Source organism: Reyranella sp. (assembly GCF_030651995.1).
Lineage (GTDB): Bacteria > Pseudomonadota > Alphaproteobacteria > Reyranellales > Reyranellaceae > Reyranella.
Genome location: NZ_JAUSBN010000022.1, coordinates 55,150 through 109,227, shown reverse-complemented (window position 1 = coordinate 109,227; position 54,078 = coordinate 55,150). Strand labels below are relative to the sequence as shown.

Below are 54,078 nucleotides of genomic sequence, written 5' to 3'. Positions count from 1 at the left end.
TCGAAAAATAGAGTGCCGTTTCGAAGTCTCCCACGGCACCGATCGCCCAGAAAGCGGCCGCATACAGCCAGATCTCGACCGAATGGATGGCCACCAGCCCCAGGACCACGAACAGGATGACGCCGAGCGGGACGAGGCGGCTTTCGTGGGCCCGGATGCGATGCGCCCTATCGCGCAGTACCCACAAGAGGCCGAGCAGGCCGCCGAGATGGATGGCGACGGTGAGGCTGACCATGAAGGTCGCGAGCGCGAGGTTGGCAAACATGCGTTGTCCGACATTCCCCAGATGAACCATTGGAAGAGTTATGGTCGAAAGTTGGTGACGGTCTAGATCAGGAGGGCGGCCTATCGTGAGGTGGTTGAAGCCTCTACTTCTCCATCGAAGGAGTGATATGGCGTGTCGAATCCAACGTCGTCAAACTGGCTCAGCCAGGCACTTTCAGTCATCAACTCTCTGAAGTCTTGCGCCGTCCGGTGTGCCGCCCAGCCGTGATCCTCTTGCGCCCTCCAAGCATGACCGGACGTGACCGGCTGTTGCAGGGTGGATTACCGGGAGAGGGGCCGGCTTGCTACAACGACCGCCTCCGGAGTTTCACTGCCATGCGCATCGTCTGCCTTGTCCTCGCTCTCCTGCTCCCGGCGTTCGGCGCACATGCGCAGACCGCGTCGCGGGACTTCTTCGCCTTCGTGCTGCTGGCCGAGGGCCGCGATGGCCGGCCCATGCCGATGGTCCGCAGCGTCGCCGAACGCGCGACCGCCTGTCCGGTGCTGCGCTCCTCGGCGGGCGGTGCCTCCACGGCGATGACGCCGCGCCGCCGCCCGCCGGGCGGTCATTTCGACGCGGTGACGGTCTGCGAGGCACTCTATCCGGTGGGCGAGGCGGCCAGCGTCTTCCTGGGCGATCGTCGCATCGACCTGCCGAACGTTTCGCTGGGCACGCCGCGCCGCGTCGTGCTGATCGGCGACAGCGGCTGCCGCGGCGAGACGCCGGCCAAGCCGCAGTCTTGTAGCGGCGACGGATTCGCCAAGGTGTGGCCGTTCGGCATCCTGTCCGACGAGGAGTCCGACAAGCGTCCCGACCTGATCGTGCATGTCGGCGACTACAATTATCGCGGCACCGAGCGGGGCCTGGTGCTGCCGCCCAGCCTCACCGGCTATGCCGCGCCGCTGCACGTGAGCGTCTACGATACGGGCGATCTCGACGACGAGGACATCGCCAGCCTGCCGATCGGCGCGGCCTACTGGAGCCAGAACATCGAGGGCAGCCCGAACCCGGACAAATGGACCAACTGGCGCGACGATTTCTTCAGGCCGGCCGCCAGGCTCCTGGTCGCCGCGCCCTGGCTGCTCAGCCGCGGCAATCATGAGCTGTGCAGCCGCGGCGGTCCCGGCTGGTTCTATCTGCTCGATGCCGGCTCGACCCTGCTCGGGCCGGGGCATCACCAGAAGGAATGCCCGCCGCAACTGCCGGCGGACTGGCGCCCCGGCGCCTGGCCCGCGCCGCCGGCCCAGCCTTTTGCCGGCCTGCCTTTCCCGATCGTCTCCAATGGGCCGTTCCGGCTGAAGCTCGGACGGCTGAACATCATCGCCGTCGATTCGGCGAACGCCGCCGACGCGGTGCTCTACAATCTCGACACCTACCTCACGCAGTATCGCGAGGTGGCGCGGATGCTCGAAGAGGATCCGACGCCGACCTGGCTGGTGACGCACCGGCCGGTCTGGGCGGTGGTGAAGCGCGACAAGGGCGGGCCTATCGGCCTCACGCCCTATGGCTTCATCAACGAGACGCAGCGCGAGGCCATCAACCGCGTCTTCGGCCGCGGCCTGCCGCCTCACGTCACCGCGGTCATCGCCGGCCACATGCACCGCTTCCAGGCGATCGGCTTCGAGGGAGCGCACCCGCCTCATCTGGCTGTCGGCACCGGTGGTTTTGAACTGTCGCATGTGCAGCCGCCGCCGTCGCCGGACAATCCCAAGGCGCCGGTGCGCGTCGAGGGGCTCGACAGGAGCCCGGCCTGGGTCGTCGGCCTGCGCGACTTCGCGGCGATGATCGTGCGCCCGGTCGACGACGGAACCTGGACCAGCGTCCTCTATGGCACCGAGGGCGAGGCCCTGGCGATCTGCGATTCGCGCTGGCCGGGGCCGGGCCGCAAACGCTCGGTGTGTGAACTCCAGTAACGGGTCGTGGTGACCGTTGACTGATGAATGTTGCTCGCCGGCACGTCCGGAAAACCTGTTTCGACAGCCTGTTGGAGCCGACGGTTGGCCCGTGCGTTGCGGCCCGCGAAGGTGTGGTAGTGCTTCCTGATGCGGCCATCCAGCATCGGCAGGCTGCGCCTTCAGGATTGATTGGCTCTTTCAATCCGTCGTCCGCCCCGCAGCCAGGAGTACCAAGATGACGAAACGGATCGGCATCCTCACCAGCGGCGGCGACTGCGCCGGCCTCAATGCCACCATCCGCGCGGTGGCGTTGCGCGCGCATCATGGTCATGGCTGGACGACGGTCGGCCTGCGCTACGGCACGCTGGGCCTGCTGGAGCGTCCCGTGGAGGCGGTGACACTCGACCCGGATCGCCTCAGCGCCGCCCTGGCGCGGCAGGGCGGCACGTTTCTCGGCAGCACCAATCGCGGCGACCCGTTCGCCTTCCCGATGCCTGACGGCAGCCGAAAGGATCGTTCCGGCGAAATGGTCGAGGGGCTGAAGCAGCTCGGCCTCGACGGCCTGATCGGCGTCGGCGGCGACGGCAGCCTCGCCATCCTGCGCAAGCTGCTGGGTCCGTCGGGCATTCCCTTCGTCGGTATTCCCAAGACCATCGACAACGATGTCGGCCGCACCGAGCGCGCCATCGGCTACTCGACCGCCGTCGCGATCGCCACCGAGGCGCTCGACCGGCTGCAGCCGACCGGCACCAGCCATGAGCGCACCATGGTGCTCGAAGTGATGGGCCGCGACGCCGGCCACATCGCCATCGCTGCCGGCATCGCCGGCGGTGCCGATGTCGTGCTGATTCCCGAGATCCGCTGGAAGCTGGAGCGCGTCGTCGAGCATATCGCGCAGCTGCGGGCGGTGGGCCGCACGTCGGCGCTGGTCGTGGTGGCGGAAGCCGCCGGCCAATCGGACGAGGCCGTGGATCCCGCCGCCGATGCGCCCGATCACGGCGTCGGCGACTGGCTGGCCAAGCGGCTGGCCAAGGCCACCGGCGCGGAAGCGCGCGCCACCGTGCTGGGGCATGTACAGCGCGGCGCCATGCCGACGGCGGAGGACCGGCTGCTCGCCTCGGCGCTGGGCGTGCGGGCGGTCGACCTGCTGGCGGAAGGAAAAGGCGACCACATGGTGGCCTGGTGGAACCGGCAGGTGATCGACGTACCGCTTGCCAAGGTGGTCGGCCGGTCACGCACCGTCGATCCCGACGGCACGCTCATCCGCACCGCCCGCGCGCTGGGGATTTGCCTGGGGGACGCTGCTTGATGTCTCCTCATGTTCCTCTCCACCGCTAGGGGGCGAGGAGCCTGAGACCTAAGCGAGATCGCTGCGCGACAGCCAGAAGACCTCGCCCTCGCTGAGCTCGGTGTCGAGCCAGATGAAGGGAAGCCGCGGATAGGCGGCTTCGAGCGGCGGGCGGCCGCGGCCGATCTCGCAGACCAGGCCGCCGCTCTTCGTCAGATGCTTCGGCGCTTCGGCGAGGATGCGATGGACCAGGTCCAGCCCGTCATCGCCGGCGGCCAGCGCCATGCGCGGTTCGTGCCGGAATTCGGGGGGCAGCCTGGCCATGCCGCCGGCATCGACATAGGGCGGGTTGCTGATGATCAGGTCGTAGCGCTGGCCCTGCAGCGGCTTGAAGAGATCGCCGCGATGGAGCGTGATGCGGTCGCCCAGGCGGTGCGTCGCCACGTTGCGCCGCGCCAGCGCCAGCGCGCCGGGCGAGAGGTCGACGGCATCGATCTTCGCTCTGGGGAAGGCGAGCGCCGCCAGGATGGCGAGACAGCCGGAGCCGCAGCAGAGATCGAGGATGCGGCGCGGCTTGGCGGTCGGCAGGGCACCCCCGGCCAGAAGATCGCCGATGAAGGAACGCGGGATCAGCGCCCGGCGGTCGATGTGGAACCGCACGCCGTGCATGTAGGCGGCTTCGAGCAGATAGGGTGCCGGCATGCGCAGCGCGATCCGCGCCTCGATCAAGGTCATGAGGCGCGCCTTCTCGGGCGCCGTCGGCACGAGGTCGAGCCACGGGTCGATGCGGGAAATCGGAAGACGCAACGCCTCGAGCACCATGAAGGCGGCCTCGTCGACGGCATTGGTCGTGCCGTGACCATAGGCCAGCCGCGCGGTGCGAAAACGCGCGACGGCGAAGTGGAAGAAATCACCCAGGGTGACGAGAGAGGATTTGGTCGCGCGTGCCATGCGGGCCTACATTACCGGATATGAATCGCCGCGCGCTCCTTTTCGCCGGACTCGCTGTCGCGGCGGCCGCCGGTGCTCCGGCACGCGCCGTCCCGGCCGAGATCAGGGTGATCCTGATCGGCGGCCCGGACTGTCCGCCCTGCGTGCGCTGGAAGCGCGAGTATCTCGAAGCCTGGATCGCCTCGCCCGAGTTTCGGCAGGTCATCTGGGAAGAGGTCGAGGCGGCGCGCTTTCGCGAGGCCTATCAGGAGCGATACTGGCCGGGCGACCTCGCGCCCATCCTCGCCCAGATCCCGCGCAAGAGCGGGGCGCCGCGCTTCCTGATCGTGCAGGCCGGCCGCCTCGTGTCGAACCATCTCGGCGTCAGCAAATGGGCCAGTACGCTCGACGACCTTCGCAAACTTCTGGGGTAGGCAACATGGCAGGCGCTCTCGACGGTCTGGTCGTCCTCGACCTCACGACCCATCTCTCCGGTCCCTTCTGCGGCATGCAACTCGCCGACATGGGGGCCGACGTCATCAAGATCGAGAGCCCGCAGGGCGATTCGATGCGCGGCGCGCCGCCCTTCATCGAGGGCGAGTCGGCGCCGTTCATGCTGTGGAACCGCAACAAGCGCGGCCTCAAACTCGACCTCAAGAACGAGGACGATCTCAAGGTCTTCTGGGAGCTGGTCGACGGTGCCGACGTGGTGCTGGAGAATTTCCGCCCCGGCGTGATGAAGCGGCTGGGACTCGGCTGGGACGCGCTGCACGCGCGCAACAAGCGGCTGGTGCTGGGCTCGATCTCGGGCTTCGGCCAGAGCGGCCCCTATGCCGGACGCGGCGGCTTCGACCTGATGATCCAGGCCATGTCGGGCCTGATGTCGGTCACCGGCCCGAAGGACGGCCCGCCGTACCGCATTCCGCTCGCCATCTCCGACGTCGGCGCCGGCCTCTACCTCACCATCGGTGTGCTGAGCGCGTTGCAGGCGCGGCACAAGACCGGCGAGGGCCAGTGGGTCGAGACCTCGCTGCTCGAGGCCACCGTGTCGCTGGGCGTCTACGAGGCGGCGAACTTTTTCGCCAACGGCATCCGGCCGGAGAAGCTCGGCCAGGCGCATCGCGGCTCCTCGCCCTACCAGGTGTTCCAGACGGCCGACGGCTGGCTGACCATCGGCGGCGCGCAGCAGAACTTCTTCCGCAGGCTCTGCGCCCTGATCGGCCGGCCGGAACTGCCGGAGGATCCGCGCTTCAAGGCCAACGCCGACCGGGTGAAGAACAACGAGCAGATCGTCGCCATCCTGCAGGCCGAGATCGCCAAGCGCACGACCGACGACTGGATGGCGACGCTGGAGAAAGAGGGCATCCCGGCCGGGCCGGTGCTGCATCACGACGAGGTCTTCGCCGATCCGCAGATCCTGGCGCGCGGCATGGTGGCCGAGGTCGAGCACGCCAAGGCCGGCAAGCAGAGGACGCTGGGCGTGCCGCTCAAGCTGTCGGCGACGCCGGGCGGCGTTCGTCGTCCCGCGCCGACGCTCGGCCAGCACGATGCGGAGATCCGGGGTGCCAAGCGCCGTTGAATGGCGGCCGAGCTTCGCTCGGCCGATCACCAGCGCGAGCGTTGATACTTGTCGGGGACGCCGTCGCCGTTGCGGTCGCGGTCGTAGCGGTCGGGGATGCCGTCCCGGTCGCTGTCCCTCGCACGACGATAGGACGGCCTCGGCGGGGCCACCGGCACCGGCACGTAGCGCGTCTGGGTGATCACCTGTGGCCGGGGCGGCGGCGGTGCGTAGTAGGTCGGCGCCGGCCGGTAGTAGCTCGGCTGGCTGACATAGTTGTTGGAGTAGCCGTAGTTCGAGCCATAGCCCGGGCTGTAGCCGTAAGTCGTCGGATAGCCCGACTGTTCGACGCACCCCGCCGTCACCACCACGAGGCCCGCGGCGGCGAGCCAACTGACGCAGCGCATTCTGTTCCCTCCAGGGGGAACGCCCGATGTCGAGCGGGACGCTCCCATGAACGGAGATTCGCGAGCGACAGTGGCGGCGCGGGGGCGCGAAGAAGCTTTGTTCGAGGCGGGCGGTGATCGATTGGTGACCGGACGCAGGGACGGCTCCCGGATTTCAACGGGAGCCGGTCGATCATGTTAGCGGTCGTCGAGCTAGCGCTGGAAGGCGTCCGGAATGCGGTCGCCATTGGCGTCGATGTCGTTGCGGTTGGGGACGCCATCGCGGTCATAGTCGCCGTTCGGCCCGCGCTGGGAGGTGGCGCGTGAATACGGGTTGCCGTTCGGGTTGTAGGAAGGGTTGTTGTTGTAGTAGGCGGCGTTGCTGTTGTAGCCGCTGTTGTACGGGTTGGTATTGGGGTTGTAGGCGTTGTTGTTGGCCGGCCGGGTATTGTAGCCGCTATTGTAGGCATACGGGTTGTTGGGTCCGGTCTGGGTGCAGGCCGCGGTCGCGGCCAGCAGGCCTGTCGCCATCAAGAACTTCAGCTTGTTCATCGCTACCTCCATTTGGAGCAAACCCCGTCTCGTGACGGGGACGCTCCCTCACAAACGGGGCATGACTTCCGAAGTGGCGGTGCGGTGCGAAAAGATGGTGTGGGGCAAAGACCGTCCACCCGGCAACCTCAACGGTTGCCGGGCGTTGGCGGCTCTTACTTCTAAAGCGCGCCCGGCGCCGGACCGCGCGCCACCTTCGCGTTGAGCTTGGGCGGATGGGTCACGATCGACTTCAGCGCCGGCACCGGCTTGCGCAGCTTGGCGATGTTGGGCAGCGGCCGGGCGAGCACCGGGTTGGTCTTGAAGGCCTGCTCCATGGCGTGGGCGGCGCCCAGCACCTCTCCGTCGCCGCGGAAGCGGCCGACCACCTGCAGGCCGAACGGCATCTTCTTGTCGTCGACGCCGCACGGCAGGGAGACGGCGGGGTTCGACGTCAGCGTGACGAAGTACTTGGTCGCCATCCAATGGTAGTAGGTGCCGAGCTTCTTGCCGTCCATCTCCTCGATGTAGAGCTGCTTCCAGGGGAAGGGCGAGAAGCCGACGGTCGGGCCGATGACCAGGTCGTACTCCTTGTAGATCTGCTGGAAGGCCCGGAAGATCCGCGTCTGCTCGCCATGGGCCCAGGCGAAGTCGGCCAGGCTGAGCTTCGCGCCGAGCTCGTAGTTGGCGATGATGTTCGGCCCGAGCATGCCGCGATTGTTGTTGTACGTTTCGTGGTAGCGCGACAGGAAGCTCACCGCGCGGATCACGTCGAAGCAGCGGTCGGCGTCGCCATAGTCGACATCCACCTTGTCGAGGCTGCGGAAGAACGGCTTCATCGCCTTGATCTTCTCGCGGAAGGTCTGGCGGATCGACTTCTCGACCGGCGCGCCGCCGAAATCCTCGGTGTAGGCGACCCGCAGGCTGCCGAGATCGACCGGCCAGGGTTCGGCATAGGCTTCCGGCTCGAGCGGGAAGGAGAGCGGATCGCTGTCGTGCTGGCCGACCTGCGTGGCGAACAGCAGGCAGACATCGGCGACGCTGCGGCCCATCGGGCCCAGCACCGAGATCGGCGTCCAGCCCATGGCGCGCCGCTCGACCGCGACCATGCCGGGCGACGGGCGGAAGCCCACGACGCCGCAGAAGGCGGCCGGGTTGCGCAGGCTGCCGCCGGTGTCCGAGCCGGTGCACACCGGCAGCATGTCGGTGGCGAGCGCGGCGGCCGAGCCGCCCGACGAGCCGCCGGCGTTGAGCATCGGGTTGAAGGGATTTCCGGTGGCGCCCCAGACCGGGTTGCGGCTGTTCGAGCCGGCGCCGAATTCCGGCACGTTGGTCTTGCCGACGACGATGGCGCCGGCAGCACGCACGCGGCCGACCATGACGTTGTCGTAGCCCGGCACATAATCACGATAGAGCGGCGAGCCGTAGGTGGTGAGAAGGTCCTTGGTCTCCTCGAGATCCTTGATGCCGGTCGGCAGGCCGTGCAGCAGCGGCAGGTCCTCGCCGCGGCGCACCGCGGCCTCGGCCGCCTTGGCTTCCTTGCGGGCGCGGTCGACGCACATCGCGGTCACGGCATTCACCGCGGGGTTCACCTCTTCGATGCGTTCGAGACAGGCGTCGAGCAGCTCGACCGGTGAGATTTCCTTGGTGCCGATGCGGCGGCGCAGCTCGACCGACGACAGGGAGACGAGTTCTTCTTTCGACATTTCTTCCTCTTGTTGAAATCGATTACGGCCGGTGCAGCTGGACGGGTTCACGTGTCACGGTGCGGCGACCGCGCTTGTAGGCGGCCAGGACCGGCGCGATGGTCCTGAGGGCCATGACGGCATCGGGGGCATCGAGGACGACGAGATCGGCCGGACCGCCGACGGCGATGCCGTAGTCTTCCTTGCGCATCAGCTTGGCGGCCGACTTGGTCGTCATGTCCCACAGCGCCTTCACCTCGTCGTCGTTGGCGCGCTGGGTGACGATGGCGTGCATGTTCACCTGGCGCAGCAGCTGGCCGTCGCCGAACGGCGTGAACGGATTGAGGATGTTGTTGGAGGCGACCGAGCAGGTGACGCCGCGCTCGGTCAGGAAGTTCAGGTCGAGGACGTTGCGCGGCACATTGTGGTCGGTGTGGCGGCCGCCGAGATAGAGGTCGGTCGCGGTCAGCACGGTTGCGGCGACGCCGGTGTCGGCCATGCGCCGGGCGACCGTGTCGAGGTCCTTGAACGGCATCGTCGAGAGCTTGCCGACATGGCCGACGGCGACCCGGCCACCCCACTTGTATTTCTCGGCGAGATCGCAGACCAGGAGCGTGTCGAGATGGTCGGCCGTGGGGCCGCTGTCGACATGCATGTCGATATCGGCATCGAACTCGCGCGCCATCTCGAAGACGCGATGGATCTGGGCCGCGCTGTCGCTGTCGTAGCTGGGGGCGGCTCCGACGACCCTCGCGCCATTCTTCAGCGCCTCGACCATCAGCTCGTCGGTGCCGGGATTGTTGGTGAGGCCCTCCTGCGGCATGACGCAGATCTCGATGTCGATCGCCCACTTGTACTTGTCGACCAGTGCCTTCACGCCCTCGAATCCGCGCATCCCGATCTTGGGATCGACTTCGCAATGGGGGCGCATGCGGGTGGCGCCGTGGCTGATGCATTTTTCGATGGTGGCCGAGGCGCGCTCGATCACGTCCTCGACCGTCATCGTGTGCTTGACCGCCGAAACGCGCTCCATGGCGAGATGCGGCATGCGCTTGGTATTGTGCTCGCAGCGGCCGAGGATGCACGCCTTGTCGAGATGGATGTGGGTATCGACGAAGCCCGAGCAGACCAGGCGACCGTGGCCCCTGTACTCTTCCCGTGCGCTGCCGCCCAGCTTCGGCGCGATGGCGGCGATGCGGCCCTGGACGACGCCGATGTCGGTGGTCGGTTGATCGGGCGTGCTGTCGGCGAGCCGCACATCGCGCAGGACAAGGTCGAAATCCATCATCACTCCAGTCGCCGGCGGCGGCCGGCACGCATGTTGCATCATGCCGTCGTCCATTGACAGCCCGACGGCCCCGGAGGCTCAGCAAGAACCATGCTTTCCCGACGTCATCTCCTGGTTGCAGGTACCGCCGCCGTCGCTTCCCCGAGCATTGCCGCCGGGCAGACCGCGACTCCCGCGCCTTGGCCGACCAAGCCGATCCGCTGGATCGTCAACTTCCCGCCCGCGGGCGCGGCCGACATCATGTCGCGGGCGCTGGCGGAGTATTTCGGCACGAAGCTCGGCCAGCCCATCGTCGTCGAGAACAAGCCCGGCGCTGGCGGCATGCTGGGGGCCGACATCGTGGCCAAGGCACGCGGCGACGCCCATATCGTCATGATCTCGAGCGCGGCCTCGCACGGGATCGGGCCCGTCCTCTACAAGGATGTTCCCTACGACCCGCTGGCCGACTTCACGCACATCCACCTGGTCGGCACCTTCCCGAGCGTGCTGGCGGTGAATGGCACGTCGCCGGTCGGCTCGGTGCAGGAACTGATCGAGAGGGCGCGGGCCAAGCCGGGCGAGGTGACCTACGGATCCGGCGGCAACGGCACCATGAACCATCTCGTGGGCCAGTTGCTCGCGCTCGCGGCCAAGGTGCAGCTCACGCACATTCCCTATCGCGGCTCGGCGCCGGCGATGAACGACCTGCTGGGCGGCCAGATCACCGCACTGATGGAAAGCCTGCCGACGGCGAGCGGCTACTTCGCGTCCAAACGCATGAAGCCGCTGGCGGTGAGCGAGGAAAATCGCGCGCCAACGTTGCCGGATGTGCCGACCTTTCGCGAGGCGGGATTCCCGGAGGTCGTGGCAACCAACTGGTTCGGCTTCTCGGCGCCGGCGGGATTGCCGCCCGAGATCGTCAAGCGTTGGGAAACGGAAATCGCCGCAGCCCTGCAAAGCGCCCAGATAAAGGAGCGTTTCGACAAGCTCGGCATCCGGCCCGGCACGCTCGACGGGGCGGGCTACACCGCACTCATCCGAGCCGAGCTGCCGCGCTGGCGCGAAGTGATCAAGGCGGGAAATATCCGCGCAGACTGATTGCCTCATGCGCCGCTTCCGGCACAATGCGCGCCGGAGGAAATCAAGATGGTGCATCCGCTTCGCGACAAGGCGGCGGTGAGCGGCATTGGCGAGACCGCGTATACGCGCGGCACGACCAAGAGCGGGCTCGCGCTGCAGCTCGAGGCCAGTCTCAAGGCGCTCGACGATGCCGGGATCGACCCGAGCGACGTCGACGGCGTGATTCCGTACTTTCCGGGCGGCGCGATCGCCGAGGACTTCATCGCCAATCTAGGCCTGAAGGATCTCACGCTCTCGGCCTTCATCCCGATGGGCGGTGCCACCTGTGTCGCTGCCATCCAGATGGCGGCGATGGCGGTGACGACCGGCGTCTGCAAGCACGTGCTGATCTCGGTCGGGCGCACCGGTTACTCCGGTTCGCGCGTCTCGACGCGCCTGCAGCAGTTCCCGGTGTTCGCGCAGGCGGCCGAGTTCGAACTGCCGATCGGCATGTTCGCGCCCGCCCAGCTCTACGCCCAGGGCGCACGCCGCCACATGGAGCTCTACGGCACGACGGCGCGGCAGTTCGCCGAAGTGGCCGTCGTCACGCGCCAGCATGCGATCCTCAACGGCAACGTCGTGATGAACAAGCCGCTCACGGTCGAGGACCACCACGCCTCGCGCATGATCTCCGATCCGTTCCGCCTGTTCGACTGCAGCCTGGAGAGCGACGGCGGCGCGGCCGTGATCGTGAGCGCCGCCGATCGCGCGAAGGACCTCAGGAAGCCGCTGGTCACCATCGCCGGCGTGGCCGAGGGCCATCCCGAGTCGCCCGCGTCGATCGCGCAGCGGCCGGACATACTGGAGTTCGGCCTGGTGAAATCGGCGCCGCGCGCCTACGCGATGGCGGGGGTGGGCCCCAAGGACATCGACGTGGCCGAGATCTACGACTGCTTCACCTTCACGGTGATCCGCCAGCTCGAGATCCTGGGCTTCTGCAAGGCCGGCGAGGGCGGGCCGTTCGTGATGGACGGCCGCATCGCGCTGGGCGGCGAGCTGCCGATCAACACCCATGGCGGGCTGCTGAGCCAGGGCCACGTCGTGGGCCTCAACCATGTGATCGAACTGACGCGCCAGTTGCGCGGTGAGGCCGGCCGGGCCCAGGTGAAGGATGCCGAGACCGGCCTCGTCACCGGCTATGGCGACATGGGCGACGGGTCGATCGCGATCCTGCGGAGGGCGGCATGAGCCAGGCCCCCACACCGGTCGCGCCGGCGCCCGCCCCTGAGCGCCCGCTGCCGACGCCGACCCGTGAGAGCCAGCCCTATTGGGACGGCATGCGCGAGGGTCGCTTCCTGCTGCAGTACTGCTCGTCCTGCGGCAAGGTCCGGCACTATCCGCGGCCGGTCTGCCCGCACTGCTTCTCGATGGAAAGCGAGTTCAAGGAAGCGCCGCTGGGCGGCAGCCTCCATGCCTGGACGGTGTGCCACCATCCGTTCAACTTCTTCTTCAAGGCATCGGCGCCCTACATCGTGGCGCTGGTCGACATGGATGCCGGCGTGCGCGTGAACGCACAACTGCACGGCATTCCGGAGTCCGAACTGAAGATCGGCCGGCGCGTAAAGCTCGGCTTCGAGCCGGTCAACAAAGAGGTGACGTTGCCCGTCTTCGTCGCCGACTAGAGAAATCCTGGGAGGAAAAATCATGAAGCGTTCTGTATTCGTGGCGTCGGCGCTCGCCGCGCTGCTGCTGCCGTTTGCCGCCTCGGCGCAGACCGATTGGCCGCAGAAGCCGGTCTCGCTGGTCGTCCCCTATCCGCCGGGCGGCGTGAACGACGCCGTGGCCCGCGTCTATGCCGAGAAGCTCTCGGCGGAGCTCGGCAAGCCGTTCATCGTCGACAACCGCGCCGGCGCGGCCACCACCGTGGCCTCCAACTTCGTCGCCAAGGCCGCCCCCGACGGCTACACGATCTATGCCGCCGGCACGTCGCTGATCATCAACCCGACGCTCACGGGCCAGGTCCAGTACGACCCCAACAAGAGCTTCGAGCTCGTGTCGCTGATGTCGTTCACGCCCTTCATCCTGCACGTGAATTCGGAGTTCCCGGCCAAGAACATGGCCGAGCTGATCGCCTATGTGAAAGCCAACCCCGGCAAGTTCAACATCGCGAGCTCGGGCATCGGCGCCACCAACCATCTCGCCGCCGAACTGCTGAAGGCGCAGGCCGGCCTCAACATCACGCACGTTCCCTACAAGGGCGGCGCGCAGGCGGGGCAGGACGTGGCCTCGGGCCAGGCCCAGATGATGTTCTCGGCCGCCCTCGAGGCGAAGCCGGTGCTGGCGACGGGCCGCACCCGGGCCATCGCCATCTCGAGCCTCAAGCGTTCGCCCGCCTTCCCCGACATCCCGACCGTGGTCGAGGCGGCGGGCCTGCCCGACTTCGAGGCGGTGTTCTGGCAGGGCATGGTGGTGCCGGCCGGCACGCCCAAGGCGATCGTCGACAAGCTGCAGAAGGCGATCGCCAAGATCGCTGCCGAGCCCGAGATGATCGAGCGCTTCAAGCCGCAGGGTGTGGAGATCCGCGCCTCGACACCGGCCGAGTTCAAGACCTTCCTCGACAAGGAGGAGAAGCGCTGGACGAAGCTGATCAAGGACCAGAACATCAAGCCGGAGTAAGCGTCCGGCCGTACATAAAGTCCTCACCCTGAGGAGCCTCGCGAAGCGAGGCGTCTCGAAGGGTGGGCAACACCGAGACCGTAGCCGACCCTTCGAGACGCGCCCTGCGGGCGCTCCTCAGGGTGAGGTTGGTGACTTGGTCGAGCGCTTTCTAAAGCGCTTTTCGAAGCGTGAGATTGAAGCGGCGGCGTCCGGTCAGCGGATGCTCGCCGCTTTTCAATGTCAGGATGCCGTGATGGAACAGGCGGGACGGGCCGCCCCAGACGACCACGTCGCCATGCTCCAGCGTGACCTTCCGGACGGGATCGGCGCGCTTCGGGCCTCCGAACTGGAAGGTGGCGGGCAGGCCGAGCGACACCGAGACGATGGGATGGCGGTAGTGGGCTTCATCCTTGTCCTGGTGCAGCGACAGTTTCGCGCCGGGCTCGTAGCGGTTGATCAGGCAGGCGTCGGGTACGAACGTCACGAACCCCGCCGCAGTCGCGGCTTCGTCGGCCAGTGCGAGAAACCCGGCTGGCATCGCGGGCCACGGGGCGCCGCTTTGCGGATCGCGCGCCTGATAGCGGTAGCCCGACCGATCCGTGACCCAGCCGGCCGCGCCGCAATTGGTCATCGCCACCGACATCTCGAAGCCCCCGGGCGTCATCATGTGTCGAAACGGCGCCTGGGCCGCGATCGCCTCGATCGCCGCCAGCAGCGCGAGATCACGGTTTCTTGCGAAACCGCGCAACACCGTGGCGCCGGGCGCCAGCGCCTCCTTTCCGCCATCTGCATCGAACAGGCTTTGCTGCATCATTCCGATATAGGGCATCTTCTGCCGGAAGCATCAGGAGTAGCGTGATGAAGAACTGGATCACTGCCGCCGCTGTGATCGTCGCCGGGACGGCGACCGCGGCCGGCCCCGCCGCCGCGCAATCGGGAGAGGCCGCGAAGGGACAGCGTGTCTTCAACACCCAGTGCAAGTCCTGCCACACGCTGGAAAAGGACGGCGCGCAGGTGACCGGTCCGAATCTGCACGGGGTGTTCGGGCGCAAGGCCGGCACCAGCGCGGGCTATGCCTATTCCGATGCGATGAAGAATTCGGGCATCGTCTGGGACGACACGACGCTCGCTGAGTACAACCGCGATCCCAAGGGCAAGGTGCCCGGCACCAAGATGCTCTACAACGGCGTGAAGAACGCCGGCCAGCTCGCCGACCTGGTCGCCTATCTCAAGGAAGCGACGAAGTAGTCAGGCCTCACGGCGTAAAACTGTCGCGCGCCCGCACATAGGCGAAGGAGCCCAGCACGAGCCCGACGGCGAGCATGCCGAAGACCCAGCGATAGGCCGTGTCGCCGGCGCCGAAGGCCTCGACGACGTAGCCTGCGCCGGCCGGCAGCACGGCGAGCCCGAGGCATTGCGCCATGTTCACGGTGGTGACGCCGCGCCCCGCCAGCCGGTCGGGAAAGAGCGCGCGGCCCTGTGCCACGATCACCGTGCCGTAGGCGCAGAAGAAGCAGAAGGCGATCAGCAGCGAAACCGCGAGCCAGAGCGGCGGATGGGACAGCGCCGCCAGGGTCGCCAGCAGCACCATCGAAATCGCTGCCCCCCCGAACACCACCCGCTTGCGCGAGCGCAGGACGCGGTCCATCGGCCCGTAGGCCAGGATGCCCAGGATCTGCGCCACGCCCATGGCCAGCAGCACGTTGCCGCGCGCGACGCCATCGAGCTTGTGCACATCGTAGAGATAGGGCCCGCCCCACACGCCCAGCACCGTCAGCATCGTTGCGTAGGCGAAGAAGTGCATCGAGAGCACCGGGCCGAGGCCGGGCGTCCGCCAGACTTCCCATAGGCCGCGCAGGATCTTGCCTGGTGATTCCCGCGTGGGCTCGGGCCCGCGATATTCCGGCGGCCGGTCGCGCACGAAGACCAGGAAGCCGACGGCCACAAGCAGCGTGATGGCCGCAAGGCCCAGGAAGCCGCTGCGCCAGCCGACCGTGGCCGCGATCCAGGCGAGCGGCGTGGCGGCCGCCAGGGTGCCGATATTCGACGCCGCGAACACCCAGGAGAGCCGTGTGGAGAGCTTCGCCGGCTCGAACCATCGCGAGCACAGGAACACCACGGACATGAACGAGGCGGCGCAGCCCACGCCGACGATGGTGCGTCCGGCGATCAGGTCGGCCGCGTCGCTCGCGTTCGCGATCCACAGCGAGCCCAGCATGGCGAGCAGCGATAACGCCGCCACCGTCCGGCGCGCGCCGAACCGGTCGAACCACATGCCGACGGGGATCTGGACCGCGAACAGGGCGAAGAAGAAGGCGCTGCCCGCCCAGCCGAGCTGGCGCGCGCTGAGATCGAGGTCGCGCACGAGCTCGGGCGCGATCACGCTGTTCGACACGCGATAGAACTGGCTGAGGCAGGTGACGGCGATCAGCAGGGTGAGGAGGGGCAGTCTCGACGCCATGGGCCGGCTTGCTACCACGGATACGGCGAACATTCCTTCGGCGGGGGCCGAAGGATCACGTTTGCGGCAGATCGGCGGCCAAAGAACCCGTCGTCCTGAGCGGAGCCGCCCGAAGGGCGGCGCAGTCGAAGGACCTCTTTTCCGACCCACAGTGTGTCGAAACGAAAAGAGGTCCTTCGACTACGCTGCGCTCCGCTCAGGACGACGGAGATTGGACTGACAAGCCATCGTCATCGATACGGTAAACAGCAGGAAGATGGGTGCTCGTCGGAACTGCCAGCCAGATCGTTGATGGTCTTACTTGATCGTTGAGGCCGCCTTGGCTTGGCGGCAGGTGAGCGCCAGCGCGGCGCCGAGGTCGCCGAGCAGCTTGCCCGTCATCTCGTCGGTCAGCTTGCCGTCGGCGAACTTGTTCTGCGCCTGGGCGATCATGACCTCGGGCTTGTTGAGCGGCCGGCCATCGAGGAACACCAGCGTCTGGCGGAGCTGGTACTGCGCCCGCGCCGTACCGAGGACGCCCATCGAGGCGCCGAACAGGGCGACCGGCTTGGCGGCGAAGGGCTGCGGGCTCATGCGCGACAGCCAGTCGATGGCGTTCTTCAGTACGCCCGAGATGCCGTAGTTGTATTCCGGGCTGACGAGGACGATGCCGTCGGCCTCCAGCATGGCCTTCTGCGCGGCCTGCACCTTGTCGGGGAAGCCCTTGGCCTGGAGGTCGGCGTCGTAGAGCGGCCAGTCGCCGATCTCGATCGTGTCGCACGCCGCGCCGGCCGGGAGTCGCTCGATGAAGGCCTGCAACGACAGACGGTTGAATGACGCCTTGCGCAGGCTGCCGCAGAAGGCGACGAGTTTCAGGCTCTCGGACATGCGAAGGGTTCCTTTGTCAGCGGGTGCGTGGGCGGCTACATAGGTGGCCCTTGGAAAGCTGGCAAACCTGGGAGCAGGGCGAAAGATGATGCGATCCGTATTCGTGGCTGCCGGTATTGCCGCCGCCGCATGGAGCCTTTCGCTGCCGGCTTCCGCGCAGGACCAGCCGCCCGACAAGTGGGTCATGTACTGCTCGTCCGAGGGCGGCAAGGATTGCGGCGCGCAGGCGACGATCGACGGCAACAGCCTGCTCGGCCAGTTCCTCGTGATGCGCTACTCGGCGGCCTACAAGAAGATTTCCGTGGTCGGCGACGGGCAGGGTGTGCGGGCCAGCATCCAGGTCGATTCCAACCCCTTCATCTCGACCAGCATCTGCGGGCAGGGCATCTGCCAGTTTGACGAAGCCAAGTCCGCCGAGCTGCTGCAGCAGCTGCGCACGGGCTCGCAGATCCAGGTCCAGCTCCAGTTGCAGGGCACGATGGCAGGTCCCTTCACGCAATCGCTCAAGGGCTTCGACCGCGAGCTGCAGAGGGCGATCCAGGCGCAGCGCGGCGGCTGATCGACGAAGCGCGTCGCCTACTCGAGGCGGCGCGAGAAGAGCCAGGTCGCAAAGCCCAGCGTGACGCAGCCGATCAGCGCCATCGGCCAGAGTTGGGGCCAGGCAAGCGCCCACGAGATATCCTGCAGGAAGATCCCGCGGCTCAGGGTCACCATGTAGCGGATCGGGTTGAGGTGGGTGAGGGCCTGCGCCCAGTCGGGCATGTTGGCGATCGGGGTCGTGAAGCCGGACAGCACCGCGGCCGGCGACAGGAAGAGGAAGACACTCAGGATCGCCTGCTGCTGGGTCTTGGCGACCGATGAGATGACCAGGCCGATGCCCACCGCCGACAGCACGAAGACCGCGATCGCGACGTTGAACAGCACGACGCTGCCGACGAACGGCACGCCATAGGCGAAGCAGGCCAGCGCGGCGATCAGGTTCGCCTCGACGAAGCCGATGCAGAGTGCCGGGACGGTCTTGCCCACCAGGATTTCCATGGGGCGCAACGGCGTGACGAGAAGCTGCTCGAACGTGCCGAGCTCGCGTTCTCGGGCGACCGAGAGGGCGGTGATCAGCAGGATCGCCACGATGGTGAGCAGCACCGTCAGGCCCGGCAGGATGAACCAGCGGCTGTCGAAGTTGGGATTGAACCAGGCGCGCGGGTGGATGTTCAGCTCGGCGGCGGCCTGACCCGCCCGGGCGAGGTTGTAGCTTTCGACGATGCCCAGCGCATAGCTCTGCAGGATGAGGGCGGCGTTGGACTTGCGGCCGTCGAGCAGCAGCTGGACGCGGGCCGGCCGCCCGGCGGCGACGTCGGCCGAGAAGGTCTGGCCGACATGCAGCACCGCCTTCACCTTTTGCGTGTCGAGGGCCTCCTGGACGGAATGTGGATTGTCGAAGCGCGCGACGACGTGGAAGGCAGGCGATGCCTCGAAGCGGCTGACCAGTTCCTGTGCCGGGCCTGCCCGGTCCTCGATCCAGAGGCCGAGGGAGGCATCGGTTACCTCGAACGTCGCGGCGCTGGCGAACAGCACGAGCTGCACCAGCGGCGGGACCACGAGAACCATGCGGCTCTTGCGGTCCTTCCACAGCATCTTGAATTCCTTGAGGATCAACGAGGCGATGCGGCGCCACATGGTCGTTACTCCAGGCTGCGGCGGGTGCGGGCAATGGCCAGCGCGAGAAACACGACGGCGAAGCCCACCAGCATGGCAAGGTTGGGCAGCAGCACGGGCCAGACCGTGCCGGCGAGGAACAGGGTCTGCAGGCTCGACACGAAGTAGCGGGCCGGAAAGACCGTCGTCACCGCCTGTACCCAGCGCGGCATGCTCTCGATGTCGAACATGAGGCCTGACAGGATCAGCGCCGGCATGAAGGTGACGAGGAAGGCGAGCTGGGCGGCAACGAACTGGCTGCGCGCGACCGTCGAGATCAGCAGGCCCATCGCCAGGGAGACGATGAGGAACACCGAGGAGACGGCAATCAGCACCTCGGCGGAACCCCGGAACGGCACCTCGAACACGACCAGGCCGATGAACACCGAGACGCCGAGCCCGCCCAGTCCCAGCACGAAGTAGGCGACCAGCTTGCCCAGCAGGATTTCGGTCATGCTGGCCGGCGAGGCGAGCATGGCCTCCATCGTGCCGCGCTCCCATTCGCGGGCGACCACCAGCGCCGTCAGCAGGGCGCCGATCATGGTCATGACCATCGCGATGAGGCCGGGCACGATGAAGTTGGTGCTGCGGATTTCCGGATTGAACCAGTAGCGGTTCTCGACCGTGATGGGGACCAAAGCCGGCTGGGCGCGGTCGCGCCGATGGCCCAGCAGCCACGTCGCCACGACGCCCTGGGCATAGCCGGTGACGATGCGGGCGTTGTTGGCGTCGACGCCATTGACCACGATGGCGATGTCGGCCGCGCGGATCGGATCGGCCACACGCCGGGAGAAGTCGCTGCGCAGCACCACGAAGCCCGCGATGTCGTCGCGCATCAGCGCCGCTTCGGCGGCCCGCGACGTGAGAAAGGAGAAGGGACGGAAGTAGGGCGTATTGGCGAAGGCCTGGAAGAGCCCCGCCGACTCGACGCTGCGATTCTCGTCGACGATCCCGAAGCGCACGTTGCGGGCGTCGAGCGAGATGCCGAAGCCGATCAGCAGGAGCAGGACCACCGGCATCACGAGGGCGATCGCGATCGACGAGGGGTCGCGCACGATCTGGACGAACTCCTTGTGCAGCAACCCGCCGAAGCGGCGGAAGAAGGTCCGGGCCGAGGTCATGCGGCGGCCGCGCCCTGTCGCTCCGCGTCATGTTCGCGGATCAAGCCTACGAACGCGTCTTCGAGCGTCGGCTCGGGCAGGTCGCCGGTCACGAACCGCTGCTTCATCGCGTCCGGGCTGCCGGAGGCGATCATCCGTCCGGCATAGACGATGCCCAGCCGGTCGCAATACTCGGCCTCCTCCATAAAATGGGAGGTCACCAGCACCGTGACGCCCCCGTCTGCCAGCCCGCCGATGCGCGACCAGAACTCCCGCCGCATCAGGGGATCGACACCCGAGGTGGGCTCGTCGAGGAACAGGACCTGCGGCTCGTGCAGCAGCGCGCATCCCAGCGCCAGGCGCTGCTTGAAGCCGAGCGGCAAGGTCCCTGCCTCCAGGTTGGCCACGGCCTCGAGCCCGAAGCTCTCGATCGTCCAGGCGATGCGGCTGACGCGGCGGCGGCCGGCGAGGCCGTAGACGCCGCTGAAGAAGTCGAGATTGTCGCGAACCGACAGGGTGCCGTAGAGCGAGAATTTCTGGGACATGTAGCCTATGCGCTCGCGCGCGGTGGCGCGGGCGCGGCCGAGATCGACCCCGGCGACATGCGCCGAACCGGCGGTCGGCGCCAGCAGGCCGCAGAGCATGCGAAAGGTCGTGGACTTGCCCGCGCCGTTGGGGCCGAGCAGCCCGAAGATCTCGCCGGGCCTGACCGTGAAGCTCACTTTGTCGACCGCCCGGAACTTTCCGAAGTCGCGTGTGAGGTCGCGGGCCTCGATCGCGATGCCGTCCGGGGAGGGGGCTGAGGTCGTCTGGATCGCCGGTGCTGCGACGGGCGGGCGCTCGGCCAGAAGCAGGCTCACGAACGCGTCCTCGAAGCGCGGCCGGGTGGGGCGTGCCGTTGTACTGCTGCCGACGAGTTCCGCGATGTCGGGCAGCGCGCCTCCTTCCTTGAGGACGAGCCGCAGGCTGCGGCCCTGGATGGTGACGTCGGCGACGGACGGCAGCGCGGTCGCTTCACGCTGGACGCGATGACGCTGCCGCTCGGGCAGATCGATCAGGAAGGTGCGTCCCTCCAGCCGGCGCGTGAAGTCGGCGGGATTGCCGGAGGCAAGAAGTCGGCCACCATCGAGCAGAAGGAAGCTGTCGCAGCGCTCGGCCTCGTCGAGATAGGCGGTGCTCCAGACGATGGCGACGCCGGTGCCCGCCATCGTGCGCACGATGCGCCAGAGTTCGCGCCGGGACGCCGGATCGACGCCGGCACTCGGCTCGTCGAGCAGCAACAGCTTCGGCCGCGGCAGCAGGGCACAGGCGAGCCCGAGCTTCTGCTTCATCCCGCCCGAAAGCTGCCCCGCCAGCCGGCGGGTGAAGGGCGCAAGGCCGGTGAACTGCAGCAGCGTCGCGAAGCGCTCGCCGCGAGCCGCCTCGTCCAGATCGTGCAGGTCCGCCTGCAGGTTCAGGTTCTCCTGGACCGTCAGATCCTCGTAGAGCCCGAAGCGCTGCGGCATGTAGCCGATGTCGCCGCGCACCGCGTCGCGGTCCGTGGCCGCGTGGCCCAGCACGTCCAGCGTTCCCTTGTCCGGCATGAGCAGGCCGGCGATGAGCCGCAGCAGCGTCGTCTTCCCGGCGCCATCCGGGCCGACGAGACCGGTGATCTGGCCGGCCCCGATCGCGGCCGTCACGTTCGTCAGGGCGGCCGTGGCACCGAAGCTCTTGCCCAGGTTCGCGAGGGTGACTGGTGCGGGCATGGCCGGCCTAGCCGGCGCCGAGCGGCACGCGGACCGTGACCGGCATCCCCTGCCGCAGGCGATCGTCGGGAGTCTTGATGAACACGCGCAGGCGATAGACGAGCTGGGTGCGCAGTTCGGTGGTCTCCACGGTCTTCGGAGTGAACTCGGCCGTGGGGGAGATGAAGCCGATCCAGCCCTCGTAGGGGCGGGTCGGGTCGGTGTCGGTGACGACCGTCACCGCCATCCCGGGCCGGATGCGACCGAGATCGGGCTCGGAGACGTAGGTGCGGACCCAGACCTTGTCGATGAGCGACACGGTAATGATCGGATTGGCGGGGCTGACCATCGCGCCCGGCTCGACGATGCGGCTGAGCACGATTCCGTCGGCCGGTGACTTCAGCACCGTGTCGGCAAGCCGCCGCTCCGCCAGCGAGACGATCGAGTCCTCCGACCGCACCAGGGCTTTCGCCTGCTCGATGTCCTCGCGGCGGGGGCCGAGCTCGGTCAGCCTCGAGACCTGCTGGGAGATGTCGAGACGGGCGCGCGCCGAATCGTAGGCGTTCTTCGCCTCGTCGTAGAGCTGGCGCGAGACATTCCCGCTGGCCACCAACTCCGTCCGTCGCTTGAGCAGGAGTTCGGCATCGGCGACGGCTGCCTTGTTGGCATCGACCTGGGCACGGTCGCGGGCGATCTCCTCGGGGCGGCTGCCAGCTTCGAGCCGGTCCACCACCGCGCGCTGCGCCTCGAGCCGGGCGCGGGCCAGGGCCACGGCGTCGCGATAGGTGTCGGCCTCCATCACCGCCACCGTCTCGCCGGCCTTCACCGCGTCGCCTTCCTCCTTGTGCAGCGCCTGCAGGCGGCCGCTGGCGTTGAAGGCGAGATCGACCTGGCGGACATCGACATTGCCGTACAGGGTGATGAACGTCGGTTGGGCCCGCGGCCAGTAACGGTACGCGCCGCCAGCGGCGGCCAGCGCCACGGCGAGCAGCGCGATCAGGATCGGCCAGCGGCGGCGCGACTGGGGCATTCCGTACTCCACGCATGTGTTGCTGCGTGGAGAACTAGAACCATTTGCCGTTTCGCCCCTTGATGTCGGTCAAGCCTGCCGACGATAGAGGAAGCAGTTGTCGGCCTTGGGCATCTTGATGCCTTCGTAGAAGGTCATGGCCGTCGGCGCCGAGAGCAACAGGGTGGTGGTTTGGGCTCCACCGGCGGCGGCGCGGGTCTCCTCGATCAGGCGGCGGCCAATTCCCTGGCCCTGGCACGCTCTGTCGACCGCGAGGTCTGAGAGATAGCAGCAGAAGCAGAAATCGGTGACCGAGCGCGCGAAGCCCACCAGCCTGCCGTCCTGGCGCGCCGTCAGGATCAGGTTGGCGTGCTTCAGCATCTGCTCGATGCGGGGACGGTCGGTGATGGGGCGGTTCAGGCCCGACTTGGCCACGACGTCGATGTATTCCTCGGCGCCGAGATCGTCCTCGCGGGCGTAGATCGTATTCATTGCGTCAGCCATCTCCTCAGGGCGGCCGAGACCTCGGCCGGTTTCTCCAGCGGCGTCATGTGCCCGCTGTCGTCGATCACCTCGAGGCGGGCATTGGCGATGTCGCTGGCGATCTGCTGCGCGCGCGGCAGGGGCGTGACCCGATCCTCGCGGCCGACGATCACCAGGGCGGGCATCTCGATCTCCACCAGGAGTGGACGGCTGTCGGCGCGGCCGAGGATCGCCTGCTGCTGGCGCACGAAGCCGTCACCCCCGATCTCGCACGCCATCTCGAAGAGCGGCCGGGTGATGCTCTCGTCGCCAATCCGCGACGGATGGACCAGTTGGGGGAGCAGGGTCGGGTGAATGCCGTGGAAGCGGCCGATCCGCGTCTGCTCGATGAAGCCGCGCCGCCGCGCGGCCGTCTCGGGCGAATCGGGCCCCGCCTGGGTATCCATCAGGGCGATGCGCTCGACCCGCTCCGGTGCGCGGCGAAAAATCTCGAAAGCGACGTAGCCGCCCATCGAGAAGCCGCACAGGGCGAAGGTCGGCGGCGCCACGGCGAGCGCGGCCTCGGCCATCGCCGCCATCGTGTCGTGGTGCCAGAGTTCGGGAATGGTGAAGTCGGCGACGTCCGCCAGGGCATCGACCTGGGGCGCGAAGACGCGGTGCGTGTTGAGCAGGCCCGGCAGCAGCAGGAGCGGAGAACGCGGCATCGCGAGCGGCCTCAGATCTGGATCTGGTTGCCGAGTTCGATAGCGCGGTTGGGCGGGATACGGAAGAAGGTCTTTGTGGCCGAGGCCGAATGGGAGAGCGAGATGAACCAGTCGCGGCGCCAGCGTCCGAGCTTGGAATGCTGCGACGGCACCAGGGTCTCGCGGCCGAGGAAGAACGAGGTCTCCATCTCGTCGTAGGCGATGCCGTGCGGACGGCAGGCCCGCAGCGCCTCGGGAATGTCGGGCTGCTCGGTGAATCCGTAATGGGCGATCACCGTGTGGAAGCCCTTGCCCAGCCGCTCGACCTCGACCCGGTTGGCTTCGGACACGACCGGTACGTCCATCGTGTCGACCTGCAGGATGATGATGCGCTCGTGCAGGACCTTGTTGTGCTTGAGATTGTGCAGGAAGGCGGCCGGGGTGTGGCTGGCGTCGGCCGTCAGGAAGACGGCGGTGCCCGCGACGCGGTCCGGTGCGCGCTCCATGCGTTCGAGGAACTGCTTCAGCGGCAAAGAGCCCTCGCTCAGCTCCGTCGCGACCATCTTGCGGCCGCGCCGCCAGGTCGTGATCGTGAAGTAGATCAGGAACGCCACGATCAGCGGCAGCCAGCCGCCGTCCGGAATCTTCAGCGCGTTGGCGATGAAGAAGGCGAGGTCGGGAATGGCGAGGAAACCGAACACCGCCGCGGCCAGCGGCCAGGCCCAACGCCAGACCAGGATCGCGACCGCCATGGCGAGCGCCGCATCGACCAGCATCGCACCGGTCACGGCGAGACCATACGCGCCGGCCAGCGCGCCGGACGATCCGAAGCCGACCACGAGGGCGATGATGCAGGACATCAACAGCCAGTTCACCCTCGGGATGTAGATCTGGCCGATCGCCGTTTCGGACGTGTGGTGGATCTCCATGCGCGGCAGGTAGCCGAGCTGGATCGCCTGCCGGGTCAGCGAAAACACGCCGGTGATCACCGCCTGCGAGGCGATCACGGTCGCGAGGGTGGAGAGGATCACCAGGAAGATGATGTAATCGTTCGGCACCAGCTGGAAGAAGACCTGGTGAATCACGGCCGGGTTCTCGATGATCAGCGCCCCCTGGCCGAAATAGTTGAGCAGGAGGCCCGGCATGACGATGCCGAACCAGCCGATCCGGATCGGCTTGCGGCCGAAATGGCCCATGTCGGCATAGAGCGCCTCGGCGCCCGTGACGGCCAGCACGATCGACCCGAAGGCCCAGAAGATGCCGAACCCCTGGTCCGTGACCAACTCATAGGCGTAAATCGGGTTGATCGCTTCCAGCACCACCGGGTTCTTCGCGATCTGCCATGCCCCCAGCACGCCCAGCACCAGGAACCAGACGAACATGACGGGCCCGAACAGGCGGCCTACATCGGCCGTGCCGCGGGACTGCAGCATGAAGAGGCCGACCAGGATGACGAGGGCGAGGGGAATGACGAACGGCGTGAAGGCCGGCGTCACCGCCGAGAGGCCCTCGACGGCGCTCATCACCGAGATCGCCGGCGTGATCATGGCATCGCCGTAGAAGAGGGCGAGGCCGATGACGGCCAGCACGATGATGCCGATCCGGACCTTCGGGGCCCTCCCGTTCAGCCCACGGGACGCCAGGGTGGCAAGGGCCAGCACGCCGCCCTCGCCCTTGTTGTCGGCGCGCATGATGAGCGCGACGTACTTGATCGTGACGGTGAGCGTGACCGCCCAGAACAGCATGGAGAGGACACCGAACACATGTTCGGGCGTCGGCGCCATGCCGGTGCCGTGCAGGAAGGTTTCCCGCATCGCGTAGAGCGGGCTGGTGCCGATGTCGCCGAAGACGACGCCCAGGGCGCCGACGACAAGCGCCATCGCCGCCGGATGGTGCGGGGCGGTGGGGGCCGGCGCGGCGTCGGCGCTGGTCTGGGTTTGGGAGGGTTCGGCTGGGGCCATGATGTACAATAGCCGCCTATAGGAGGCGGCGCGGCGAGGGTGTGCGCCGACGCATCGGCACTGTCAACGCGCCAAATCGGGGGAAACGGCGACTAATCGCCTTGACTTGCACAAGGCGCGCAGGTCGCCTTGGGGAAACGGAAGAGGAAGCGCGCCATGCATGTCGATGTCAGCCAGCCCCGCCTGTATCGCGAGGACAGCTGGGGCTCGCACTTTGCCCGGCTGCGGCGCGAAGACCCGGTCCACTACCACCCCGAAAGCCCGTTCGGCCCCTACTGGTCGGTCACGCGCTACGCCGACATCATGAAGGTCGAGCTGGACCCCGCGACCTATTCCTCGGCCTCCGAGCTGGGTGGCATCCAGATCACCGACCAGCCGCAGGGCGAGGAACTGCCCAACTTCATCCGCATGGACCCGCCGCGCCACACCGCCCAGCGCAGGACCGTGGCGCCGATCGTGGCCCCCTCGAACCTCGCCAACATGGAAGGGCTGATCCGCCAGCGAACCGCCCAGGTACTCGACGGGCTGCCGCGGGGCGAGACCTTCGACTGGGCGGACCGGGTCTCGACCGAGCTCACAGCCATGATGCTGGCGACCCTCTTCGATTTTCCACAGGCAGACCGCCGCAAGCTGACGCACTGGTCCGATGTGGCGATCTGCAACATCGAGGCCGAGGACGCCGTCGTGAAGTCCAACGAGGAGCGGATGGCCGAACTGAAGCGCATGGCCGAGACGATGGCAGCGCTGTGGCAGGAGCGCGCGGCGCGGCCGCCGACCTTCGACCTGATCTCGATGATGGCTCATAGCGAAGCCACGAAGAACATGCCGGCCCGCGAGTTCATCGGGAACTTCGGGCTGCTGATCGTCGGCGGCAACGATACCACGCGCAACTCGATGAGCGCCGGCCTGATGGCCATGCTCGACAATCCGGCCGAGGTCGACAAGGTGAAGGCCGATCCCGCGCTGATGGCGAATCTCGTGTCGGAGACCATCCGCTGGGCCACGCCCGTGATCCACATGCGGCGCACCGCGCGCACGGATTGCGAATTGGCCGGCAAGCGGATCCGCGCCGGCGACAAGGTGGTGATGTGGTACGTCTCGGGCAATCGCGACGAGACGGCGATCGAGGAACCCGAACGATTCCGTGTCGACCGGCCGAAGGCGCGCCATCATCTTTCCTTCGGCGCCGGCATCCATCGCTGCGTCGGCGACCGTCTGGCCGAGATGCAGATCAGGATCCTGTGGGAGGAGCTGCTGAAGCGCGACCTCGAGATCGAGGTCGTCGCGCCGCCGGTGCGCCTCTACTCCAACTTCATCCGCGGCATCCGCTCGCTGCCGGTCAGGATCCGCGCCTGATCGTCTCGACGCCGGCGGCGAAGGCCTGCTGCAGCAGCCAGACGTCGCCCGCGATCGAGACGAAGTCGTAGCCAAGCTTCACGAACTGCGCGGCCTGCTTCGCGTCGACGGCGAGGCGGCCGGCGGACTTGCCGTGCTTCTTCGCCGCCGCGATCGTCGCCCGCTCGGCATTGAGGAAGTCGGGATGGTCGAAGGCGCCGGGCTCGCCCATGGCGACGGTGAGGTCGTTGTGGCCGAGCCACAGCATGTCGACGCCCGGCATCGCGGCAATTTCGTCGGCCGCGGCGGCGCCGCGCGGATCCTCGACCTGCAGGATGATGGCGGTGCGCGCATTCTGTTCGGCGAAGCGCGGCAGCAGCGGCTCGGAACGCATGGCGAAGCGCTCGTGGCCGAGGCCGAGCGCCACGCCGCGCGTGCCGTCGGGCCAGTATTTCGCGGCATCGAGCACCGCCTTGGCCTGCTCGACCGACGACACGATCGGCACCATCACGCCGTCGGCGCCGGTATCGAGCGCGCGCGAGATGTGATGGCGCGATTGCGAGGGCACGCGCACGACCAGCGGCAGGTTCGCGGCCTGCATGTAACGCACGACCTGGCGCACGGTATCGAAGCCGAAACCGGTATGCTCCATGTCGAGCACCGCGAATTCCGCGCCCGCCGCCTTCAGGATCTGGCCGATTCCCGGCGTGGCGAACTCGAACAGGAATGTGCCGATCTTCGTGGGCCCGGTGCCGACGAGTGCGCGCAGGCCGTTGCCTGCCCCGTTATTTGCCATTGTCGTTTCCCCCTATAGGGGGGCGATGCTAGCGTGAACCGTCCCCACGACACACCTGCTTTAGGGAGAGACTCATGAAGCTTTATTACATGCCCGGCGCCTGCTCGATCGGCATTCACGTCCTGCTGGAGGAGATCGGCAAGCCCTTCGACGTGCACAAGGTCGACGGCGCCAAGCAGGAGCAATACGGGCCGGACTTCGTGGCGCTCAATCCGAAGTCGAAGGTGCCGACCCTGCAGCGCGACGATGGTTCTGTCCTCACCGAATTCCCCGCGATCGCCGTGTGGCTCGCCCGCAAGAATCCCGACGCGGGCCTGCTGCCCTCCGATGCCGACGGCGAGGCGCGCGCGCTGGAGGCGATGGATTATGCGGTGTCGACCATGCACATGCAGGGCTTCAGCCGCATGTTCCGTCCGGGCAACTACGCGCCGACCGAAGCCGACCACGACAAGGTCAAGGCGCGCGGCAAGGAGATCATGGAGAAGGGCCTGGCGCTGATGGACAAGGCGCTCGAAGGCAAGGAGTACCTGGCCGGCAAGTTCTCGGTGGCCGATGCCGCGCTCTTCTATGTCTCCTTCTGGGCGGCCGCCCGCATGAAGATGCCGCTGCCCAAGAACGTCGCCGCCCACTACGAGCGCATGAAGGGCCGTCCGGCCGTGCAGCGCGTGCTCGAAAAGGAAGGCCTGTCGGCCGCGGCCTGATATCGGCGACTTCCGGGCCGTCCCGCTGTGCGGGGCGGCCCGACCGCGTTCTCCCGGCGGTGACCTTCGATGCCGCCGCGCGCTGAGCTAAGCTCGCGCCATGTCCTTACCCGTCTCCCTGCGCGACCGCCTCCGCCTGCCGCTGATCGCGGCCCCCATGTTCCTGGTCTCGGGCCCCGCCCTCGTGACGGCGGCCTGCCGCGCCGGCGTCGTGGGCTCCTTCCCGACCGCCAACTGCCGCACCGTCGAGGAACTCGACGCCTGGCTGGCCGGCATGGAAGACGACGCCAAGCGCGCCGCCGATGCCGAGGGTCGCGCGCCCGCCCCCTGGTGTCCCAATCTGATCGTGCATCGCTCCAATCCGCGCGTGCCCGAGGACCTGGCCGCCGTGCTGCGCCACAAGGCCGAGATCGTGATCACGTCGGTCGGCTCACCCGAGCCGGTGATGAAGCCCTTGAAGGACGCGGGCTGCCTCGTGCTGGCCGACGTGGCGTCGGTACGCCATGCCGAGAAGGCGGTGGCGGCGGGCGTCGATGGGCTCGTGCTGCTGACGGCCGGCGCCGGCGGCCAGACCGGCTGGGCCAATCCCTTCGCCTTCGTGCGGGCGGTGCGGGCGTTCTGGGACGGGATCGTCGTGATGGCGGGCGGGATGGCCGACGGTCACGCGGTCGCGGCTGCCCAAGCCTTGGGCTGCGACCTTGCCTATATGGGCACCAAATTCATCGCCACGCGCGAGAGCCTGGCCAAGGACGCCTACAAGCAGATGCTGGTGTCGAGCCGCCTCGACGACGTGCTGCTGACGCGGGCCTTCACCGGGCTCGAAACCAACATGCTGCGGCCGTCGATCGAAGCGGCCGGCCTGGACCCGGACAACCTACCGGCGCGCGGCAAGATCGACATTTCCAAGGACATCAACGCCGCCGAGCGCGATCGGCCGGACGCCAAGCGCTGGAAAGACATCTGGAGCGCCGGCCATTCGGTTTCGGGCGTGGCGGATGTCCCGACGGTCGCCGAACTGATCGAGCGGACCGCCGCGGAATACGACTCCGCGCGACGGTCAGTGCAGCGCGTATAGCCCGCAGGAGAAGCGGAATTCGGCCGGCTTCACGAGCTGGGCGTTCGCAACCCGCACGCGATGGACCTTGCCGTCGAGATTGTGCTCCCAGAAATCGAGGAACTTGGTGAGGGCGGGATAACGAGGGGCCAGATCAAGATTCTGCCAAACGAAACTCTGCAGAACGTGCTTATGATCGGGCATCCAGTAGAGGATTTCGGCGGTCGTGATCCGGTAATCGTTGAGCTGCGCAACAAAATTACGATCCATACAGGCCCTCCTTGACTTGGTGCGCCGGGAAGAATAGTTACGCACCCTTCCAAGAAAATCAGCAAAAATCGTTCCAGATCAAAGAGTTAGCAGCAGTCTTCGGTGATTGCTGCTCGTGCGAACCTACTTTGGGAACCTTTTGTGGCGTGCCTTGACTCGGGCACCCGACAACCCTAAATCCCGTGCGCCATTGGCACTCGCTCTCTATGAGTGCTGACAGCACTACATTCACCGCGGCCATCAGGTCGCGCAGGGTCAATCGCTCACTGGAGGAAGAACCATGAAGTTCCGTCCGCTTCACGACCGGGTCGTGGTCAAGCGCGTCGAGGAAGAAGGCAAGACCAAGGGCGGGATCATCATTCCCGACACCGCCAAGGAAAAGCCGATGGAAGGCGAGATCATCGCCGTCGGTCCGGGCGCGCGCGACGAGAAGGGCAACCTGGTCCCGCTCGACGTCAAGAAGGGCGACCGCATCCTGTTCGGCAAGTGGTCGGGCACCGAGATCAAGCTCGATGGCCAGGATCTCCTGATCATGAAGGAATCCGACATCATGGGCATCATCGAAGGCTCCGCCTCGATGAAGAAGGCCGCCTGAGCTTCGCTCGGCATCACCGAAAACCAAAACGACATTCGAGAGGAATAGAAAATGGCAGCCAAGGAAGTCCGCTTTAGCGCCGACGCCCGCGAGCGCATGCTGCGCGGCGTCGACATTCTCGCCAACGCCGTCAAGGTGACGCTGGGCCCGAAGGGCCGTAACGTCGTCATCGACAAGTCGTTCGGCGCCCCGCGCATCACCAAGGACGGCGTCACCGTCGCCAAGGAGATCGAGCTCGCCGACAAGTTCGAGAACATGGGCGCCCAGATGGTGCGCGAAGTGGCCTCGAAGACCAACGACATCGCCGGCGACGGCACGACGACGGCGACCGTTCTCGCCCAGGCGATCGTGCGCGAAGGCGTGAAGTCGGTCGCGGCCGGCATGAACCCGATGGACCTCAAGCGCGGCATCGACCTCGCGGTCGAGGCGGCCGTCGAGGACATCAAGGCGCGCGCCAAGAAGATCACGGGCACGGACGAAGTCGCCCAGGTCGGCACCATCTCGGCCAACGGCGACAAGTCGATCGGCAAGATGATCGCCGAAGCCATGAAGAAGGTCGGCAACGAGGGCGTCATCACGGTGGAAGAGGCCAAGAGCCTGGACACCGAGCTGGACGTCGTCGAGGGCATGCAGTTCGACCGCGGCTATCTCTCGCCGTACTTCATCACCAACGCCGACAAGATGATCGCCGAGCTCGACTCGCCGTACATCCTGCTGTTCGAGAAGAAGCTGTCGGGCCTGCAGGCGATGCTGCCGGTGCTCGAGGCGGTCGTGCAGTCGGGCAAGCCGCTGCTGATCATCGCCGAGGACGTCGAGGGCGAAGCCCTGGCGACCCTGGTCGTGAACAAGCTGCGTGGTGGCCTGAAGATCGCCGCCGTCAAGGCGCCGGGCTTCGGTGACCGTCGCAAGGCGATGCTCGAGGACATGGCGATCCTGTGCGGTGGCCAGCTGATCTCCGAGGACCTCGGCATCAAGCTCGAGAACGTCACGCTCGACATGCTCGGCAAGGCCAAGAAGGTCATCGTCGAGAAGGAAAACACCACGATCGTCGACGGCTCGGGCAAGAAGGCGGACCTCCAGGCCCGCATCAGCCAGATCCGTGCGCAGATCGAGGAGACCACTTCGGACTACGACCGCGAGAAGCTCCAGGAGCGCCTGGCCAAGCTCGCCGGCGGTGTTGCGATCATCAAGGTCGGCGGCGCCACCGAAGTCGAAGTGAAGGAGAAGAAGGACCGCGTTGACGTCGCCATGCACGCCACCAAGGCTGCGGTGGAAGAGGGTGTCGTCGCCGGCGGCGGTTCGGCCCTGCTCTACGCGATCCGCGCGCTGGACAAGGTCCGCACTGCCAACGACGACCAGAAGGTCGGCATCGAGATCGTGCGTCGTGCGCTGCAGGCGCCCGTCCGCCAGATCGCCGAGAACGCCGGCTACGACGGCGCCGTCGTGGCGGGCAAGATGCTCGAGCAGAAGGACTCGAACTTCGGCTTCGACGCCCAGAAGGGCGACTATGTCGACATGATCAAGGCCGGCATCATCGATCCGGTGAAGGTCGTTCGTACGGCCCTGCAGGACGCCGCTTCGGTGGCCGGTCTGCTGGTCACGACGGAAGCCATGATCGCCGAGAAGCCGGAGAAGAAGGCCCCGATGATGCCGCCGGGTGGCGACGGCGGCATGGGCGGCATGGACTTCTAAGTCCAGTCTTCTCAGAGAAATCGGAAAGGCCGGGGAGCGATCCCCGGCCTTTTCTTTTTGTGCGGGCGTGGCCGTGGCTCTCGCCTCCGCTCTTCGGGAGGTCGCGGGCCTGTGTTTTATGAAGGCAAAGAAAGGTCCTTCGCTGCGCTCAGGATGACAACGTTTTCTGCATCGACGCACGGCGCCAATCCCAGCAAAATTGTCATCCTGAGCGCAGCGAAGGACCTTTAAGTCAAATGCGATAGGCGAGCCCGTGAACTATCCGCTTTCCATCAAAGGCGTCGTCGTGCACGGCGCCCGCGTCCTGCTGCTGCTCAACGAGCGCGACGAATGGGACCTGCCCGGTGGCCGGCCCGATCCGGGCGAGGATCATCGCGCCGCACTGGTGCGCGAGGTGCTTGAGGAGACGGGGCTGGCGGTCGAGGTCGGCGCGCTCGTCGACGAGCATCTGTTCGAGGTGCTGCCGCAGCGCTTCGTGCGGATTGTTGCCTATGCCTGCACGCTCGGGACCGAGGGCACGATTGCCCTCAGTCATGAGCATCACGAGGCGAGCTGGGTCGAGATTGCGACGCTTGGCGAGCGCGTTGCCGGACGCCTTCTACCCGCCGGCTATCTCGGCGCGATTCGCCAGGCCGCCTGCCAGCCCTTGTCGCCATAGCTGCGGCTCGTCTCGACCTTGAGGAAGCGGTCGTGCGCGCCGGCGGCGCCGAGCCACAGCTCGTTCCAGGCGTCGAAGCCGGCGAGGGGATCGGCAAGCTGAAGCTCCCGGGCCAGCTTCCAGCTGTCCATGCGCACGGTGACGGCGCCGTCCTTCTCCTCGGATGAAACCGCCTCGCCCTCGGCGGCGAGGATTGCCGTCAGCCAGCGCGCGAACAGCCGGGCGCTGTCGAGATCGCCGGTTTCGACGTCGGTCGGCAGGTCGAGGTCGCGCGCGGTCTCCTCGTGGAACTGCAAGCCGACCAGTCGCGCCACGCGGCCCATCTCGGTCTGTGCGTCCTTCGCGCCGAGCTGGTCCTGCAACACCGGGAGCATGGTCTGCACGTAGCCCATCGCGTAGGAGCGGAAGGTGCGCAGCCGGCGCTCCTCGGGCCAGTTCGCCGTCTCCAGCTTCGGCTGGGTCTTCCAGTCGATGCGCGGCATCTCCTCGTCGTAGGCGAAGCGCACGCGCTCCTCCTCCTTCAGGGGACGGCCGTAGTCGTAGTAGTACCCTTCGAGGCCGGGTTTGCCGTCGACCGTCATGCCCGTGCAGACGAAGCCGAGGCCCGGATTCTTGAGCGAGACGCCGTTGTGGCCGTGCCAGGCGTGCAGGAAGGCCGCCGATACGTCGTGCGGCACGGCGGCGATGGCGGTGCCCTTCCACATCCAGCGCGGCGGCGGATAGCGCACCCACGCCTTGGTGTCGCTCTCGCGCAGGTAGCCGGTCTTCACGCCCCCAAGCGCGTTGGAGTGATAGTGGTAGAGCGCGCAGGCTGGCGCGTCCTTCTCGCCTGCGATGCCGAGCTTCTGAAGGCCGGGCAGGAACTTGTCGAGATGCTGCCGGCGGAAGTGGCGGAAGATGTATTCGCGTGCCGTGTCGCTGCCGCGTCGCGACACGAGACTGATGACCAAGCCGGTCATCAGCGCGTTGTAGAGCGTGCCGACCGCCCGGTAGGCGGCCTCATTAGCCACCATAGCCGTCGACCAGGATTGCCTTCGACTTGCCGGCCTTGAGTCGCATCGCCAGCACCGGCTTGTATTCTTCCGAATCGTAGAAGCGTTCCGCGGTGGCGAAGTCGGGGAACTCCAACACGATCACGCGCGAGGGGGCCCAGCCGCCCTCCAGCGTCTTGGTCTTGCCGCCGCGCACGACGAACCGGCCGCCGAACTTGGCGACCAAGCCCGGCGTGTGCTTGCGGTATTCGGCCATCAGGGCCTCGTCGGTGGTCTCGACTTCGGCAATCAAGTAGGCGGTCATGTCGCGTCTCCCATCAGCCTGTTTCCATCGGCAGGCTGGCATCGTTCGCCCATTCCTGCATGGAATTGTCGTACACCGAGACGTTCCTGTGACCCAAGAGTGCGGTGAGGACGAACGCGTCGAGCGTGGCGGCAATGCCGCCACCGCAATAGACCAGCACGCGCTTGTCCGGCGCGGCGCCCACGCCTTCGAAGGCCGCACGCAGATCGGCGATCGGCTTCAGCGCCTTGTCTGCCCCAAACAGGCTGGCGGCCGGCACGCAGGACGAGCCGGCGATACGGCCGGCGCGGCCATAGACCACGCCGCCGGCGCCGGTGTGCTGGTCGTGACTGAGGGCGTTGAGGGTCAGCGTCGAGGCATCGCCGATGGCGCCCTTGATCGCGTCCTTGCCGACGAAGATCTCCGGACGCCCGCGCAGCGACAGCGTGGCCGGCGGATGGCTGGCGGGCTCGGTCGAAAGCGGGCGGCCTTCGGCCTTCCACTTGTCGAGGCCGCCATCGAGGATCGCGACCTCGTCGAAGCCGACGGCGCGCAACATCCACCAGATGCGGCTCGCCCAGACCGGCGAGGCATGGCTGTAGAGAACGACAAATGTGCCGTGGCCGATGCCCTTGGCCGCGAAGGCCCGGGTGAGCTCTTCCAGCGACGGCAGGGTGAAGCGGAGTTTCGATGTCTTGTCGGAGAGATCGGCCTGGAGGTCGAGGTAGGCCGCGCCCGGGATGTGACCCTTGTCGTAGTTGGCGCGACCGCTCTCGGCGATGTAGCGGCCGTCTGGTCCGGGCTTCAGGTAGGTGGTGCAGTCGAAGACGCGAAGCGCCGGCGCGCCGAGCTGGCGTGCGAGATCGTCTGTCGTGATCAGGTTGGCCGAATGGGCCATGTCGCTCTCCCGGGTTTTGGGGAGAGCGGAGACTAGCGCGGTTCTGCCGAACCGTGCCTCAACTTAAATCGTCTTGGACGGCAGCGGCGGAACGGTGACCGGGCCGGAGGACGGGCTGGCCGACGGTGCCGGAACAGCCGGCGGCGTCGACTGCAGCTGGCCCATTTCAGGCGACTTCGGAGCGGCCGGGGTGGTGGTGGTTTTCTTCGTCTTCTTCTTCGGCGCCTTCGCGACCTGGACCTTCTTCAGGCAGGCGCTGCGCTGCGAGCTGCTCTTGATCTTGTTGCAGGAGGCGGTCGTGGCCGCCTTCGGCTTGGCTGTGGGGGCGGTGGTCGGCGCAGGCAGGGTCTCATCCTGCGCGAAGGACGGGGCGGCAAAGGCGACCGCTGCCAGGGCGGCCATGCCGGCGATCAAAAGACGCATGAAATTCTCCCGGGCCGCTTGCGATGAGGGAACGAACACGGCCTCGCTATATCTCTAAAATGCTATGGGATTTATGGTATTTATGTCAAATTCTTAATAGGTTAGTGCAACTGCAATCGGACGCGCCGTGCAGGCCATTTTCAACGTCGCCCTGCCGATCTTCGGCGTCATCCTGGCGGGCTTCCTGGCCGGCCGCTGGCGTATCCTGGGGCCGGAGGCGACCACCGCGCTCAACGCCTTCGTGAGCTACTTCGCCCTGCCGGTCCTGTTCTTCGGGACCCTGGCGCGCACGCCGGTGGCCGCCGTGCTCGATCCGAGCCTCATGGCGGGCTTCGGCATCGCCGTGGTCGCGACCTTCATCGTCGGCATGATCACGACGCGCCTGGTTTCGCGGGGCGGTCTTGCCGCCATGAGCCTGCAGGGAATCGCCGCCTCGTGGGGCAACGTCGGCTACATGGGCGTGCCGCTCTGCCTGGCGGCCTTCGGCGAGCAGGGACTGCCGCCGGCCATGCTCACGGTGATCGTGACGGCCGTCGTCTCCATGGTGTTCGGCGTCATGCTGATCGAGCTCGAAGTCGCGGCGGGGCACGGTCCGGTGCGGACCTTCCTGCGTGCCGCCTTCAACGTGGCGCGCAATCCGTTGCCGGTCTCGATCGCGCTGGGCATCGCGGCCTCATGGGTCGGCCTGCCCATCCCGGTCCCGGTCGAGAAGTGGCTCGACCTCATGGGCGCCGCGGCCGCGCCCTGCGCGCTGTTCGCCATCGGCCTGTTCCTGTCGGACAAGTCGATCAAGAGCGGTCTCGCCGAGGCGGGCCTCGCCACCTTGATCAAGCTCCTGCTGCAGCCGCTGGCGGCGTTGCTGATCCTGCCATTTTTCGTGCCGATCGAGTCGATTGCGGGCAAGGTGGCGCTGCTGATGGCCTCACTGCCGACCGCCGCCAACGCCTTCGTGCTGGCCAAGCAGTTCGATGTGTCGGTCGAGCAGAACACCGCCTCCGTTCTGCTGTCGACGGCCTTCTCGGTGGTGACGGTTTCTGCTTTGCTGGTCTGGCTGCGCGTGACCTGACGACGATAAGGGGAGAAGAGGCATGCTTCAGGAATTCAAGAAGTTCGCGATGCGCGGCAATGTCGTGGATCTCGCCATCGGCGTGATCATCGGCGCCGCCTTCAGCAAGATCATCGACTCGCTGGTCGGTGACATCATCATGCCGATCATCGGCCGCATCGCGGGCGGACTGGACTTCACCAACTACTTCATCGGTCTCACGCCCGCGGCCAGCCAGGCCGCGACCTACGATGCGGCCAAGAAGGCCGGCGCGACGCTGGGCTACGGCACGTTCCTGACGGTGACGGTGAACTTCCTGATCATCGCCTGGGTCCTCTTCATGGTGATCAAGGGCATGAACCGCGTGGTCAGGCAGGAGCAGGCGGCACCGCCGCCGCCGGCGCCGCCGACCAAGGAGCAGGAGCTGCTGACGGAGATCCGCGATCTGCTGAAGGCGCGCGGCTAGGCTGCCGCCTTCCTGTCGGCAAACACCGCGTCGAGCCGGCGGGCCAGCCCGTCGGAAATCTTCGTGAGCGGCAGGCGGCATTCGGGCGAGGCGATCAGCCCCTGACGCCACAGGAGATGCTTGATCGGCATCGGGTTGGCTTCGGCGAACAGCATCGGCACGAACCGGGCGAGCGGCGCCCAGGCGGCCCGCGCGCCGGCGAGGTCGTCGTCGGCGAAGCAGCGCTCGACCTCGACGAAGCCTTCCGTCATGAGATGGCTCGCCGCCAGGATGCCGCCCTCCGCGCCGTTGGCGCGCATGGTGAAGAACAGCGCATCCTCGCCGGTCAGGACGGCGAAATCGGCCGGCTTGCGGCGCAGCAGTTCGAGCGACTGCTCGACGCTGCCCGAACTGTCCTTCACGCCCACGATGTTCGGCACCTCCGCCAGTTCGAGCAGCGAGTCGTTCGATAGATTGACCGCCGTGCGATAGGGGATGTTGTAGATCACGACGTCGCGGTCGGTGGCGGCGGCGATGCGCCGGAAGTGCGCGATCAGCCCGTCCTGGCTCGGCCGGTTGTAGTAGGGGCACACCGAGAGGATGCCGGCGATCGGCAGGTGGCGGAGCCGCTTCAGCTCCTTCTCGACCTTGGCCGTGGCGTTGCCGCCGATACCGGCAAACACCGGCACCCTTCCGTCGGCGACCGCCAGCGTGCGCTCGATGACGGCGGCAGTCTCGTCCTCGTCGAGCGCCGGCGATTCCCCCGTCGTGCCGAGCGGCAGCAGCCCGTCGACGCCTTTGGCGATGTAGTGGTTCACCAGCCGGTCGTAGCTCGCGAAATCGATGGCGCCGTCCTTGAACGGCGTGATGAGCGGCAGCCAGAGGCCTGAAATCCTGGTGGTCATGGCGCCACGTTACGGTCCGCCAATGAATAATAGAAACGAATGTTTTGGATAATATCGTTCGTAAATGCTTATGTTATGGGATGCGCAAGGACCTCGACATGGCGTTGCTGCGCGCCTTCCTCACCGTCGTCGAAGCGGGCGGCGTCACGCGCGCGGCGACGGCGCTCGGCATGAGCCAGGCTGCCGCCAGCCAGCAGATCAAGCGGCTGGAGGAGGCGCTCGACTGCCGTCTCTTCACGCGCCAGGGACGCGGGCTGGTGCTGGCGCCGGCGGGCGAGCGGTTGCTCGAACAGGCGCGCCGCCTGTTGGCGCTGAACGACGAGGTCTGGTCGTCGATGCGCGCACCGCAGTTCGAGGGCGAGGTCCGCTTCGGCGTGCCCTACGACATCATCGGCAGCTTCGTGCCCGCGATCCTGCGGCGCTTCGCCAAGGCGCAGCCGCGCGTGCGCGTCAGCCTCGTCTGCGAGGATTCGCGCGTGATCCGGGAGGAGCTGAAGTCCGGCGGCGTCGATCTCGCGATGACGACCGAGACCGAGTGCGGCCGCCACGGCGAGACGTTGCGCACCGACCGGCTGGTCTGGGTCGGTGCGCCGGACGGAGACGCCCATCTCAAGGATCCTCTGCCGGTGTCGTTGGGCGCACCGACCTGCGTCTTCCGTCCTGTCGCCGTCGAGGCGCTGGGCAAGGCGCGGCGCGACTGGCGCGCCGTCTGCGAGGTGAGCCGGCTGGAACCGGTCTACGCCGTGCTGGAAGCCGGCCTCGCGGTGGCGCCGCTGCTGCGCTCCTCGGTGCCCGAGCGCTTCGTCATCCTGGGCCGCGAGGCCCGGCTGCCGGTGCTGCCGGAGTTCCGCATCAACCTCTATGCACCGCCGGGTCTGGGTCCTGCGGCACGCGACCTCGCCGATCATGTGCGGGCCAGCTTTTCCGGACCGTTACGAAACCACAACAATTGATACCAAGGGCCCCCTGTGCCGATGCCGCGCCGGCCCGTATCTTCGCGTGCATGGACGGGACGCGGTTCGAGACATCGCCGCGGCGACCAGCAAGTTTAGAGGGGGCGTCTGGGGGCCTGGAGAGTGAATAACTCTCCGGGCCCTCTTTTTTGGCTGACATGAAACGGTCATGGAGGCGTGTTTGATCCGGGCGTCTCGGAGGAGGATCGGGTGATGTCAGTGACGAGCGAGTCCCTGCTCGACAAGCCGCGCGGCGCGGTCGTGGTACGGCCGTCGACCGAAAACGACGTGGCGGCCATGATTGCGATCTATACGCACCACATCACGCGGGGCGTGGGCGACGTCGATATCGAACCGACGCAGACGGACGACATCAAGCGGCGGCGCAAGAACATGCTGCGGCGCCGGCTGCCGCACCTCGCGGCGGAGCGTGACGGGGTGATCGTGGGCTATGCCTACGCCGTGCCGTTCCGCAAGCGCCCGGCCTATCGCTATGCCGTGAAGCACTCGATCTACGTGCATCCCGACCATGTCTCGACGGGGATCGGCCGTCTGCTCCTGCCGGCGCTGATCGAGGCCTGCGCCGGCGCGGGCTATCGTCAGATGTTCGCCTATGTCGACGCCGACAACGTCGCGTCGCTCAGCCTGCACGAGGCCCACGGCTTTCGCCGGGTCGGCCTCCTCGAGGGCGTCGGTTTCAAGTACGGCAAGTGGGCCGACAGCGTGCTGATGCAGCGCGCCATCGGCGCGGGCGCCAGCACGCCGCCGGTCGAGATCGCCTACTCGCGCACCACGTAGGTGTAGAAGCGCACGCGGCCGTCCTTGTCGATCTCGCGATAGATACCCTGGATCTCGACGTCGAAGCCGGGGAACAGGTTGGCGCTCTTCTGGAACATGAGCAGGTAGTCGAGCATCGGCTTGGCCCGTTCGTCGAGTCTCTCGCCGGGCACGATGCTGGCGATGCCCGGCGGATAGACCACGAACATGGTGGTGGCGATGCGGCCGACCGCCTCTTCGATCGGCACATAGTCGACATTGTTGCGTACCAGCTCGCGGACCGCCACGTGCGGGGGCATCGCCGGCTCGGGCAGGTGCTCGGGCATGAACTGCGCACGCTGCATCAGGCTGACGTTGCTCTCGCGAAAGAAGGCGTGCATCTCGGCGCAGAGATCGCGCAGCCGCATCCCGGCATAGCGGGCCGGCCGCTTGCGAACGAACTCGCCGATGACGTCTTCCAACCGTGCATTCTCGTCGTGCAGCCGTTTGAAGATCACGAACGCACTCAGCAGGGTGCCGGCCTTGCTCGATTCGACTCCGGGAGTCATCAGGAACAGCAGCGAGTTGAGGTCGTTCTTTTCCGGGACGATCTGGTTCTCGCGCAGATACTGCGCGACCACGGGCGCGGGGATACCGTGACCCGCATAGAGCCCGGTCTCGCGATCGAACCCTGGCGTCAGCACGACCAGCTTGTTGGGATCGGTGATCGCATAGCCCGGCGCCACGTGCTTGAAGCCGTGCCAATGCGCATCGGGCGCCAGCTCCCAATAGCGCGCGTCGATGGCGAGGTCGTCGGTCGGGACGTCCTCCCAGGCCTGCTCGCGGCCGCCCACCGTGACGCGATTGGGCACGAAGGGCTCGAAGAACCAGCGTCGCGCCACGTCGCGCTCCTTGTCCTCGAACTCGCGGCGGATGGCGCGCATCTTCTTGCGGATCTCGATGCCCAGCCGGATGGTGTCGTCCCACAACACCTCGCCCGAACGCCCCTTCATCATCTGCGCGCCGACGTCGAGCGAGGCGAAGATCGGATAGAAGGGCGAGGTCGAGGCGTGCAGCATGAAGAATTCGTTGAAGCGGCGATGCTCGATGCGGCGGCGCTGGCCCTTGATGTGGCGATCCTTGACGTGGATCTGCGAGGCCTGGCTGAAGCTGGCGAGCTGCTTGTGCGCCGACTGGGTGGCGATGATGCCGGGACTGTCGGGGCCGAGGTCGGTGAGCCCCATGGCGAAGCGGCCGGCATAGAGCGGGTGGAACTTCATGAAGCCCGCCCAGGCCTCGTCGAACAGGATGTAGTCGCAGAGATGGCCGATCTTCTCGACGATCAGGCGTGCGTCGTTGATCGTGCCGTCGTAGGTGCACTGCTCGATGACGGCGACACGGAACGGCCGCTCGCGCTTCCATGCGTCCTTGTCGGCGACCAGCGGGTTGGTGCGGATCTTCTCACGGATGGCTTTCTCGTCGAGTGCCTCGTGGAAGATCGGGCCGATCAGCCCATGCGCGTTGCGGTCGGTCTCGAGATAGATCGGAATGCCGTTGCCGAGGAACAGGGCGCCGTGATGGGCGGCCTTGTGGTTGTTGCGGTCGAACAGCACGAGATCGCCCTCCGCGACCAGCGCCTGCAGCACGATCTTGTTGGACGAGGAGGTGCCGTTCAGGACGAAGTAGGTCTTCTCGGCGCCGAAGATGACGGCCGCTTCCTTCTGTGCCTTCAGCGCCGGGCCCTCGTGGACCAGCAGGTCGCCGAGATCGAGCACCGAATTGTCCAGGTCGTCGCGGAACACCGCCTCGCCCAGATGCTCGACGAAGATCCGGCCGATCGGGCTCCTGTTGTAGAAGATGCCGCCATTGTGGCCGGGGCAGGTCCAGAGCTGGTTGCCTTCCTCGGCGTAGTCGACCAGCTCGCCGAAGAACGGGGTCTTCAGGGTCTCGGCATATTGCTTGAGCCGGCTCACCAGGTTCTTGGCGATGAACTCCGGCGTCTCCTCGGAGAGGAAGATGTAGCCGTCGATGTAGTCCATCACCTCGACGGGGATGTCCTCCAGCCGCTTTCGGCGCACGAGGAGGACGATCGGCATCTCCAGACCGCGCCGCCGCATCATGTTGATCATCGCGGCGGCCTTGCCGTCGAGGCCCTTCTTGCCCCAGTCCACGACCATGCAGCCGATGGCGGCGTCGGTCTGGACGACCATCTCGGCATCCTCGATGCGGCGGGCCCGCACGACCTGGAAGCCCATCTTCTCGATGGAAACCGTGATCTCGCCGAGCCTGTGGCCCTCGAGATCGTCGGCGTCGAAGGCCGGAGCGCAGACGAGGAACGTGAAACGCCTGAAGAAATCCATCAGTAAACCGCCGGGACATAGAGTTCGGGAGCGACCGGCGTGCGCGCGTAGTCGGGCTTGTGTTCGCGCTTCGGCAGGACGATCGGTTGCTGTTCGACATCCTTATAGGGCACTTGCTGCAGAAGGTGGTGGATGCAATTGAGGCGCGCGCGGCGCTTGTTGTTGCCCTTGACCACCCACCAGCGCGCCTCCGGAATATGAGTCCGGGCCAGCATCTCCTCCTTGGCCTTGGTGTACTCCTCCCAGCGCCGCCGGGATTCCAGGTCCATGGGTGAGAGTTTCCACTGCTTCATGGGGTCGTGGATGCGCATCAGGAAGCGCGTGTTCTGCTCCTCGTCGGTGATCGAGAACCAGTATTTGAGCAGGATGATGCCGGACCGTACGAGCATGCGCTCGAATTCGGGCACCGTTTCGAAGAAATCCCGGACGTCGCTTTCGGTGCAGAAGCCCATGACCCGCTCGACGCCCGCCCGATTGTACCAGCTGCGGTCGAACAGCACGATTTCGCCGCCCGCCGGCAGGTGCGCGATGTAGCGCTGGAAGTACCACTGGGTGCGCTCGCGCTCGGAGGGCGCCGAAAGGGCGACGGTGCGGCAGACGCGCGGGTTCAGCCGCTGGGTGACGCGCTTGATCACACCGCCCTTGCCCGCCGCGTCGCGACCCTCGAACAGGACGACGACCTTGAGCTTCCGGGCGATCACCCAGTCCTGCAGCCTGATCAGCTCGCGCTGCAGCCGCAGCAGCTCGGTGAAGTAGAATTTCCGGTCGATTCCTTCGGTCTGCGGCAGGTCGCCGTCGCCGTGCTCGGGCAGGCGGGCCAGCATTTCGTCGCCCAGTTCGAGCTCGAGGTCCTCGTCGATACTGTCGGCCAGCTCCCGGCGGACGCGGTCCTCCAGCGCCTTGCGGCCCCCTTCGCTCTGCATGCCCAGCCTCCGTCATCCGTCAGAATGGCCGGGAAAGTGCGGGGCAGATATGACAATTTGACGACACTCAGGCTACGTCCCGAAGCGCGTTTTCAGGGACGCGGCAACAGGCCTTTTTGCTGCATTTCGGCGAAGCATTTCCGGAACATCGCCTCGGTGTCCATCACCTCGGTGAAGCCGGCCTGCATCAGCTTGATGGTCGAGACGATCGCCGGCGGCCCCGGCTCCGTGCGGCCGTAGCCCATCGTGTAGTCGGCATATTCGAACGACAGGCCGACGAACTCCTTCAGCGTGCCCGACCTCAGCCCCTGGGCCGTGCGGATCTCCGCCCAGTCGGCCTCGCGAGGGCGGATCTCGCGGTCGAGCGCCAGCGGCACGTGGTCGCCCGGCTCGAAGCCCAGCGCGTCGGCGATGGCGGGCCAGACGTTGGGCCACACGAAGACGTCGCCGTTGGTCACGTTGAAGATCTCGTTGCGCGCGGCGCCGGCTTCGCCCGACCAGGCGAGGGCGCGGGCCAGGAGATCGGCATCGACCGCCTGGGCCACCCGGCCGACACCGCCCGGATAGTCGAGCTTCGTCTTGCCGGCGCGGCGCATGAAGGCGGCATAGACGCCCAGCGCCGGAATGACGTTCATGGCGCTGCCCACCGAATCGCCCACGATCAGGACGGGCCGCAGGATCGACCAGCTCCAGCCCTTCCCCTGCTGGCGCTCGCGCAGGAACCGCTCCTGGTTCCAGTAGAAGTTCGGCTGCTCGTGCATCTCCGAACGGTTCTCGCGCGCCGGCACGGCGAGCGGGCGAACATGGACGCCATAGGCCTTGGTGCCCTGCAGCAAGGCCACGTGCCGCAATCCCGACGCCGCCCGTTCGAGCGGGGCCATCAGATTGCGCAACATCTGGTCGTTGATGCGGATCTGCTCTTCTTCCTGCCAGCCTGCGACCAGCCCCGGCCGTTCGTGGAGGGCGGCATAGACGAGGTGCGTAACGCCCGCGAACTCCGCCGCCAGTGCCTCGCAGGCCGCCCGGTCGGCGAGATCGAGCGGGAACCATCGCGCCCCGTAGGTTTCGTCCGGCTTTCGGCGCGAGACGGCGACGACGTCGCAGCCTTCGACGGTGGCGAAGTGCTTCAGGGCGGCATGGCCGACGAGGCCGGTGGCCCCGGCGACGAGGATCTTCTTTCGGGTCATGGCGGCAGCCTGACAGGCGCTGCCGCCACTGCAAGCCCCTATGACGGGACGGTCAGTAGGACGAAACCTTGTCCGGCTCGCCCTTGGAGGGCCAGACCCGGCTGTAGAGGTACAACAAGGCCTCGCCGGCCTTCATGCTGTCGAAGGTCGGCGGGTGTTCGGCATCGACACAGGTCGGCAGCGGACGGATGACGGTATCGTAGTCGGGGTTGGCGAACACGCCGACCGAATACCGCTCGCGGCCGTAGTGGTTGACGACGCGATGGAGCGTCGAGGCGAACCGGTTGTTCGTCCACATCCGCATCGAGTCGCCGATATTGACGATGAAGCTGTTCTCGACCGGCGGCACGATCAGCCATTCCCCGGACTTGCTCTTGATCTCGAGCCCGCCGACATCGTCCTGCTGCAGCATCGTGAAGCCGCCGGCGTCCTGATGGGCGCGGCTGTCGCCGCCCTCGAGGGCCGCCTGGGTGTCCTGCGACAGGTAATGGAGCAATCGGACCTGGATCAGCGGCTTCTTGTAGTACTGCGCGAAGTACCCGTCCGGCAGGTTGAGTCCGCGCGCGAACACGGAGGCAAGCAGGGCGGCGAAGTCGGTCATGGTGGCGTGGTATCCCAGCACCGCCTCGCGGAAGCCCGGCAGGTCGTCGGGCCACAGATTGGCGCCGTGCAGCGGCTTGCCCGAGACGACGTCGGGATCGTCGTCCGGCAGTTCGATCGAGACCTGGAAGGCTTCGTTCTTGTGCGGCTTGCGCGCCTTCATGCGCGCCGGATCGAGGTGGGGCTGGAAGCCTTCGATGGCGGCGCCGCGATAGGCATTCTGCTTCCCGGGCTGGTCCATCGGCAGATAGCCACGAAACAGGTTGGAGTTGCCCATGTAGGCTTTCATCTTCGCCTCGAGCGGCAGAGCGAAGAACCGCTTGGACTGGCGGAAGATCTCGCGGATCTTCTCGGGCGGCACGGGGTGATTGACGATCGTCAGGAACCCGACGTCACGGCAGGCATCGTGGACCTCGCGGGCGAGCCGCTCCTTGGCCTCCTCGTTGGTGCGGCCGAGCGGCGCGAAGTCGATGACCGGGAGTTCGTTGGCGTTGGCCCAGCGCCCGAGCTTCGGGGCCGGCAGCGGCGCAGGGGCAGATGACTGGATATCGGTCATGTCGGTTCGTCCTCAGCTCGAGAGTGCGTCGATGAGTTGCTGGCGGGCCGCCGTCGCATTCTTGGCGTACCATTCGATGCCGCCCGGCAGCATCTTCGCGTAGTTCTCGGGTGCGCCCGGATTGACCTTGTTCCAGTCGGCATCGAGGAACCTGGAGGCCTCGGGATTGACCGGGCCGTAGCCGTTGGACTTCAGAAGCTCGGCCTGTGCCTGCGGGTCCTGGGTCATGGCGATGAAGTCCCAGATGGCCTTGCCGCCCTGGGCGCCCTTCGGCACCATCCAGCAGGCGCCCCACGACACACCCTCGTTCCAGGTCCAGTCGTAGAGGCCCTTGGTGTCCTGCTTCAGCGGCCAGGCGCGTGTGTTGAGCAGCTGGCCCAGATGGACCTCGCCGTTGCGGAAGGCGTTCTGGCCGTCGGCGATGACGGTGTAGTAGATCGCGTGTTCCTTCATCTTCTTGTGCATGTCGAGCGCGCGCTTCATGTCGATCGGGTAGATCTTGTCGAAGGGTACGCCGTCGGCCATCAACGCGGCTTCCAGCACGGCGTCGGGCTCGCGGCGAAAGGCCCGTTTGCCCGGGAATTTCTTGAAGTCCCAGACATCCTTCCAGCTTGTCGGAACCTCGCCGCCCCACTTCTTGGTGTTGTAGGTCAGGACCATGGCATAGATGTAGTTGCCGATGCCCCATTCGACCGCGTGCTCCGGCCGGACCTTGCTCCTGTCGACGACCGAATAGTCGATCTTCTCCAGCATGCCCTCCGGGCCGATCTCCAGGGCCGTATGGAGGTTGCGGTCCATGATGTCCCAGGTGACCTTGCCGCTCTGGACCATCAGGCGGATGCGGCTCGTGGAGGGGCCGGTGCCATCGATCGCGACCTTGCGGTCCGGGAACTTCTTCAAGTAGGGATCGACGAAGGATGCCTTCATCCCTCGCACGGCATCCCCACCCCAGTTGACCAGCACGAGTTCCTTCTGGTCGGCCATCGCCGGGCTGAGGCGCGCCGCCACCGGCGCGATGCCGAGTGCGGCACACATGCCGAAGAAGACGCGGCGGGAGTAGACCTTGCCTTCGGTATTATGGACGAACCGCTCGATATCATTCTGACGATCGCGCATGTCGGACATCACTTCGCCTCCTAGCTCCTCGGTCGTCGGGCCCTTAACGCAAGCTCCGCACTGAGAACGAGTAGCGTGAACAGGATCATGGCCGTCGCCACCACGGCGATGACGGGGTCGAGATTGTCGTTGATGCCGTCCCACATGCGGCGCGGCAGGGTGAAGAAAGCCCTGCCACCGATGAAGATCACGACGATCAGCTCATCCCACGAATGGATGAAAGCAAATATCGCGCCCGACAGGATGCCGGGCACGACGTTCGGAACGATCACCCAGCGCAAGGTCTGTCCGACGGACGCGCCGAGCCCGCGGGCCGCCTGTTCGAGCCTGGGATCGATGTTGGCGAGAGAGGCCGAGACGGTCAGCACGACGTAGGGAAGGCCGGTCACCGTGTGCGCGAAGACGATGCCGATCGCCGAGCCCACCAGGTCGAGGTCGACATAGAGTCGATAGATGCCCAAAGCGTAGACAATCGTTGGCACCGCCATGGGCAGAATCATCGCGGTGCGGACGCGTTCCGACCAGCGAGATGAGACGCGCCAGCAGCCGATGGCGCACAGCGTGCCGGCCACCACGGCGCCCAGGGTCGAGACGCAGGCGATCCAGAGGCTTTGCCAGATGCTGTCGTGCCACTCGCGGCTCGACAGGAAGGCGCGCCAGTGCTGCAGCGACCAGTGCTCGTCCGGCATGGCAAGATAACGCGTGTCGGTGAAGGAGATCGGCACGACGGCAAAGGCGGGCAGGGCGAGGAAGCCCAGGACCATCCAGGCGAACGCCGTCACGATTCCGGTGGCGTGATGTCTGTTCACGACGGCCCCCTCACGCGCCGAACAGCCGCTTGACGTCGAGGACGCGGGAGAGCGCCCACAGCGCGGCAAGCACGGACAGCATCAGCGTCGTGGCCAGCATGGTTCCCAGTCCCCAGCGCAGCGTGTCGTTGATCTGGACGGCGACATACTCCGCGATCATCAGCACCTTGCCGCCGCCCAGCAGCGCGGGCGTGACGTAGAAGCCGAGCGACAGGATGAAGACCAGCGTGCCGGCGCCGATCAGGCCGGGGCGGGTGAGCGGCAGGAAGACCATGCGGAACGCCTGGAACCGGCTGGCGCCGAGGCTGCGCGCCGCCGCGACCAGCCGCACGTCGATGCCGCGCATGTTGGCGTAGAGCGTCAGCACCGCATAAGGCAGCATGACGTGGACCATGCCGATCAGGACGCCCGTTTCGTTGCGCACCAGCGGCAACGGCTCGTCGATCAGGCCCCAGGCCATCAATCCGGCATTCACCGGCCCGCGGCTGCTGAGCAGGGCGATCCAGGCAAAGGACCGAACCAGCACCGATATCCAGAAGGGCAGGAGGACGCAGAACAACATGAGACGCTGCTGGCTGGAGTTCGCGGCGCGCATCGCGTAGGCGACGACATAGCCCAGCAGCAGGGCGACGAAGGTGGTGAGCGCGGCAATGCGCAGCGTTGTCAGCAGGGTCTTCTGGACCGACGTGCTGGTGAAGAGCAGCAGGTAATTGTCGAGGCCCGGCTTGGGATCGGTGATGCTGGTGACGAGAACGTCCGCGAGCGGCACGAGATAGAGAAAGACCAGCATTGCAAGGGCCGGCAGAATAATGAGCCAGTAGGCGCCGTGGCGCGGCCGCCAGCCCGCCGGCGCGTTACTCTGCGAGGGCACGGCAATCCTCCGCCTGCCAGCCGATGTCGATCTCCGTGCCGGGAGCGAAGGTCTCCTGGCCGGCCGTGTTCGCGAGTTTCACGATGAAGTCGTCGGCGCCGAAGGCTGCGAGCCGCAGCCGCGTCTGGTCTCCGAGAAACGTCACTTCTGCAATGCGCGCGGCGAAGCGGTTGGGCGAGTCGTGCGCCGCCTCGCCCAGCAGAATCTTTTCCGGCCGCACGACCAGATGCACCGCGGACCCGGGAGCGCAGGGAACGGGCATCACCGCCGTCACCGTCTCGCCGGTCGCGAGCGTGGCTGCGCAGCAACCTTCATCGTGCTGTCGTACGGTCGCGGGAAGGGCGTTGCTCTCGCCCAGGAAGCGGGCGACGAAGAGAGAGGCCGGCGCCTCGTAGAGGCGGCGCGGCACGTCGACCTGGCGCAGGGCGCCGGTGCTGAACACCGCGACCCGGTCCGACATGGTCATCGCCTCGACCTGGTCGTGCGTGACATACACCATGGTGACGTCCAGGCGCTGGTGCAGATGCTTCAGCTCGTATTGCATCTGTTCGCGCAGCTGGCGGTCGAGCGCGCCCAGGGGTTCGTCGAGCAGGATCAGGCGAGGCTCGAAGACGAGGGCCCGGGCAACGGCGACGCGCTGCTGCTGGCCGCCGGAAAGCTGCTGCGGCCTGCGGTCGCCAAAGCCGTCGAGCCGAACCATCGACAGCGCCCGCACGACCTTCGAGGTCATCTCGGCGCGAGATACGCCGCGGACGCGGAGCGGGAAAGCAATGTTCTCCGCCACCGTCATGTTCGGAAAGAGCGCGTAGTTCTGAAACACCATGCCGATGCCGCGCTTCTCGACCGGCACGTCGGTGATGTCCTCGCCGTCCACGAATATGCGGCCCTCGGTGGGCCGCTCGAAGCCGGCGAGCATGGTGAGCGTGGTCGTCTTGCCCGACCCCGACGGGCCCAGCAGCGTCAGGAACTCGCTGCGGGCGACCTCGAGATTGAGCGCGCGGACGGCATCGACCGTGCCGTCATAGCTCTTGCGAACGTTGGCAAACCGAACAAGCGGCTCTGGAACCGGCGACAGCATGCACCGGTGCAGCGAATTCCATGCCAGCCCGAGCGCCAGCGCGACAGGCGGAAGTTACTCCACCTTGGCGCCTGACGCCTTGATCACCGGGGCGAGCTTCTTTTCCTCGGCGGCGCGATAGGCGGCGGTTTCCGCCGGCGTCATCCAGATCTGGGTAGCGCCCAGCCGGTCGAAGCCGGCTTTCACGCTGGGTTTCTCCAGAGCCTGCTTGGTCAGCGCCGAGAGCTTCTCGACCATTGCCGGCGGCACGCCGGCCGGCGCGCAGACGCCGCCCCATGAGGTGATCTCGAATCCGGGCAGGAATTCCCCGAAGGTCGGCTTGTCGGGCGCCGCCGGATGACGCTCCTTTGAGGTCACCGCGATGCCCTTCACCTTGCCGCTCTTCATGAGGCCGAGAGGCCCTGGAATGTTGTCGAACATCATGTCGACCTGGCCGGCCAGGATATCCTGATGGGCGGGCGCGCTGCCCTTGTAGGGCACGTGCAGCAGGTTGACGCCGGCCATCTGCTTGAACATCTCCCCGGTCAGGTGCGGGCTGGTGCCGGCGCCCGACGAGGCGAACGAATACTTGCCCGGATTGGCCTTCGCCAGCGCGATCAGCTCGGGGATCGTGTTGGCCGGGAAGTCGAGCCGCGTCATCAGCATGTTGGGCACCGACCACAGCATGGCAACGCCGGTGAAGTCCTTGCCCGCGTCGAACGGCAGCTTGGCATAGAGCGTGGGCGCGATGGCATGCGCGGCGATCGTATAGAGGCCGATCGTGTAGCCATCGGGGGTCGACTTGGCGATGAAGTCTGCGCCGATATTGCCGCCGGAGCCGGCGCGGTTCTCGATGATGAACTGCTGGCCCGTCAGTTCGGAAAGTTCCTGGCAGACGATGCGCGACAGCGTGTCGGTCGGGCCGCCGGCCGGAAACACCACGACGTACTTCACCGGCCGGTTGGGCCAGTCGTTCTGCGCCCGGGCGATGCCCGACGCGATCATCGGCGCGGCGAGGGCGCCGCCGGAGAGAATGAGTGCGCGTCGACGCGGAATCATGACTTTGACCATCTCGAACCTAGCCTCCTGTGCTTTCCTTGATTGGGAGGCAGTCTAGCGGAGTCGTTCCGCTGTTCAACATGTCTGCTGCCGGTCTCAGTCCGTGACGATCACTGTGTAGGAGGTCGTGGCGCCATCGGGCACGACGATGTCGACCTGCATGCCCCTGGCCGTCGGCTTGGCGCGATGCTTTTGCGGCTTGGCCGGTCTGGCGGAGATGGGGATCAGCGCGATGTCCCAGCCGCCGCTGCGCTTCAGCAGCGCCAGGGGAAGCTTGGCCCCCGCCTCGATGCTGTAGAGACCCGGACGCATCTCCTTCACCACGATGGCGCCACGCCCGTCGGTGATGGTCTCGATGATGACGCGGCCGTCAGCCTTGCTCCGGACGATGATGTCGACGCGGGTGACCGGCTCGTTGGCGGCCCACGCGATGGCAACGGGCAAGAAAGGGAGCACCAATGACGCCAGAAGCGTCCCAAGCATCCGCACCCTGTTCATTCTCCCCGTGCCGCACCCGTTCCGGCGCCTGCGTCGCATGATGACGGCGAATGCAATCAATCTCCATGTGAAATTCATTCCTGATTGATTTGCAGGGCACTGGCCGCCACGGTGGCGGCCGCAACAGGAGATGATGCAATGAAGCTGGATTTCACGGGCAAGAAGGCGATCGTTTGCGGCGGCAGCCGGGGCATCGGCAAGGCGATCGCCATGGGCTTCGCGGCCTGCGGCGGCGACGTGTCGATCTGCGCGCGCGATGCCAAGACCCTCGAAGAAACCCGCGCGGAACTCGCGAAGCACGGCCACAAGAACCATGCCGCCAGCGCCGACCTCGCGCAGGGCGACGCCGTGCGCGGTTACGTCCGTGAGGCGATCGCGGCGCTGGGGGGAGTAGACCTCCTGATCAACAACGCGTCGGCCTTCGGCTCCTCGGACGACGACAAGGGTTGGACCAGCAGCCTCGCGGTCGACATGCTCTCGATCGTGCATGCGACGCAGGAGGCCCTGCCGGAACTGAAGAAGTCGCAGGGCAACGTGGTCAACATCTCCTCGATCTCGGCGCTCCATCCGGCGGCGCGCCAGCCGCCCTACGGTGCCATCAAGGCGGCGGTGATCCACTACACGGTCACCCAGGCGGCGATGTATGCGAAGGATCGCATCCGTGTGAACTGCATCGCTCCCGGCTCGATCGAGTTTCCCGGCGGCGTCTGGGACAAGCGCAAGACCGACAATCCCGCCCTCTACAACGGCACGCTGGCCTCGATCCCGTTCGGTCGCATGGGCCATGCCGAGGAGGTCGCGAACGTCGCGCTGTTCCTGGCCTCGCCGCTGGCCTCCTGGGTGACCGGCCAGACCATTGCGGTGGCCGGCGGACAGGGGTTGTAAGGTCCATGTCCTCGACGAACCGCTCCCACGTCCTGCTCTGGACCGATTCTCCGACGGCCTATCTCGATGCGATCCAGACCGCGGGTCTCGCCGAGCGGGTCGCGATCGACACGCTGCCGCGCAAGGAGAAGCCCTCGGCCGAGCAACTCGCCCGCACCGAGGCGATGATGGCGGGGGCGGTGCCGGCGGGGCTGCTGCCGGCGATGCCCCGACTGCGCTGGGCGCAGGCGATGAGCGCCGGCGTCGACAACTGGCTGGCGCTGCCCGACCTGCCGTCGGGCCTCACGCTGACCTGCGCGCGCGGAACTCACACCGAGTCGATGCCCGAGAACATCATCGGCGCGCTGTTCCATGTCGCGAAGCCCTACGCGCAGGTCGCCGAGCACCAGAAGCAGAGCAAGTGGGTCCATACGGTGGCCCAGCCCCTGACGGGCAAGACGCTCGGCATATTGGGCCTGGGCGCGATCGGCCAGGAAGTGGCGCGCATCGCCGTCGCGCTCGGGATGCACGTGATTGGCACGAAGCGGCGGCCGACGCGCATCCCGAACGTGGCCGAGGTGCTGGCGCCCGAGCGGACCGACGAGGTTCTGTCGCAGTCTGACTTCGTGCTGCTGCTGCTGCCGGCGACACCGGAGACCGAGAACTTCATCGATGCGAAGCGGCTGGCCAGGATGAAGCCATCCGCCTGGGTGCTGAACTTCGGCCGCGGCCAGATCATCAATGACGCCGATCTCATGGCCGCCACGCGGGAGAAGAAGATCGCCGGCGCCCTGCTCGACGTCTTCCGGCAGGAGCCCCTGCCGTCGGAGCATCCGTTCTGGAAGGCTCCGGGCATCATCGTGCTGCCGCACATCGGCGGTCCGCACCCGCAGCGCGACCGTTTCGTGGCGCGACTGTTCGTCGAGAACCTCAAGCGCTTTCTCGACGGCGAGCCGCTCAAGGAAGTCGTCGACCGCGCCGCGGGTTACTAGAGTCTCTCCGTCCTGACGTGACCCATTCACCTCATTCTGAGAGTCTGGCCGGAAATGAATTGAATCGATTCAAGCACTTGCCTCATCCTGAGGAGCGCCGCCCCTCGAATACCTCGGGGTAAACTCCGGGCGCGTCTCGAAGGATGGGCAACAGGCAAGGTGCGCGTTCCCACCCTTCGAGACGCATCGCTGCGCGATGCTCCTCAGGGTGAGGTTATCGAGGCTGTTCATAGCCTCTTGTTTTAGCTGCATTCCTTTCGAGTCAGACTCTCAGGGAGAGGTTGAGCACCGTGGTTCATCGAGGGGCCCATCAGCGGCGATAGCTTCCGCCTCCACATCGACCGTGTGCTCGTTCCGCCTCTGCGCCCCGGCGACCTCGTCAAGCTGCGTAAACGAAATAAACGCAATAAACGAAATAACTCGCGCCGGGAGCGGCCCCCCTCCGGGGCGGGTGGTAGCTGCATACCGCGAGGTCGGTGCGGGAACGTCCTGGATGATCTCGGCTCGGCCTGCGCAAAGCCGCAACGCGCAGCCACGGCGCCATCCCCCAGCTGCTTCCAACCGTCAAACCGGATGAATGCCTGCACGCCTTCGCAGAGGCGGGAGACGCTCGAACGCCTCCCGGCTTGCGCTAACCGGGCTGGACGCTACTTCAGGCCGAAGGGCGCGAATTGCTGGGCGACCTCGGGATCGAGCGTGACGGCCGCGGCCTTGTCTGCGTCTCCCTCCCGCGTCTCGCCGATCATGCTGCGCGCGATGCCGCGGCCGTAGAGCGCCAGCGGGCGGTTGGGATCGACGTCGAGAGCGTCGTTGTACTCCTTCACCGCGAGGCGGGGATCGCCCAGCTTCAGGTAGATGAAGCCGCGCGTGTCGCGGACGTCGAGGTTCAGCGGCATCAGCTTCTGTGCCGTGTCGCAGTCCTGCAGGCCGGCCACCAGATCCTTGCCGGTGATGGCGCGGATGAGGCAGCGGTTGTTGTAGGCCCGACCCATGCCGGGTTCGAGCTTGATGGCCGCGTCGTAGTCGGCCAGCGCCTTGTCGTACTCTTGCCTGGCGAAGTGGGCATAGCCGCGATTGTAGTAGGCGACGGGATTGTCGGAATCCGCCTTGATCGACTCGTCGAGGTCGCTGATCGCCTGGTCGTACCTGCCTTCCTCCGAAAGGAGGGCGGCGCGATTGGCCAGCGCCTGCGGGTAACGGGGGGCGACTTTCAGCGCCGTTTCGTAATCCTGCATCGCCAGCTGCCTCTGGGCGCGCCGGTTGTTGGCGAGGCCGCGTATCACGTAGGCTTGCGCATTGTCGGGCGCGAGGCGAATGGCGCGGTCGAGGTCGGCGAGTGCGCGGCCGTTGTCGCCGATCTGGCTGTAGGCATTGCCGCGGGCGATCAGGGCATCGACATTGTCGGGCTGCAGCATCAGGACCTTGTCGAAATCCTCGATGGCGCGATTGTAGGAACGCTTGCGGGTCGCCAGCATCACGCCCCGACCGAGATACGCAAGCGAGTTGCCTGGGTCGACGCGGATTGCGTCGCCATAGTCGGAGAGGGCACGGTCGGTCTCGCCCATCGCATGCAGCGAGGTGGCGCGGCGATAGAGGTTCAGCGAATCGGGATTCCTGGGATCGACGGCGCCGTCATAGTGCTTCAGCGCCTCCGCGTAATCCTCGGCGGCCAGCACCTTGTCGCCCAGCGCCGTGCGGGCAATGCCGCGGGTGAGCCGGGCCAGGGCGATTTCAGGCGGCTTGAGCCGGCGGGTCTGCAGCGCCTTGGAGCAGGCGGCCGCTCGCACATGGGCGTCCGCGACCGTGGGCCACGCGCCCCGCACGCACTCGTCATAGAGCTGGGCCACCGCCTGGTCGGAAAGGGGAGCGGCGGGAGCGGG

56 protein-coding genes (2 of these 56 cut by a window edge) are annotated in these 54,078 nt (G+C 66.7%); 22 read left to right on the top strand and 34 right to left on the bottom strand.

Annotated features, from left to right (window positions below; all coding sequences use genetic code 11):
* Nucleotides 1-265 carry the 5' portion of a potassium channel family protein gene (locus Q7V45_RS05855; RefSeq protein WP_304848470.1) on the bottom strand. It extends 185 nt beyond the left edge of the window, so 265 of the gene's 450 nt are visible here — the first part of the coding sequence; the start codon lies at nucleotides 263-265; its stop codon lies beyond the left edge, outside the window.
* A 335-nt stretch (nucleotides 266-600) separates the two neighbouring features.
* On the opposite strand from Q7V45_RS05855, the gene Q7V45_RS05850 reads away from it, so the two are divergent.
* Entirely contained in the window at nucleotides 601-2,178 is a 1,578-nt protein-coding gene (locus Q7V45_RS05850; RefSeq protein ID WP_304848467.1) for a metallophosphoesterase, read from the top strand.
* Between the two features lie 217 nt (nucleotides 2,179-2,395).
* Nucleotides 2,396-3,469, top strand: a complete 1,074-nt coding sequence (locus Q7V45_RS05845) for an ATP-dependent 6-phosphofructokinase (protein ID WP_304848464.1) — start codon at nucleotides 2,396-2,398, stop codon at nucleotides 3,467-3,469.
* Nucleotides 3,470-3,517: 48 nt separating this feature from the next.
* Here Q7V45_RS05845 and prmB read toward each other — a convergent pair whose 3' ends face one another.
* Nucleotides 3,518-4,399, bottom strand: a complete 882-nt coding sequence (gene prmB / locus Q7V45_RS05840; RefSeq protein ID WP_304848461.1) for a 50S ribosomal protein L3 N(5)-glutamine methyltransferase — start codon at nucleotides 4,397-4,399, stop codon at nucleotides 3,518-3,520.
* Nucleotides 4,400-4,419: 20 nt separating this feature from the next.
* Between prmB and Q7V45_RS05835 the strand changes: the two genes are divergently transcribed.
* Nucleotides 4,420-4,812, top strand: coding sequence for a hypothetical protein (locus tag Q7V45_RS05835; protein ID WP_304848458.1), 393 nt, complete (start codon nucleotides 4,420-4,422; stop codon nucleotides 4,810-4,812).
* 5 nt (nucleotides 4,813-4,817) lie between these two features.
* Complete coding sequence (locus tag Q7V45_RS05830) at nucleotides 4,818-5,957, top strand: CaiB/BaiF CoA-transferase family protein (protein ID WP_304848455.1); 1,140 nt, start codon at nucleotides 4,818-4,820, stop codon at nucleotides 5,955-5,957.
* Nucleotides 5,958-5,983: 26 nt separating this feature from the next.
* Here the strand turns inward: Q7V45_RS05830 and Q7V45_RS05825 are convergent, their stop codons facing one another.
* From Q7V45_RS05825 to Q7V45_RS05810, 4 genes are all read right to left on the bottom strand, one after another.
* The gene (locus tag Q7V45_RS05825) at nucleotides 5,984-6,343 is read right to left on the bottom strand and encodes a thrombospondin type 3 repeat-containing protein (protein ID WP_304848452.1); all 360 of its coding nucleotides are present in this window, start codon (nucleotides 6,341-6,343) and stop codon (nucleotides 5,984-5,986) included.
* A 192-nt stretch (nucleotides 6,344-6,535) separates the two neighbouring features.
* Nucleotides 6,536-6,874, bottom strand: a complete 339-nt coding sequence (locus Q7V45_RS05820) for a hypothetical protein (protein ID WP_304848448.1) — start codon at nucleotides 6,872-6,874, stop codon at nucleotides 6,536-6,538.
* A 161-nt stretch (nucleotides 6,875-7,035) separates the two neighbouring features.
* A complete protein-coding gene (locus tag Q7V45_RS05815; RefSeq protein ID WP_304848445.1) occupies nucleotides 7,036-8,559 on the bottom strand; it encodes an amidase in 1,524 nt (507 codons plus the stop codon).
* 22 nt (nucleotides 8,560-8,581) lie between these two features.
* The gene (locus tag Q7V45_RS05810) at nucleotides 8,582-9,823 is read right to left on the bottom strand and encodes an amidohydrolase family protein (protein ID WP_304848442.1); all 1,242 of its coding nucleotides are present in this window, start codon (nucleotides 9,821-9,823) and stop codon (nucleotides 8,582-8,584) included.
* A gap of 93 nt (nucleotides 9,824-9,916) precedes the next feature.
* Between Q7V45_RS05810 and Q7V45_RS05805 the strand changes: the two genes are divergently transcribed.
* The 4 genes from Q7V45_RS05805 to Q7V45_RS05790 are packed head-to-tail and all read left to right on the top strand — an operon-like array spanning nucleotide 9,917 to nucleotide 13,540.
* Nucleotides 9,917-10,903, top strand: a complete 987-nt coding sequence (locus Q7V45_RS05805) for a tripartite tricarboxylate transporter substrate binding protein (RefSeq protein WP_304848439.1) — start codon at nucleotides 9,917-9,919, stop codon at nucleotides 10,901-10,903.
* Nucleotides 10,904-10,951: 48 nt separating this feature from the next.
* On the top strand, nucleotides 10,952-12,112 hold the full coding sequence (locus Q7V45_RS05800; protein WP_304848436.1) for a transporter: 1,161 nt from the start codon (nucleotides 10,952-10,954) through the stop codon (nucleotides 12,110-12,112).
* Nucleotides 12,109-12,546 carry a Zn-ribbon domain-containing OB-fold protein gene (locus Q7V45_RS05795; protein ID WP_304848434.1) on the top strand — a complete coding sequence of 146 codons (438 nt, stop codon included), beginning with the start codon at nucleotides 12,109-12,111 and terminating at the stop codon, nucleotides 12,544-12,546. Before Q7V45_RS05800 ends, Q7V45_RS05795 begins: the two co-directional genes overlap by 4 nt.
* A gap of 22 nt (nucleotides 12,547-12,568) precedes the next feature.
* Entirely contained in the window at nucleotides 12,569-13,540 is a 972-nt protein-coding gene (locus Q7V45_RS05790; protein WP_304848431.1) for a tripartite tricarboxylate transporter substrate binding protein, read from the top strand.
* 151 nt (nucleotides 13,541-13,691) lie between these two features.
* Here the strand turns inward: Q7V45_RS05790 and alkB are convergent, their stop codons facing one another.
* Nucleotides 13,692-14,333 (bottom strand): DNA oxidative demethylase AlkB, encoded by a 642-nt coding sequence (gene alkB / locus Q7V45_RS05785; RefSeq protein WP_304848517.1) that lies wholly within the window; start codon nucleotides 14,331-14,333, stop codon nucleotides 13,692-13,694.
* A 47-nt stretch (nucleotides 14,334-14,380) separates the two neighbouring features.
* On the opposite strand from alkB, the gene Q7V45_RS05780 reads away from it, so the two are divergent.
* Nucleotides 14,381-14,770 carry a cytochrome c family protein gene (locus Q7V45_RS05780; RefSeq protein WP_304848428.1) on the top strand — a complete coding sequence of 130 codons (390 nt, stop codon included), beginning with the start codon at nucleotides 14,381-14,383 and terminating at the stop codon, nucleotides 14,768-14,770.
* 7 nt (nucleotides 14,771-14,777) lie between these two features.
* On the opposite strand, the gene Q7V45_RS05775 is transcribed toward Q7V45_RS05780, so the two are convergent.
* Both Q7V45_RS05775 and Q7V45_RS05770 read right to left on the bottom strand, forming a co-directional pair.
* Entirely contained in the window at nucleotides 14,778-15,983 is a 1,206-nt protein-coding gene (locus tag Q7V45_RS05775) for an MFS transporter (protein ID WP_304848425.1), read from the bottom strand.
* Between the two features lie 297 nt (nucleotides 15,984-16,280).
* Nucleotides 16,281-16,850: an NADPH-dependent FMN reductase gene (locus Q7V45_RS05770; RefSeq protein ID WP_304848422.1), complete on the bottom strand. Its 570-nt coding sequence runs from the start codon at nucleotides 16,848-16,850 to the stop codon at nucleotides 16,281-16,283.
* 85 nt (nucleotides 16,851-16,935) lie between these two features.
* Here Q7V45_RS05770 and Q7V45_RS05765 point away from each other — a divergent pair, with 85 nt between their 5' ends.
* Nucleotides 16,936-17,409, top strand: a complete 474-nt coding sequence (locus Q7V45_RS05765) for a hypothetical protein (protein WP_304848419.1) — start codon at nucleotides 16,936-16,938, stop codon at nucleotides 17,407-17,409.
* A gap of 17 nt (nucleotides 17,410-17,426) precedes the next feature.
* On the opposite strand, the gene Q7V45_RS05760 is transcribed toward Q7V45_RS05765, so the two are convergent.
* The 7 genes from Q7V45_RS05760 to Q7V45_RS05730 form a co-directional block, all read right to left on the bottom strand.
* Nucleotides 17,427-18,527: an ABC transporter permease gene (locus Q7V45_RS05760; RefSeq protein ID WP_304848416.1), complete on the bottom strand. Its 1,101-nt coding sequence runs from the start codon at nucleotides 18,525-18,527 to the stop codon at nucleotides 17,427-17,429.
* Nucleotides 18,528-18,532: 5 nt separating this feature from the next.
* Complete coding sequence (locus tag Q7V45_RS05755) at nucleotides 18,533-19,666, bottom strand: ABC transporter permease (RefSeq protein WP_304848413.1); 1,134 nt, start codon at nucleotides 19,664-19,666, stop codon at nucleotides 18,533-18,535.
* Nucleotides 19,663-21,390 (bottom strand): ATP-binding cassette domain-containing protein, encoded by a 1,728-nt coding sequence (locus Q7V45_RS05750; protein WP_304848411.1) that lies wholly within the window; start codon nucleotides 21,388-21,390, stop codon nucleotides 19,663-19,665. Before Q7V45_RS05750 ends, Q7V45_RS05755 begins: the two co-directional genes overlap by 4 nt.
* A 7-nt stretch (nucleotides 21,391-21,397) precedes the next feature.
* Entirely contained in the window at nucleotides 21,398-22,399 is a 1,002-nt protein-coding gene (locus tag Q7V45_RS05745) for an HlyD family efflux transporter periplasmic adaptor subunit (RefSeq protein WP_304848407.1), read from the bottom strand.
* 69 nt (nucleotides 22,400-22,468) lie between these two features.
* Nucleotides 22,469-22,870: a GNAT family N-acetyltransferase gene (locus Q7V45_RS05740; RefSeq protein WP_304848404.1), complete on the bottom strand. Its 402-nt coding sequence runs from the start codon at nucleotides 22,868-22,870 to the stop codon at nucleotides 22,469-22,471.
* On the bottom strand, nucleotides 22,867-23,565 hold the full coding sequence (locus Q7V45_RS05735; RefSeq protein ID WP_304848401.1) for an alpha/beta fold hydrolase: 699 nt from the start codon (nucleotides 23,563-23,565) through the stop codon (nucleotides 22,867-22,869). Before Q7V45_RS05735 ends, Q7V45_RS05740 begins: the two co-directional genes overlap by 4 nt.
* A gap of 11 nt (nucleotides 23,566-23,576) precedes the next feature.
* Nucleotides 23,577-25,424, bottom strand: coding sequence for a potassium transporter Kup (locus Q7V45_RS05730; RefSeq protein WP_304848514.1), 1,848 nt, complete (start codon nucleotides 25,422-25,424; stop codon nucleotides 23,577-23,579).
* 237 nt (nucleotides 25,425-25,661) lie between these two features.
* Here Q7V45_RS05730 and Q7V45_RS05725 point away from each other — a divergent pair, with 237 nt between their 5' ends.
* Entirely contained in the window at nucleotides 25,662-26,861 is a 1,200-nt protein-coding gene (locus tag Q7V45_RS05725; protein WP_304848398.1) for a cytochrome P450, read from the top strand.
* Here the strand turns inward: Q7V45_RS05725 and Q7V45_RS05720 are convergent.
* Nucleotides 26,845-27,636: an HpcH/HpaI aldolase/citrate lyase family protein gene (locus Q7V45_RS05720; protein ID WP_304848395.1), complete on the bottom strand. Its 792-nt coding sequence runs from the start codon at nucleotides 27,634-27,636 to the stop codon at nucleotides 26,845-26,847. The two genes, Q7V45_RS05725 and Q7V45_RS05720, sit on opposite strands and share 17 nt — an antisense overlap.
* A 74-nt stretch (nucleotides 27,637-27,710) precedes the next feature.
* Here Q7V45_RS05720 and Q7V45_RS05715 point away from each other — a divergent pair, with 74 nt between their 5' ends.
* Both Q7V45_RS05715 and Q7V45_RS05710 read left to right on the top strand, forming a co-directional pair.
* Nucleotides 27,711-28,337 carry a glutathione S-transferase family protein gene (locus tag Q7V45_RS05715; RefSeq protein WP_304848392.1) on the top strand — a complete coding sequence of 209 codons (627 nt, stop codon included), beginning with the start codon at nucleotides 27,711-27,713 and terminating at the stop codon, nucleotides 28,335-28,337.
* A gap of 100 nt (nucleotides 28,338-28,437) precedes the next feature.
* Nucleotides 28,438-29,412 (top strand): nitronate monooxygenase family protein, encoded by a 975-nt coding sequence (locus Q7V45_RS05710; protein WP_304848389.1) that lies wholly within the window; start codon nucleotides 28,438-28,440, stop codon nucleotides 29,410-29,412.
* Here the strand turns inward: Q7V45_RS05710 and Q7V45_RS05705 are convergent.
* Complete coding sequence (locus Q7V45_RS05705) at nucleotides 29,395-29,661, bottom strand: usg protein (protein WP_304848386.1); 267 nt, start codon at nucleotides 29,659-29,661, stop codon at nucleotides 29,395-29,397. The two genes, Q7V45_RS05710 and Q7V45_RS05705, sit on opposite strands and share 18 nt — an antisense overlap.
* Before the next feature lie 280 nt (nucleotides 29,662-29,941).
* Between Q7V45_RS05705 and groES the strand changes: the two genes are divergently transcribed.
* From groES to Q7V45_RS05690, 3 genes are all read left to right on the top strand, one after another.
* Nucleotides 29,942-30,256, top strand: coding sequence for a co-chaperone GroES (gene groES, locus Q7V45_RS05700; RefSeq protein ID WP_304848383.1), 315 nt, complete (start codon nucleotides 29,942-29,944; stop codon nucleotides 30,254-30,256).
* A gap of 51 nt (nucleotides 30,257-30,307) precedes the next feature.
* Entirely contained in the window at nucleotides 30,308-31,948 is a 1,641-nt protein-coding gene (groL, locus tag Q7V45_RS05695) for a chaperonin GroEL (RefSeq protein WP_304848380.1), read from the top strand.
* Between the two features lie 253 nt (nucleotides 31,949-32,201).
* Nucleotides 32,202-32,606 (top strand): NUDIX domain-containing protein, encoded by a 405-nt coding sequence (locus tag Q7V45_RS05690; RefSeq protein ID WP_304848377.1) that lies wholly within the window; start codon nucleotides 32,202-32,204, stop codon nucleotides 32,604-32,606.
* On the opposite strand, the gene Q7V45_RS05685 is transcribed toward Q7V45_RS05690, so the two are convergent.
* The 4 genes from Q7V45_RS05685 to Q7V45_RS05670 form a co-directional block, all read right to left on the bottom strand.
* Complete coding sequence (locus tag Q7V45_RS05685; protein WP_304848374.1) at nucleotides 32,558-33,619, bottom strand: hypothetical protein; 1,062 nt, start codon at nucleotides 33,617-33,619, stop codon at nucleotides 32,558-32,560. The genes Q7V45_RS05690 and Q7V45_RS05685 overlap by 49 nt on opposite strands.
* Entirely contained in the window at nucleotides 33,609-33,902 is a 294-nt protein-coding gene (locus tag Q7V45_RS05680) for a DUF1330 domain-containing protein (protein WP_304848371.1), read from the bottom strand. The genes Q7V45_RS05685 and Q7V45_RS05680 overlap by 11 nt, the downstream gene beginning before the upstream one ends.
* A 13-nt stretch (nucleotides 33,903-33,915) precedes the next feature.
* On the bottom strand, nucleotides 33,916-34,779 hold the full coding sequence (locus tag Q7V45_RS05675) for a sulfurtransferase (protein WP_304848368.1): 864 nt from the start codon (nucleotides 34,777-34,779) through the stop codon (nucleotides 33,916-33,918).
* Nucleotides 34,780-34,842: 63 nt separating this feature from the next.
* Nucleotides 34,843-35,202: a hypothetical protein gene (locus Q7V45_RS05670; protein ID WP_304848365.1), complete on the bottom strand. Its 360-nt coding sequence runs from the start codon at nucleotides 35,200-35,202 to the stop codon at nucleotides 34,843-34,845.
* Between the two features lie 127 nt (nucleotides 35,203-35,329).
* On the opposite strand from Q7V45_RS05670, the gene Q7V45_RS05665 reads away from it, so the two are divergent.
* Together Q7V45_RS05665 and mscL are read left to right on the top strand one after the other, a co-directional pair.
* On the top strand, nucleotides 35,330-36,268 hold the full coding sequence (locus Q7V45_RS05665; RefSeq protein ID WP_304848363.1) for an AEC family transporter: 939 nt from the start codon (nucleotides 35,330-35,332) through the stop codon (nucleotides 36,266-36,268).
* Between the two features lie 22 nt (nucleotides 36,269-36,290).
* Entirely contained in the window at nucleotides 36,291-36,713 is a 423-nt protein-coding gene (mscL, locus tag Q7V45_RS05660; RefSeq protein ID WP_304848360.1) for a large conductance mechanosensitive channel protein MscL, read from the top strand.
* Here mscL and dapA read toward each other — a convergent pair.
* A complete protein-coding gene (gene dapA, locus Q7V45_RS05655) occupies nucleotides 36,710-37,597 on the bottom strand; it encodes a 4-hydroxy-tetrahydrodipicolinate synthase (RefSeq protein WP_304848357.1) in 888 nt (295 codons plus the stop codon). The genes mscL and dapA overlap by 4 nt on opposite strands.
* Before the next feature lie 80 nt (nucleotides 37,598-37,677).
* On the opposite strand from dapA, the gene Q7V45_RS05650 reads away from it, so the two are divergent.
* Together Q7V45_RS05650 and Q7V45_RS05645 are read left to right on the top strand one after the other, a co-directional pair.
* Nucleotides 37,678-38,550 carry a LysR family transcriptional regulator gene (locus tag Q7V45_RS05650; RefSeq protein WP_304848354.1) on the top strand — a complete coding sequence of 291 codons (873 nt, stop codon included), beginning with the start codon at nucleotides 37,678-37,680 and terminating at the stop codon, nucleotides 38,548-38,550.
* Between the two features lie 213 nt (nucleotides 38,551-38,763).
* On the top strand, nucleotides 38,764-39,348 hold the full coding sequence (locus Q7V45_RS05645) for a GNAT family N-acetyltransferase (protein WP_304848351.1): 585 nt from the start codon (nucleotides 38,764-38,766) through the stop codon (nucleotides 39,346-39,348).
* Here Q7V45_RS05645 and Q7V45_RS05640 read toward each other — a convergent pair.
* From Q7V45_RS05640 to Q7V45_RS05595, 10 genes are all read right to left on the bottom strand, one after another.
* Nucleotides 39,330-41,666, bottom strand: coding sequence for an Orn/Lys/Arg decarboxylase N-terminal domain-containing protein (locus Q7V45_RS05640; protein ID WP_304848348.1), 2,337 nt, complete (start codon nucleotides 41,664-41,666; stop codon nucleotides 39,330-39,332). The two genes, Q7V45_RS05645 and Q7V45_RS05640, sit on opposite strands and share 19 nt — an antisense overlap.
* A complete protein-coding gene (ppk2, locus tag Q7V45_RS05635) occupies nucleotides 41,666-42,589 on the bottom strand; it encodes a polyphosphate kinase 2 (protein ID WP_304848345.1) in 924 nt (307 codons plus the stop codon). Before ppk2 ends, Q7V45_RS05640 begins: the two co-directional genes overlap by 1 nt.
* A gap of 92 nt (nucleotides 42,590-42,681) precedes the next feature.
* Nucleotides 42,682-43,776 carry an NAD-dependent epimerase/dehydratase family protein gene (locus Q7V45_RS05630; RefSeq protein ID WP_304848342.1) on the bottom strand — a complete coding sequence of 365 codons (1,095 nt, stop codon included), beginning with the start codon at nucleotides 43,774-43,776 and terminating at the stop codon, nucleotides 42,682-42,684.
* A 52-nt stretch (nucleotides 43,777-43,828) separates the two neighbouring features.
* Nucleotides 43,829-44,932 carry an isopenicillin N synthase family oxygenase gene (locus tag Q7V45_RS05625; protein WP_304848339.1) on the bottom strand — a complete coding sequence of 368 codons (1,104 nt, stop codon included), beginning with the start codon at nucleotides 44,930-44,932 and terminating at the stop codon, nucleotides 43,829-43,831.
* Between the two features lie 12 nt (nucleotides 44,933-44,944).
* Nucleotides 44,945-46,057, bottom strand: a complete 1,113-nt coding sequence (locus Q7V45_RS05620) for an extracellular solute-binding protein (protein WP_304848336.1) — start codon at nucleotides 46,055-46,057, stop codon at nucleotides 44,945-44,947.
* An 11-nt stretch (nucleotides 46,058-46,068) separates the two neighbouring features.
* The gene (locus Q7V45_RS05615) at nucleotides 46,069-46,857 is read right to left on the bottom strand and encodes an ABC transporter permease (protein ID WP_304848333.1); all 789 of its coding nucleotides are present in this window, start codon (nucleotides 46,855-46,857) and stop codon (nucleotides 46,069-46,071) included.
* 10 nt (nucleotides 46,858-46,867) lie between these two features.
* Entirely contained in the window at nucleotides 46,868-47,728 is an 861-nt protein-coding gene (locus Q7V45_RS05610; protein ID WP_304848331.1) for an ABC transporter permease, read from the bottom strand.
* On the bottom strand, nucleotides 47,712-48,806 hold the full coding sequence (locus tag Q7V45_RS05605; RefSeq protein WP_304848328.1) for an ABC transporter ATP-binding protein: 1,095 nt from the start codon (nucleotides 48,804-48,806) through the stop codon (nucleotides 47,712-47,714). Before Q7V45_RS05605 ends, Q7V45_RS05610 begins: the two co-directional genes overlap by 17 nt.
* A 54-nt stretch (nucleotides 48,807-48,860) precedes the next feature.
* On the bottom strand, nucleotides 48,861-49,856 hold the full coding sequence (locus Q7V45_RS05600; protein WP_304848325.1) for a tripartite tricarboxylate transporter substrate binding protein: 996 nt from the start codon (nucleotides 49,854-49,856) through the stop codon (nucleotides 48,861-48,863).
* Nucleotides 49,857-49,940: 84 nt separating this feature from the next.
* Nucleotides 49,941-50,288 (bottom strand): hypothetical protein, encoded by a 348-nt coding sequence (locus Q7V45_RS05595; RefSeq protein ID WP_304848322.1) that lies wholly within the window; start codon nucleotides 50,286-50,288, stop codon nucleotides 49,941-49,943.
* Between the two features lie 192 nt (nucleotides 50,289-50,480).
* Here Q7V45_RS05595 and Q7V45_RS05590 point away from each other — a divergent pair, with 192 nt between their 5' ends.
* The gene (locus Q7V45_RS05590) at nucleotides 50,481-51,227 is read left to right on the top strand and encodes an SDR family NAD(P)-dependent oxidoreductase (RefSeq protein WP_304848319.1); all 747 of its coding nucleotides are present in this window, start codon (nucleotides 50,481-50,483) and stop codon (nucleotides 51,225-51,227) included.
* Between the two features lie 5 nt (nucleotides 51,228-51,232).
* Entirely contained in the window at nucleotides 51,233-52,198 is a 966-nt protein-coding gene (locus Q7V45_RS05585; RefSeq protein WP_304848316.1) for a D-2-hydroxyacid dehydrogenase, read from the top strand.
* Nucleotides 52,199-52,845: 647 nt separating this feature from the next.
* Here Q7V45_RS05585 and Q7V45_RS05580 read toward each other — a convergent pair.
* Nucleotides 52,846-54,078, bottom strand: the 3' portion of a protein-coding gene (locus Q7V45_RS05580) for a tetratricopeptide repeat protein (protein WP_304848314.1). It continues 141 nt past the right edge of the window; the window shows 1,233 of its 1,374 coding nt (coding positions 142-1,374); the start codon falls outside the window, past its right edge; the stop codon is at nucleotides 52,846-52,848.

What these genes read in the sequence shown, in the direction of transcription:
- Q7V45_RS05605 (WP_304848328.1), bottom strand. Translation starts at nt 48,806, where the DNA reads ATGCTGTCGCCGGTTCCAGAGCCGCTTGTTCGGTTTGCCAACGTTCGC.
- Q7V45_RS05740 (WP_304848404.1), bottom strand. Translation starts at nt 22,870, where the DNA reads ATGAATACGATCTACGCCCGCGAGGACGATCTCGGCGCCGAGGAATAC.
- Q7V45_RS05750 (WP_304848411.1), bottom strand. Translation starts at nt 21,390, where the DNA reads ATGCCCGCACCAGTCACCCTCGCGAACCTGGGCAAGAGCTTCGGTGCC.
- Q7V45_RS05585 (WP_304848316.1), top strand. Translation starts at nt 51,233, where the DNA reads ATGTCCTCGACGAACCGCTCCCACGTCCTGCTCTGGACCGATTCTCCG.
- dapA (WP_304848357.1), bottom strand. Translation starts at nt 37,597, where the DNA reads ATGACCACCAGGATTTCAGGCCTCTGGCTGCCGCTCATCACGCCGTTC.
- Q7V45_RS05850 (WP_304848467.1), top strand. Translation starts at nt 601, where the DNA reads ATGCGCATCGTCTGCCTTGTCCTCGCTCTCCTGCTCCCGGCGTTCGGC.
- Q7V45_RS05775 (WP_304848425.1), bottom strand. Translation starts at nt 15,983, where the DNA reads ATGGCGTCGAGACTGCCCCTCCTCACCCTGCTGATCGCCGTCACCTGC.
- Q7V45_RS05765 (WP_304848419.1), top strand. Translation starts at nt 16,936, where the DNA reads ATGATGCGATCCGTATTCGTGGCTGCCGGTATTGCCGCCGCCGCATGG.
- Q7V45_RS05845 (WP_304848464.1), top strand. Translation starts at nt 2,396, where the DNA reads ATGACGAAACGGATCGGCATCCTCACCAGCGGCGGCGACTGCGCCGGC.
- Q7V45_RS05630 (WP_304848342.1), bottom strand. Translation starts at nt 43,776, where the DNA reads ATGACCCGAAAGAAGATCCTCGTCGCCGGGGCCACCGGCCTCGTCGGC.
- Q7V45_RS05645 (WP_304848351.1), top strand. Translation starts at nt 38,764, where the DNA reads ATGTCAGTGACGAGCGAGTCCCTGCTCGACAAGCCGCGCGGCGCGGTC.
- Q7V45_RS05835 (WP_304848458.1), top strand. Translation starts at nt 4,420, where the DNA reads ATGAATCGCCGCGCGCTCCTTTTCGCCGGACTCGCTGTCGCGGCGGCC.
- Q7V45_RS05670 (WP_304848365.1), bottom strand. Translation starts at nt 35,202, where the DNA reads ATGCGTCTTTTGATCGCCGGCATGGCCGCCCTGGCAGCGGTCGCCTTT.
- Q7V45_RS05720 (WP_304848395.1), bottom strand. Translation starts at nt 27,636, where the DNA reads ATGGCAAATAACGGGGCAGGCAACGGCCTGCGCGCACTCGTCGGCACC.
- Q7V45_RS05685 (WP_304848374.1), bottom strand. Translation starts at nt 33,619, where the DNA reads ATGGTGGCTAATGAGGCCGCCTACCGGGCGGTCGGCACGCTCTACAAC.
- Q7V45_RS05810 (WP_304848442.1), bottom strand. Translation starts at nt 9,823, where the DNA reads ATGGATTTCGACCTTGTCCTGCGCGATGTGCGGCTCGCCGACAGCACG.
- Q7V45_RS05680 (WP_304848371.1), bottom strand. Translation starts at nt 33,902, where the DNA reads ATGACCGCCTACTTGATTGCCGAAGTCGAGACCACCGACGAGGCCCTG.
- Q7V45_RS05730 (WP_304848514.1), bottom strand. Translation starts at nt 25,424, where the DNA reads ATGGCGCTTGTCGTCGGCGCCCTGGGCGTCGTCTTCGGCGACATCGGC.
- groL (WP_304848380.1), top strand. Translation starts at nt 30,308, where the DNA reads ATGGCAGCCAAGGAAGTCCGCTTTAGCGCCGACGCCCGCGAGCGCATG.
- Q7V45_RS05770 (WP_304848422.1), bottom strand. Translation starts at nt 16,850, where the DNA reads ATGTCCGAGAGCCTGAAACTCGTCGCCTTCTGCGGCAGCCTGCGCAAG.
- Q7V45_RS05745 (WP_304848407.1), bottom strand. Translation starts at nt 22,399, where the DNA reads ATGCCCCAGTCGCGCCGCCGCTGGCCGATCCTGATCGCGCTGCTCGCC.
- alkB (WP_304848517.1), bottom strand. Translation starts at nt 14,333, where the DNA reads ATGCAGCAAAGCCTGTTCGATGCAGATGGCGGAAAGGAGGCGCTGGCG.
- Q7V45_RS05710 (WP_304848389.1), top strand. Translation starts at nt 28,438, where the DNA reads ATGTCCTTACCCGTCTCCCTGCGCGACCGCCTCCGCCTGCCGCTGATC.
- groES (WP_304848383.1), top strand. Translation starts at nt 29,942, where the DNA reads ATGAAGTTCCGTCCGCTTCACGACCGGGTCGTGGTCAAGCGCGTCGAG.
- Q7V45_RS05650 (WP_304848354.1), top strand. Translation starts at nt 37,678, where the DNA reads ATGCGCAAGGACCTCGACATGGCGTTGCTGCGCGCCTTCCTCACCGTC.
- Q7V45_RS05600 (WP_304848325.1), bottom strand. Translation starts at nt 49,856, where the DNA reads ATGGTCAAAGTCATGATTCCGCGTCGACGCGCACTCATTCTCTCCGGC.
- Q7V45_RS05760 (WP_304848416.1), bottom strand. Translation starts at nt 18,527, where the DNA reads ATGTGGCGCCGCATCGCCTCGTTGATCCTCAAGGAATTCAAGATGCTG.
- prmB (WP_304848461.1), bottom strand. Translation starts at nt 4,399, where the DNA reads ATGGCACGCGCGACCAAATCCTCTCTCGTCACCCTGGGTGATTTCTTC.
- Q7V45_RS05590 (WP_304848319.1), top strand. Translation starts at nt 50,481, where the DNA reads ATGAAGCTGGATTTCACGGGCAAGAAGGCGATCGTTTGCGGCGGCAGC.
- Q7V45_RS05795 (WP_304848434.1), top strand. Translation starts at nt 12,109, where the DNA reads ATGAGCCAGGCCCCCACACCGGTCGCGCCGGCGCCCGCCCCTGAGCGC.
- mscL (WP_304848360.1), top strand. Translation starts at nt 36,291, where the DNA reads ATGCTTCAGGAATTCAAGAAGTTCGCGATGCGCGGCAATGTCGTGGAT.
- Q7V45_RS05675 (WP_304848368.1), bottom strand. Translation starts at nt 34,779, where the DNA reads ATGGCCCATTCGGCCAACCTGATCACGACAGACGATCTCGCACGCCAG.
- Q7V45_RS05725 (WP_304848398.1), top strand. Translation starts at nt 25,662, where the DNA reads ATGCATGTCGATGTCAGCCAGCCCCGCCTGTATCGCGAGGACAGCTGG.
- Q7V45_RS05625 (WP_304848339.1), bottom strand. Translation starts at nt 44,932, where the DNA reads ATGACCGATATCCAGTCATCTGCCCCTGCGCCGCTGCCGGCCCCGAAG.
- Q7V45_RS05825 (WP_304848452.1), bottom strand. Translation starts at nt 6,343, where the DNA reads ATGCGCTGCGTCAGTTGGCTCGCCGCCGCGGGCCTCGTGGTGGTGACG.
- Q7V45_RS05830 (WP_304848455.1), top strand. Translation starts at nt 4,818, where the DNA reads ATGGCAGGCGCTCTCGACGGTCTGGTCGTCCTCGACCTCACGACCCAT.
- Q7V45_RS05705 (WP_304848386.1), bottom strand. Translation starts at nt 29,661, where the DNA reads ATGGATCGTAATTTTGTTGCGCAGCTCAACGATTACCGGATCACGACC.
- Q7V45_RS05755 (WP_304848413.1), bottom strand. Translation starts at nt 19,666, where the DNA reads ATGACCTCGGCCCGGACCTTCTTCCGCCGCTTCGGCGGGTTGCTGCAC.
- Q7V45_RS05800 (WP_304848436.1), top strand. Translation starts at nt 10,952, where the DNA reads ATGGTGCATCCGCTTCGCGACAAGGCGGCGGTGAGCGGCATTGGCGAG.
- ppk2 (WP_304848345.1), bottom strand. Translation starts at nt 42,589, where the DNA reads ATGCAGAGCGAAGGGGGCCGCAAGGCGCTGGAGGACCGCGTCCGCCGG.
- Q7V45_RS05805 (WP_304848439.1), top strand. Translation starts at nt 9,917, where the DNA reads ATGCTTTCCCGACGTCATCTCCTGGTTGCAGGTACCGCCGCCGTCGCT.
- Q7V45_RS05640 (WP_304848348.1), bottom strand. Translation starts at nt 41,666, where the DNA reads ATGGATTTCTTCAGGCGTTTCACGTTCCTCGTCTGCGCTCCGGCCTTC.
- Q7V45_RS05815 (WP_304848445.1), bottom strand. Translation starts at nt 8,559, where the DNA reads ATGTCGAAAGAAGAACTCGTCTCCCTGTCGTCGGTCGAGCTGCGCCGC.
- Q7V45_RS05735 (WP_304848401.1), bottom strand. Translation starts at nt 23,565, where the DNA reads ATGCCGCGTTCTCCGCTCCTGCTGCTGCCGGGCCTGCTCAACACGCAC.
- Q7V45_RS05715 (WP_304848392.1), top strand. Translation starts at nt 27,711, where the DNA reads ATGAAGCTTTATTACATGCCCGGCGCCTGCTCGATCGGCATTCACGTC.
- Q7V45_RS05820 (WP_304848448.1), bottom strand. Translation starts at nt 6,874, where the DNA reads ATGAACAAGCTGAAGTTCTTGATGGCGACAGGCCTGCTGGCCGCGACC.
- Q7V45_RS05790 (WP_304848431.1), top strand. Translation starts at nt 12,569, where the DNA reads ATGAAGCGTTCTGTATTCGTGGCGTCGGCGCTCGCCGCGCTGCTGCTG.
- Q7V45_RS05780 (WP_304848428.1), top strand. Translation starts at nt 14,381, where the DNA reads ATGAAGAACTGGATCACTGCCGCCGCTGTGATCGTCGCCGGGACGGCG.
- Q7V45_RS05620 (WP_304848336.1), bottom strand. Translation starts at nt 46,057, where the DNA reads ATGTCCGACATGCGCGATCGTCAGAATGATATCGAGCGGTTCGTCCAT.